The sequence below is a fragment of the Calothrix sp. PCC 6303 genome, from assembly GCF_000317435.1.
GTDB lineage: Bacteria > Cyanobacteriota > Cyanobacteriia > Cyanobacteriales > Nostocaceae > PCC-6303.
Genome location: NC_019751.1, coordinates 6,574,547 through 6,632,217, shown reverse-complemented (window position 1 = coordinate 6,632,217; position 57,671 = coordinate 6,574,547). Strand labels below are relative to the sequence as shown.

Genomic DNA, 57,671 nt, shown 5'->3' with positions numbered 1-57,671 from the left:
ACCATGGGCAAAATTAATTAATTCAATAATGCCGTATACCATGGTGTAACCCAAAGCAATGACAGCAATAATCGCTCCATTTACCAAACCAATTAATAGTTGCTGAACTAAAAGCGAGGGATTTGCTTTAATTTCGCCAATGATTCGCGGCAAATCGAAACCAGCGATGGGGGCAATCAATAATACTAAATAGGTAATTGCTAAATATAGCAGAATTTTTTGCCAGCTTTTGAGATGCTTATTTGAGGGATTTTCTAATGTTTTTGTCATGGGATATTTGATTCTTTTTGAGACATCTATCAGGACTTTCCTCGACTTGTTAAATAAGTCGAGGATCTAAATATTAAATGCTTATTATTTAGCTTCTAATTTTTGAGCAAATTCCCATTTACCATTTTTCACAACATTACCTGACAAATCTTTCAAAGTGGTATCACCATTTGCATCAAAACTCCAAGTTCCCAAAATACCTTGAAAATCCCTAGTTCCCAAGACAGCATCTTTGACAGCAACACGATCATTTTTACAAGCTTTATCAATCCCACTAATTACAACCTTAGCAGCTTCATAACCGTATGCTGCATAGGGTTCTGGTTCCGAATTAAACTTTTTCTTATAACTTTCATACCAGGTTTTTCCCGCACCTGTTAATTCTTTAGGAGGAATACCGCCAAAGGTTGCATAAACACCTTCCGCATCTTTTCCGGCTGCATCAATTAATGCCTGTTCAAAAATGCCATCTGGACCCATAAATTTAACTTTATCAGCAGTCATCCCCACATTTCGCATATCTTTAATTAACTGTCCACCGTTATTTTGGGTAATTCCACCAAAATAAATTAAATCTGGATTCAAAGCCTTAATTTTATTCATTAATGCTTTGTAATCTGTGGCTTTAGAATCAATTCCTTCATGTCCTAAAACTTCCATTCCCAATTTTTTCGCACTAGCTTCAAAAACATCAGCTAATCCTTTACCATAAATTTCTTGGTCATCTAAAACAAAAACTTTTTTTGCACCTAAGGATTTTGCCCAGTTAGCACCAGCTAAACCTTGTAAATCATCCGCCGGAACTACACGAGCATAGTTACGTTTTCCTGTGGGATAATATTTCTCTGGTTCTCCTGGTTCTCCACCAGGTTTAGTTAAACCAACAGCAGTATTTGCTGGACTAACCATGACTAAGTTAGCTTGGTTGAGGATAGGAATAGCAATTTTTGCAGCACCAGAATTAAAGGTACCAATATAAGCAACAACATTAGGATCAGAAACTGCTTTATTGGCGTTTTCTGCTTCCCTTGCTGCATCCCATTTTCCAGAAGCAGCTGTGGCATCATCCAGGGATTCATAATCAATTTTGAGTTTACCCCCACAAGCTGAGGAATTTGATTCTTCCAATGCTTGTTTAATTCCGTTAATAATTGTTTGGGTTTGACCAACTGAACTACCAGTTAGTGGGAAGCTAGAGATAATTTTGACGGTGTTACCGGAACCTGCGGCAGTTGTTGCGGTTGAAGTTCCGGGGGAAGTGGTGCTGGTGGAGTTTGGGTTAGTGTCTCCGCATCCAACCATCATCAAGGCAATGACACAGGTAGCCAGAATATTTGGAGATTTCATTTTTCTTCTTGATTGGGTTTCTAAGGCGATTTTTTTCATCTTGTTTGTTTAGTTGAGATAAAAATGTGCTGTGATTTTTCGGTTATCCGAAATAATACAGCAGAATTTAGAATTCAGTAGTTATGGCAACTTAGATTAATCGCAATATATATTTACGTTTTAGAGGTGCAACATGTCTCACCTTCTACATCTTTCCAACCCATATGCAGGTTTTGGCGAAATGTCACGAGTATAAAATCTGGATGTCAGACTTTCAGGCAATTGTATGGGAAAATATTTTTTGGTCAGATGATTTTATGCAAAAATTGACAAGTTGAAATAATCTGCAAACCAGAATTAAGTCAAGCAGCTAAAGTCAATATAGAAAGATCCGAGAAAGTAGAGGAAAATTTCCTCTCAAATATATGTCCCGTTTCCATATAATGCCTGTTGACTACAAATTCCGGAATTGGAATTCCGGAAAACTGCTGAATCCACTGAATGATACCAGGACTTATGCACTCAGATATCTAAAATCGTTGTAATCTCTGTTCCTCTTTCTCCATCACCTAACATTGGAAGAAAATTGCTTTCCTAAGCTTCATCTGTATTTCCTCAATTCTGCCTTGCTGGGGAAAGAAGATGAGAATTTGGGAACAATAGGGATGAGTTGTGAGAAGTCGTTAAGATTATGGATGCTTTGCGAACTAGGTTTTATCAGTTAATTGAACAGTTGACAGAGGAAGAACTCTCACAAGCGTGGGACGTTGTATATGAATTGCATTGTGATGTCCAAGTGTTAGAAGCTATTAAAGAAGTTAAGCGATCGCATCAGCCGTGGGATACATTAACTTATGAGGAAGCAATGAGATTGGTTTCCTCAAAATAAGATAAAGGGGGTAATAGGTTAAAAGTCAAGGGAATGTAACAATGAGTATTGAAGTTCGCTATATGCGCTCTTTTTTAGCTGATTTGAGGAACATTGAAGATTCAGCTTTCCAATATGTACATAATTTCGTGTTTGTGGAATTTGTCGAAAAGCCACAACTGCACTGCTTACCAAAATTGCGACAAATTGATCGAGAAGGTATTTTTTATCGCTTTACCATAGATAATTATCTAATTGGTATCGAGTTAAAGGGGGAGATTGTTAAGTTTATCCGCATCATTCCGATGCCAGATGTTTGAAACGAGCAGATATATCAAGACTTAAAACTGTATAAGGGTGAAATGGGATCGCTCTAGCATTACCTTAAACTGGTTCTTGAAAAATACTTTAACTTGAGATTTCCCTATGGACGCTACAGCGCTTTGGCTGCGATACCAAAACTGGTTATATTTCCACGCAGGTTTAGGATTCTATCTTGATATTAGCCGGATGCGTTTCGACGACGCATTTGTGGCAGGATTGCAACCGAAATTTGAAAAAGCTTTTAGTGATATGGCGGCTTTGGAAAAAGGTGCGATCGCAAATCCAGATGAAGACCGGATGGTTGGACATTATTGGTTGCGAAACCCAGATTTAGCCCCGACTCCGGAACTGACACAAGAAATTGTTGATTCTGTCGAGCAAATTGAGGAATTTGCTGATAAAATCCATACGGGGGCGATCCATCCTCCGAAAGCTGCCCGATTTACTGATATTATTTCTATCGGCATTGGTGGATCTGCCTTAGGTCCCCAATTTGTGGCACAGGCACTAACTACAGATTTTCCGCCTTTAAATATTCATTTTATCGATAATAGCGACCCCGCAGGCATCGACCGGGTACTTACCCACCTCCGCAATCGCCTTTCTAGCACCTTGGTGTTAGTAATTTCCAAATCTGGTGGTACACCCGAACCACGTAACGCCATGTTGGAAGTCAAAAAAGCTTATAGTGGTCAAAACCTGGACTTTGCTAATTATGCGATCGCTATCACCATGGCAGGCAGCAAATTAGATGAACAATCCAAGTCTGAAGGCTGGCTAGCACGCTTTCCCATGTACGATTGGGTGGGAGGACGCACTTCCGAACTGTCCACCGTTGGTTTAGTCCCCGCAGCCCTCCAAGGTATCGACATCAAGCAGATGTTGGAAGGTGCCAAGGAAATGGATGATGCTACCCGTATTCCAGATATTAAAAATAATCCCGCAGCCCTCCTGGCTTTAGCGTGGTATTACTCAGGTAATGGTAAGGGTGAAAAGGACATGGTAGTCCTTCCTTACAAAGATAGTTTGCTATTATTTAGCCGCTATCTTCAACAACTGGTGATGGAATCTTTAGGTAAAGAAAAAGACCTAGATGGTAATATCGTTTACCAAGGGATCGCCGTTTATGGTAACAAAGGTTCCACCGATCAACATGCCTACGTACAACAACTTCGAGAAGGTGTACCCAATTTCTTTGCTACCCTCATCGAAGTTTTAGAAGATCGCAGCTGCCCCTCCCCCGAAGTCGAACCCGGTATCACCACAGGAGATTACCTTTCCGGCTTCCTCCAAGGAACCCGCCAAGCCCTGTATGAAAATCAGCGCGACTCCATCACCGTTACCATCCCCCAAGTAAACCCCCGTACTGTCGGCGCATTAATCGCCCTCTATGAACGTGCAGTGGGCTTATACGCCAGTCTGGTTAATGTTAATGCCTACCACCAACCCGGTGTAGAAGCAGGCAAAAAAGCCGCTGCTACCATCTTGGAATTACAAACACAAATAGTTGATGTCCTGCGAAAAGAAAAAGCAGCCCTAACATTGGCACAAATCGCTGAAAAATTAGGTAGTCCCGACAAAATTGAGTCAATCTACATAATTATTCGCCATTTACACGCAAATCAACGGGAAATTACCATTGAAGGTAATCCCAGCGAACCCAGCAGTCTCACGGTATCTGCTAGCTAACAGATGTAGTCCAGATATCATACTTTGTCTCGTTATTGTCTCTTTCGCAACAATTTTTTATAGCTGAACATTTAAGATAGAATATAAAGGTAGTCTTTAATTCTTGGAATGTTCAGTTTTTTTAGTCCCTGAATTTAGCCATAGACTTAAATCAACTTTTCCCGAATCAACCCTTGCCAAATTGAATCCATAGTTAACCCAACAATATTCAATATAGAAAGAAGTTTCACTAGAACCTCTCTAAGCAGTTTTAGGTTGAGAAAGTGTAATTTACTTAGCTGTAACACTCCATATTTGTCGCAATTGGTAGATATTTTTTCAGGAAATATCTATTTCATAATCTTCCTTCCAACAGATAAAAATAGTTGGATACTTTAGGCTATCAAAACCTAATGAAAACTAAAAAAATAAACATTACTAAAATAAATATTAGGAAGTAAAATGAGTCAGCCAAGAAACCTAGAAATTCATTATTTAGAATCAATTCAAGGTGGGATGACACGCTTTTTCACACCCCAAGCTAGTCATGAAACCATGCTAGTACAAATCCCCGCAAATACAATAGATGATTTATTTGTACATAAATCACAAACAGATCAAATCTTAGTTGTTAAAGGCGAATTTGTTCTTGTCACCTTAATTAACAAAAAGTACCAATACATTCCAGTTAGCGAAAATAGACCTGCTGTAGTTAAAATTCCCACAGGAGTTTTACACGGGGCGATTAACTTTAATCCCTTTCCGTGTGTAGTAGTGAATGCAGTTCTACGTCACCGTCCCGCAACTGAGAAAGATTATACTCCCTTTCCTCGTCCCTATCCCTACGATTTAGAGCTAGCAAGGGAATCATTAAAGCAGATGAATATCAATAATCAAATTGAGTTTTCAATCTAGTATTTAAGCAGCTTAATTTTGATTAGTCACAGGTATGCGAATCCCCGACTTCTTCAAGAATTCGGGGATATTTCCTGATAGTTATGTAATGGATAAGTCACGTAAAAAGTAAAATCTATCTCGTTTCCAATCTTCTCCTTTAATTCGTCCCAAGTAACCTGTGAGTGGGGATGATAATTCAATTAATATTTCATGTAATTCTTTAGGTTGAGTTCTAAAAGACTTTCCAGCAATAAATCCGTGCAGTGAATCGACACCTGTACGCTCAGTACCTGTATTTTCTGAATATTCTTTGACGAATTGGATAATGTGCGATCGCAACTCAATCTCTTTCTCTATTTTTTGTATATATTCTTCAAGTTTGACATCAATTTGACCTGGCTCTAAATATTTTTCTAACTCAAATAAATTGATGGAACCTAAATATTTTGCGTGTAATTCGACTAATTTTTGTAATGTCATCGCATTAATAATACTAACTTTCCATTCTTGAGCAGATTTGAGAGTATCTGAGGAGGGATTACCGGGACCAATTACTAATTTTGCTGAATCAATAAATTTATCTTTTCCTAAATGCATTCCCCCCAGCTTAATCAATTCTTCAACTGTCCTACTCGGAATAAGTTTACCTGCTTTGCACTCACAAACTAATGGATATGGTTGGGAACAAAATAAATCTAAACCACCTGCACCACCTTTGTGAGAATAATCAATAGTAAATCCTAAAAACTCTAGGCTTTGACGAACTATATTTTCAAAGTCGGTTCCAGCTTGGTAACTGCTTTTTTTCTCATCCAGTTCAATACTGCGATCGCCTAACTTTGCGATCGTCCCAATCCAGGCTAAATCGGGATTAGATTGTTTGGAAATAGGTTGACTATTCCAGCCCAGAAATAGTTTGATAGTATGGTTAAGTTTCTGATAATTTGGATGAATTTCTAAACTTTTTTCGCATTGAAACTGTAAAGATTCTATATTTGTATAGGGATAAACTTTATCATTGAGTAATAAATTTTTACGTTGCTTAAAATTAGCATTAGAAACAACAGGAGTATCTTTTTCACTAGCTGTAGTTATCGAATCCTCAGATTTAGACCAGTAAAAATGACCTACCTCTACTGGTAAATTAACCATACAAGGATTAGATAAGCGAAAAACTCGCAATATCAAAATTTTGAGAACTTGATGCTGTTCAAAGATATGTTCTAAAGCACTCAAATTCCAAATAGTTGATTGTGCAATCTTAGGTAATAAATGTTTTTGTTCACAATTTATACGCCAATATTTTTCACAACTTGCCCAAGCTTGAATCTGAATGGGAAACTTTGAATATTTAACTAATGTTTTTTTCGCACTAGTTAAATACTCTGGCTTATAATACTGCTCTAGACTTAAGTTATTAGTTAGTTGTTGGCTTGGATATAGCCAGAAAGCTTTTCCTTCCTTGAGGGTCTGATGAAAAGGTACTAAAATTAATTTTCCTAAAGCTAGCATTTCTACATCAAAAGCGGCTAATTGAATACCATTATGAATATTCATTTCAGTTTGGGGCACTCAGAATTTCACAAATTAGTTTATTATCCGCGACCAATCTTAAATCTTTAACTAAATTGGTTACTTCCTCCTTATTAAAACCATAATTTTCAGCATCATTATATATGGTTTCAATTACTACTAAAGGCTTCATCTCTTCTTTCGTTAAAACCACAACTTCTCCTCCTTGTTGATTCTCAAGCTGGTCTTTAAGTTGGTTTCCTTGTTTCCAATTTTTAGGAACAGAAGTAGAACGTACTAAACAACCACGGGTGATTCCATATTTTTTGTAGTCAAGAAGTCTTTTCATCACTGCATTGAAAGTATTACCATTTGTAGCTTCAGAAACTCTTACTCCAATCTTGACATTACGATTATCAAGGCAGTCATAGCCAATAATTATTAAATGTAAATCATGATTTTTATAAGATATTTGCTGAACTTGAGTAACTACTATATTTGCAGTTCCTTCAGCAGGAATCATTTTCATATTACAAGTGATAATAGCAGCTAATTTATCATCATCTTTGATGGGAACATCAATGCGTTTCAACAGTTCTTTGTACTTATCTAAAAATTCTTTCTTATTCTTTTCTATTGGATTTATATGTGGTTTTTCTATTATTTGTCCTGGTATAATTTCTGCGGTTTCAAACTGTTCGGCACACCATTTCATTAGGTCACGGACACCAGCAGCTTGACTCGCAACATTCCTAATTTTGGCTTCTTCAAAAGGAAATAGATTGGCATAATCATTAGAATTTAGATGATTTTCCTTATAAAACCAATTTAATCTGAGCTTGACAAGCTCTACCATCTGTTCTGCATTAGGTGGTTGAGCAGTAACTAAACTTTGACCTACTCGATCAGGAATACCACTTCCCATTTGCTCAATTTCTATCCATGTATCACTAATGACACAACAAATTAGAATAACATTACTGCACTGAAAGTAAATTTGGTCGATACACTTAGCTGTAGTTTCAGCCGGACTATCACCAGAATCACTATCTGTCCTAGCACTATCTAATTGGTCGAAACAAATTAGCACGGGTAATGAGGCTATATCAGCTAGTTTACATATCTGCTGAATCATCCAAATAGATTTATCTTCTTGCTGTTCGAGGGAAAACTCAGGTAAATGTACTTTTTTAAATTCCGAATGTTCTTCACCTTTAATCCAAGCAAAGGCTATTTGAGCATCTTTTAGATTTTTTAACAGCAAAAATAGTATTGCTCTCAAAAAACTATAATCAATGTTAGAAGAGTTTTCTAATATTGCTTCAACCAATTCATCAAAAAAAACTTCGAGAGTCTCTTTTGTTTGAATGTTAATAATATACTTCTTCAGTTCGTTGGGAGAATCACATTTTTCTATGTAATGGCGATATTTTTCTTCATAATCAGTTCCTTTTAAAGTTTTAATTGCAGCGGCAGCAAGTTTCTGCCATTGGGAAACTCCCTTAATATCCTGATGATTAAAGCTATCTGCTAAATAAAAACGTACATGAGAATTGATACGTTTAGGATTAGAACAAGGACCGATATAAGAAAATATAGAATCACCTTGCTGTGAAATTTTTTTCCATATTCTATGGATAATATGACTTTTTCCAGTACCTCTATCACCCTTAATCGTAATTCCTTTTTTTCTCGAATACTTTTGTTTAATTTCGGAGATTGCCTCAGATATTTGCCGATCAATATGTTCATTGAGACTGGGTAGATTAGTTATAACCTCACCCCAAACCTCATTTGCAGTTATGACTGATTCTAGTGTGAAAGGATTTGGGCATTGTTTACGAGCTTTTTCAAACAAAGCATAGGGTTCGATTATAGACATTTTTGTTTTCTACCTTGATTTCATAATGGTTTGCTAGCGAAAAATAACAGTCCTCGAATTTCACTCTCAATGGAGTCTCGCTTTTGTTTCTCAGTTGCTCCACGAGCCTCCCCACTTTGGAGGTATAGCAACTTTTGTGCTTGCATCTCCATCATCCACTCATTAAATTTATTTGGACTCACTCTTTCATGTAGCTCATCACGCAAATGCCATATTGGAACTAATCCACTGTAAGCATTCCCTTTGTTTAATTTTTCAAACAAGTCAAGAAGTAATAACTTAAACTCGTCATAAGATGCGATCGCACTCTTAAATCCGTTAGCTAATTCACTTGTATTAATACTCAGACTATTTTGTCTCATCCATCTCAATAGAGCATTTGCTACCCAAGTACCAATAATAGTCCCCTCAAAGCTGAAATCTGAACTCTTTAAACCTTCAGCTAATACCTGTAAACCTTTATTAGTTAGGGAAACATGAACTACCCTTTTATTGCCAACAACCGCGATCGCACCTTCTTCTTCTAATTGTTGGTAAATTTTATCGTACACAGCAGCGTTTGTTTTTTTACGTCCTGCGCGATCGCTTAATTTTCCTTTGGTAACTTTATTTTCTGTTCCAGACAAATCCCACAAACCCAAAAGCAAGCGAGTCTGCACCTGAGTTACTTGCAAACGATTATTACCCGAACTCATACGTATTCCTTTTTTACCGATTATCAATTCTTAATTGTTTTATTATGACATCGGATACTTAAGTACGTCAGCGAAAAGACTTGCAAAATCTAAAATATACATTATATACGTCAGTAAAAAACTATACATTTAAACAAGATTGTCAATGTAAATGTTATTTTCAATACTTTTTTGCTCCTCATTAGGACGTATTCACGCCCCTAAGTCTTTCATCAGCACTTCATAATTGCCCAAGGCATTGTCAAGCTAGACAAAGTTAAAAATTTATTTATACGCTACGCTAACTCAAGTTAGATTCAAACCCAAGTAGTGACGTAAACTATGTTGAACCTGCTGTAATAATTCTGGTTCTAAATCACCCACTCGCTGGATTAACCGTACCTTATCAAAAGTCATCGGTTCGACGCATACTAACATACTATCCACGGATAACCCGTTTAATGGTGATGTAGGTACCACCACTAAAGCAGGTGAAATCCGAGAATCATTGAGTCGGATGGAAGTGAAGGGGAGTACCGTAATTTTCCGACGTGCAACATTAAATAAAGTATCAGATATTACTAAAGCTGGACGTGTTTTCCGAATTTCTGTAGCGACTGAAGGGTCAAAATTTACAGTCCAGATGCTTCCAAGTCTGTAATTGCTGCTGTCTGCCATCCACTATCCCACCCTAAATCTAAGTCGTCAACTAAAGCACAAGCCGTAGCTAACGCATCATCTTCTTGTTGTTGTCGCCAATGTTGTAATAGTGATTGGATGAGGGAATTATGGTTTTCTATCTTTTGGTCGATGTAATTTAGTAATTCATCTGGCACGGAAATTGAAATGTTAGCCATGTTGTACCCGAATTCATCTCATTAGTAGTATAGACTTTTAGTGGCATTTATGGCGTATGCGATCGCATTCTTTGCATTCTCCTATTTTGTTCGTGATGATGTATCTCAATTTACTATATAGACAAATATCTATACAATTAATAATTAATAAATGTGGGCACATAACTTTGCACCCACGCTCACTTTAATTAAAGATTTCTAAAAAGTTTCTAATTGATCTTGACGCAACCAAATGTTTGGTGTAGGAACTTTTCCGAACTTCACAAAAGCATAATCACCTTTGATATCAAGCACTTCTCCCTGAGTTTCAAATAAATAACCAGGTAAACGGGAATCGCTAGCTTGTGCTTCCACACTATTTTCTAGTTTTTCGCGGACGACACGTACCATTTCACCTTTTTTGACTGCCATGATTTTTCCTGTTGACCTTATATTATGTTCTCTTTCCGGATTTTAGCCTGTGGCAAGTCCCCATTGCTGTGTAATTTTTGCTCATCAAGCCATTAATGAGGGATATTAATCAATGGATTCCAACTCTGAAAAATTATGATGCATATATTTCAATTTTCAGCAAGTTTTTTTTAATCAAAAAAGAATACAGTAGTTAAAATTCAATTGATACTTTCTTCCTATCCAGTCAAAAGGCAATCTAGCGTACATTATTTTTGACATTCCAGACAAAAGTGACTGGAACGTCCACCTAAGCGAATTCGCTGAATCGGACTACCACAAATGCGACATGGTTGACCTGTACGATTATAAACAAGAGCTACCCCGCCATAGTTGCCATTTACACCTTGAACATTGAGGAAATTACTAAAAGTTGTACCACCAGCTTCGATGCTATTGGTAAGCACTTGAACGATAGCAGGGTGGAGTTTTTGGATATGCGATCGCGTTAATTCTGTACACTGTGTTTCTGGGCGAATTCGGCTCATAAATAAGGCTTCATCAGCATAAATGTTTCCCAATCCAGCCACAACCGATTGATCCAATAATGCTGTTTTAATTGGACGACGGCGATTTTTCAGCTTTTCGGCAAGATAATCAACTGTAAATTCTGCCGCAAAAGGATCTACAGCTAGCTTTGCCAAACCTGTGATCACGGTTTCCACAGGTTTATTTGGGGGAACCCACCACATCTGACCAAATGTCCGCTGATCTACAAACCTCAATTCTTGATGATTTTCAAAGAAAATTCGTACCCTTGTATGTTTATGTAGCGGTTCATCCTGATGCATCCATAATAACTGCCCTGTCATCCGTAAATGTACACCCAAAAAAGATTCACTATCAGAGTCAAGTTGAGCAAGGAGATATTTACCGCGACGTTGCCAAGCTGTGAGGTAATGATCTTGAATACCCTCTAAAAACTCTTCTAAAGAGTGGGGATAAGCAACAGTACGAGGCAACAGGACATCTCCACCCACAATTTTTTGCTTCAATGTCAGTTGATTCAAACCTCGTCGCACTGTCTCGACTTCTGGCAATTCAGGCATTTTACTTCAAATAGAAAATATTATAATCCCGCAACAATACAGCGGGCAGGGGGTGGGGTTCTTTATATGCATGTTTAAATTGGATAAAGCCTTTTTATTCCCGACTCCCTAAACAAAATGAATGGGGAAATAAAGGAATGAAAGCTCAAGGGAGTCACACCACCTTATTTCCCCATATATAAATCACTTATCCTAACTCTGGGTTGGGTCAGTTTTTTCCAAATCGAAACACTAATCTTATGCTTTAGCGGTTTCTTTTTTAGCTTTAGCTTTAGGTGCTTCAGTTTCGATTAGCTCTTCTGGAGCAAAGTTGTTGGTGTTAACACCAGCGTAATTAACCTTCTCAAAACGAACAATCACTGAGTATTTGATACCGCTTTGATCTACTGATGCCACTGTACCGACATCTTGATACCAGTATGACTCTGGACGAAGAATGCGAACTTTAGAACCACGTTGAACCATGATTTTTCCCCTTTGCTTATCAATGTTCGATGAATAGGGCTGTTTGTCTTCACTTTACCGCTTGACGGCTGTCTATAGAGGTTTTGTTAAGTTATTTAAAAATCGGTGGTGGGTAAATAGCTTTTCGTGACCGCAAGAGGCAGGGGGAAAAGGATCAGGGAGCGGGGGGAGCAAGCCCTTTCCACCTGCGTGGAGCGGAAAAATTTGGGGCGCTTTGCCTCCCAAATAGTTTCCAAGAAGCTGAGTGGAACATGGGTACAAGCCCCGTCCTTTTAGGACGCTTATACGGAGCGGAGTCTAAGTTCTGTCCTGGTCTTCCCCTCTGCCCCCTGCCCCTTTTCCTTTTTTGACCTCTAGTAAATTCTATAAACTTGGTGTTTGCAAATTTAGTTGTTACCCGATCAAGTAATTATTTGACTGCCATCACCCTTGCAGGGTGTCACCCCCTCCTTGACAAAATTATAGAGATCGATTAGTTTCTATTCGCAAATGTCACATTTCCAAGTATCATATCTTGGTCAAGACAAATACACTGCCCTCGTTACCTCTACCTATGCGGAGATCGTCATCTATATACGTGATGTCAAGCCAGCCTTGTTGATTATTGCTTTTGATAGCAAAATCAAATGCCATAAATTTTTTACCGCTTTCGATTTGTTGAATAAACTCTGTTGGTGTTTTGTAGCCAACTACTCTTGTCAAGGCAATGATGGAACGTTCAAACTTAACCTGAACGCGACGAATGGAAAGCGGTTCAAATTTTGCACTCACGCTAACCAATCCTTCAAGATATGGTAAGCCATAGATTTCGGCAATGTTGTAAACACTGTTGTTATTTACACGGATACACTGATAGATTTGACCCAATTGAAGAAAAGGAAAACGATCGAGGTTTAATAAACCTCGGCTTGTAGTGTATAGTAGTCGCCAGTCACCATTAAGGCGATCCCTTGCCTCTAAAGGGCGTGGTGTTGGATTGAGATCTTCTAAGCTAGCAATAGCAGCAAGGATAGACTGTTTCTGTGTTTCAGTGGCGATTAAGCCTCGGTTCGTGGACGCGATCGCATTTATGAGCGCCGATTTTTCAAACATCGCCTGATACCTCAAATAATCGTAGTATTAAGAAGAAAATAATGCCGTACATCTAAAGCCATACAATGATTCAAGCTTTTCTGCCAAATTTTCCTCCCGACATTAAATAATAGTTTTTTGTCTGGTTCTTCGAGAAAAGAGTTGAATGAATAACTAAAATCTCTTGTATCAAGTGATAGACTCTAATTGTTAAGTTAGTTTATTTTCGCGAGTGTCTTTGTCGATATGTTCAATTCTTCTTTTTTACGGGAAATGCCCCGTACTCAACGGGCATCTGTAATTCCATTAAAACAAGAGTTATCTCTAATCGATTGGTTACGCCAAACTGGTCGGCTCATTAAACGCGACACTCAAGAACAGACTTTTGCTGACACAGGTGAAGAAGAAATTTCAGAGTTTTTGGGTGGTGATGACGGTATTGGCTACGACGACGATGATGATAGCGATCTCGAAGCTGAAGAACCGTAAGTAGCTACTTTTTCCATGGGACTACTCAAAAAAAAGTCCCTATTAGTAAGCTTTGCAAGTGTGGAGTGAAGGAACATTTCTGTGGACGCAAAATTATCTCCTAACCAAGGGTTGAATCTGTCTGGTATTGGTCTAGTTTCTTTATTAGGTGTGGGACTGGGTGCAGCAGCAGTAGTTTTAGATGGAATGGCAAATAGGTTGCCCTGGCAAGGGACATCATTAACTATGCCACTTCTAGTTTGTGCACTGATTTCTGCCGCAGTCGGCTATTGGGTAATTCCCTGGCTACAAGCATTAAAAGCAGGGCAAATCATCCGTGAAGATGGACCCCAAGCACACCTCAAAAAAGCAGGAACCCCAACAATGGGCGGCATATTTTTTATTCCCGTTGCCGCGATTGTTGCCTGTATTTGGTCTAATTTCGCTCAAGATGTACTTGCTGTATCAGCTTTAATGCTAAGTTACGGCTTTGTCGGTTGGCTTGATGATTGGCAAATTCTCCGCCGCAAGTCAAACAAAGGTATTTCACCTCGGATGAAATTGATGTTGCAGATTGGTTTTGCACTTCTATTTTGTTTGTGGCTAATCAATAGTCAACCATCTTCTATTACAAGTATAGCTTTACCATTGGGTTTTTCTCTACCTCTGGGATTGCTATTTTGGCCTCTAGCTGGTTTCGTTTTGGTCGCTGAAAGTAACGCTACAAACTTAACTGATGGTATTGATGGCTTGGCTGGAGGAACTGTTGCGATCGCAATGTTAGCGCTTGGTGCTTTGGTTGCTCCCTCTTCTTTAGGATTAATGGTTTTCTGCGCTGCTGTAAGTGGTAGCTGCCTGGGTTTTTTAGCGCACAATCGCAACCCTGCCCGTGTTTTCATGGGAGATACTGGTTCCTTGGCTTTGGGTGGCGCTTTAGGTGCTGTCGCATTACTGACCAACAGTTTAGCGGCTCTGTTTATTCTCAGCGGTATTTTCTTTGTAGAAACCTTGTCAGTTATGGCGCAGGTAAGCTACTACAAGGCGACTAAGGGTCCTGATGGCAAAGGTAAGCGTTTATTTAAAATGGCACCCCTACATCACCATTTAGAACTGTCTGGATGGTCAGAACTACAAGTAGTTGCAGTCTTTTATATAATCAGCGCGATTTTAGCAGTTAGTGGGTACGCAATCAGTAAGTTCTGATTTGAAACTTTAATTAACAACAATTAATAATTCTTTTTTCGACAAAGCACTCTAACCCCTCCTTCATCGGAGGGGTTTTATTTTGAGGAACCTAAGACTTCTTGCTGTTTGAGCAAAATGGGAGCATCGCAGTTTTTTACTGTCTTTTCAGGCTAAAATCTGTGGCTACCATCCCTGTAGACTGCCGCTCCAAGAGAAGCCGCGACGCGTCTACCGCAGGCTGATAAATATGTTTTTACGAAAAAGGGAAATGTTCCCAAGTTTTAGAGCCTGTTTAGTTCTGTTGTTCTAACAAAGTTGACATGCTCCCTCACCCCTACAATGTGTCGTCTTGTTTTTTCCAATTGGTATTAGCAAGCAGATTGTATGTACAAGTTTTTCGTCAATCTAGTCATGCCTCAACTGGGTAATATTGTTCAAATACAATCATAGATAGGATTTCGGCGGATCTGATTCAGCTTAGATTTTTCCACCTATCATCCCCAAACTCTGTTTTCTCCCCAAAAAAAATATGTTAGTATTATTCGACACACGGTTGTTGTAACACAGATAAACGTTTTAAATTATAAATAGCTGGGTTACTCAAAAGCTTGAAAGCAACCCAGCTATATAGAAACTAACTTCATCCCATCAAGTTAGTTGATTGATAACTTTGACACCATCATAGAGCAAATAAGATGAGTGGCAAGCATAGAGCAAATTAGGAGTTAAGAGTGAAGAGTTGAGAGTAACCAAATCACAACTCTTCAACACTCAATCGAATTCAGTTGTCATGGGTTTTCGCTAAAAATCGAGGAAGCTGAACTCAACTACCCTTCTGTATGGTGTTTAGTAGACTTTTGCCTTCTCTCGTTTTAGCGCCAGGACAATATTGACGCGTCTAAGTCAGGGAACTTGTACAAGGGCTTTACATCTAATCAACAGAATCCTGGGTATCTCTTAACTCCTAAATGTAGAGGACATTAAGCCATTTGATTTTCAATTGCCCAACGTGCCAATTCGGTACGGTTGTGGAGGTTGGTTTTCCCCAACATATTGGAAACGTGGCTTTCTACAGTTCGCTGACTAACATTAAGTTCTTCAGCTATTTCGCGGTTAGCTAAACCCCTAGCTACAAATTGAACAACTTTAAGTTCTGTGGGGGTTAGCTGAACATCAAAGGGTACTTGGATACGAGAACCATTTTCTCCTCCTTTAGCTTGGTGTTCCTTCCAGCGGATTGTTTGTTTGAGGGAAGACTCAACTTGAGCAACTAACTCTTCTGGTTCAAAGGGCTTAACCATGTAGACATCAGCCCCTTTATTGAGTCCTTTGACTCGATCTGCACTTTGTCCTTTTGCGGACAGGAAAAGCACAGGAATCCAGCTAGTACGTTCAGTTTGCCGAACTTGCTCAACAAATGTATATCCGTCCATTTCCGGCATCATCACATCACAGATGATCATATCTGGAATGTCCTGCTCTAGAATTTCTAAAGCTTCGCGTCCATTTTCAGCTGTGGTGACTTCGTATCCTCGGAATTCCAAGTAGTCCTTCACCAGCAATATGAGGTTGGGATCATCATCAATTAATAGGAGTCGTTTATGTTCTTTCATGCTGGGTTCTTTCATAGCAGTGGCACTTATCGCACTTCGGTCCATCAGAGTCTTGAATAGTTATCCTCTATGGTGGATGATTGGGATGTTGCTTCTTCCCACCTAACTCGCCTTTGCATCCTTTTAGAGTCCAAAAGTAGGCGTTACTTTTTTCGGCTATTTGGATTCAAGGCAAAAGCCCAGTAAGGATACGTAGAGCAGTAGTATTTATAATGCGCTATTATATATCGCTTTGAATAATGCGGGTGAAAAAACGCTGATTAAATAATAATTGTTCAATTTCACAAGTACCTATTTACTCAAGGTGTTCCCAGGTAAAACCGACCCGCCTTTATTTTCACGTCCTGCTTTACTATATCCTTTTTCATACTTTTAACCTTTGTCAATTATCATCTAGAAGCTGAGGATTTGTTTGGCAAAGGGCGAGTTGAATAACATTTTCAAAGTACCAGTTGATTGTTAATCAGATGCTCTTGAATTATTCTCTCAATCACTTCTGAAGTTGTTTGGCGGTACTGTACACCATCTGGGTAGATTACCATTATCGACCCATCACCACAAACGCGCAAGCAATTGGATTTACCTCTACAAATGTGACTCACACAACCTGAGTATCGAAGGTAGGCTGATATCTGTTTTAGTTGTGTTTTCAAGTATTTCCAAGATTATTGACTCTCTGATTACGAAGAACTTTTTGAAACATGCTGTTTGAGGAAGATAAAAATATCACGTTGAATTTTTACCCATTCTAAAGTTTCTATACAATTATTCAGGACTTTTTTTGCTGTTAATTTAAGAAAATGGGGTATTTTCAGATGTATCTTCAGCATTGCAATGGTACCCAGATAATAGTTCCCAGCTACTTTTCTATAACAATTTGCGAATATTGCAAATAAGCCATAAGTTACAAAAATATTTATTAACCAAGGATAAATACTCATTTTTTTGTAGTTATATAAGCATTTATACTTATTAACAATTAGGCTGCAAAATGCCTAGAGCCCTTAAGAATAGGGCTATAAAAACAATAAATACTAAAGTAATCTACGTATATTTTGATTTATTTGACTCAGGAAAGTAAAAGGTGAAGGTTTTCCCTTAGTTCGGGAACCCGTACACCTCTATTGATTGCCATTGGGGACTTTATTTCGTTAAATTAGCACTCAGGAGTTGAGAGTGCTAAGAAGGCACAAGTTATATATGGCAGCAGTATCTTTAAGCGTATCTACAGTTAAGCCCTTAGGCGATCGCGTTTTCGTTAAAGTCAGCGCATCAGAAGAAAAAACCGCTGGTGGTTTATATTTACCCGACACCGCAAAGGAAAAACCCCAAGTGGGAGAAGTTGTTTCCGTTGGCGACGGCAAAATCAAAGATGATGGTGGTCGTCAATCGATGGATGTGAAAGTTGGAGACAAAGTTCTCTACTCGAAATATGCGGGAACCGATATCAAATTGGGTACCGACGAATACGTATTACTTTCTGAGAAAGACATTCTTGCAGTAGTCTCATAGTTTTAGTTAACTGACAACTGACATATTTTAAGCAATCACTGAACATCAGCACTGGGTAAGATTATTATGGCAAAGCGGATTATTTACAACGAAAACGCCCGTCGCGCACTGGAACGGGGTATGGATATTTTGGCTGAAGCGGTAGCTGTCACCCTCGGTCCTAAAGGTCGCAACGTAGTATTAGAAAAGAAATTTGGTGCGCCTCAAATCATTAATGATGGTGTCACAATTGCTAAAGAAATTGAATTAGAAGACCACGTAGAAAACACTGGCGTTGCTTTGATTCGTCAAGCAGCTTCCAAAACTAACGATGCTGCGGGTGATGGTACGACTACAGCAACAGTTTTGGCACACGCGATGGTGAAAGAAGGTTTACGCAACGTTGCCGCTGGTGCCAATGCGATTTTGTTGAAGCGCGGAATTGACAAAGCAGCTAATTATTTAGTTGGGCAAATCAAATCCAAAGCTCGTCCCGTTGAAGACTCGAAAGCGATCGCACAAGTAGGAGCAATCTCTGCTGGTAACGACGAAGAAGTGGGTGACATGATTGCCCAGGCGATGGATAAGGTGGGTAAAGAAGGTGTGATTTCCTTGGAAGAAGGAAAATCCATGACCACCGAATTAGAAATCACCGAAGGTATGCGTTTTGACAAGGGTTATATCTCCCCCTACTTCGCTACCGATGCAGAACGGATGGAAACAGTATTTGATGAGCCTTTCTTGTTATTGACTGACAAGAAAATAGCTTTAGTTCAAGACTTGGTACCTGTTCTTGAGCAAGTTGCTCGCTCTGGTCGTCCCTTGGTAATTCTTGCGGAAGATATTGAGAAAGAAGCTTTGGCAACTTTGGTTGTCAACCGCTTACGTGGAGTTCTCAACGTTGCTGCTGTTAAAGCCCCTGGTTTTGGCGATCGCCGCAAAGCAATGTTAGAAGATATTGCTGTTTTAACTGGTGGTCAATTAATCACCGAAGATGCAGGCTTGAAACTTGATGCCACCAAGCTAGATATGCTGGGTAAGGCTCGCCGCATCACCATCACCAAAGATAGCACCACTATTGTTGCTGAAGGCAACGATCAAGCTGTGAAAGCTCGCTGCGAACAAATTCGCCGTCAAATGGAAGAAACCGAATCTTCCTATGACAAAGAGAAGCTTCAAGAACGCCTTGCTAAATTATCTGGTGGTGTAGCAGTTGTAAAAGTTGGTGCTGCTACCGAAACTGAAATGAAAGATAAGAAATTGCGCTTAGAAGACGCAATCAACGCTACTAAGGCAGCGGTTGAAGAAGGTATTGTTCCTGGTGGTGGTACCACTTTGGCACACCTTTCCCCTGCTTTGGAAGATTGGGCACAAAGCAACCTCAAAGATGAAGAGCTAATTGGAGCCTTGATTGTTGCTCGTGCTTTGGCTGCTCCATTAAAGAGAATTGCTGAAAATGCTGGACAAAACGGTGCAGTAATTGCTGAACGTGTGAAGGAAAGAGAATTCAACGTTGGCTTTAATGCTGCTACCAACGAGTTCGTTGACATGTTTGAAGCTGGTATCGTAGATCCAGCAAAAGTAACCCGTTCAGCTTTGCAAAACGCGGCTTCCATCGCGGGTATGGTGTTGACAACTGAGTGCATCATTGTTGACAAACCTGAACCTAAAGATGCTGCTCCTGCTGGTGGTGGCGGCGGTATGGGTGGAGATTTCGATTACTAAGATTATTTTTTAATCTTCAAAAAGCCTTCTCAAAGCAGAGAGGGCTTTTTTTTGTCAACTTTATAATTCAAATTTGGGAATAATTTCTGTTTCCTGTTTTGCTGTTGTAAGTTTCTTGATTTTCCCGGTCAATATTGTTGGGTTGCGATTATATTGCGGTGCTAAAGATACTAAGATGACATAGAAAATGGTATTTTTTCTAACGAGACTAAACCATTGTCCTCAAAATCTATCTCTAGATGATATCCTTGCATCATTGCAGTTCCCAGTAAAGGCTGATTAGCAGAGGCTAAAATCGGGATTATTTTTTCTATATTGTCCCAAACAATCGTTGCTAAATGTATGGAGAATAAAACTTGGCTGCCGTCAGCTAATGTTCCAGGTGTATTAGCACGCGAAGGAAGATTCATTGCATTAACTGCTTGTGGTGGTAAGGTAAGATAGCCATTGAATCCGGTATCGATGACAAAATCCAATGAAAAATCTGGTTGCTCAGGTAAACGAAAAATTACTGGAACTGTTGCCTTACCACCTATCAATCGTCCGTAAATCATTCAACTGTACGCTCCATAGTCCCACCAAAGCTAAATGCGGCATTATAACCTATTCGCATCATAAATAATCTAGCGTTTGGATTCTTTTGCTTTAGCGCTAGCATTGGTTCCACACCAATTTCATCAATTCCATACTCGCCAGTCTCAGCATCAATGACAATCATTTTGCCAATATTCTCGCCATGCTCTACTTGTTGGCGAATTCCATTTTCATAAAATTGATTAGCTCTTTGGGCAACTTCTTCTACAGTCCAGAAAATAGCCTGCATAATCACACCTGCCTTTTGCTTTTGAATTATTATAGCTAAATAGGAGTCGGAATGACGTAACTACATAGTCCTTGCGTAAGTCCTGTTTTTGATTAAAATTAAACTGAAAGTTAGATTTTCCAACCCAATATAATAAATAAAATTATGCCTTTAATTAAAATTCAGACTTCACTTACCGCCCCAGCCAAATCTGATGTCGAGGTGATCCTGAAAAGTCTTTCGGCGAAGTTAGCCAAGCATACAGGAAAACCAGAGTCTTATGTGATGACGGCGTTTGAATCTGAGGTGCCGATGACTTTTGCTGGTACTACTGAACCGACTTGCTATGTGGAGATTAAAAGTGTTGGTAGCATGAAATCGGAACAAACCCAAGCAATGAGTCAGGATTTTTGTCAGGAAATTAATCAGGTTTTGGGTGTTCCGAAAAATCGCATTTATATCGAGTTTGCTGATGCGAAAGGTTATATGTGGGGTTGGAATGGTGCTACTTTTGGTTAATTTTTGCAGATGAGAAAGACAAGCAAGGATGGTATAACATATAGATTCAGTTAGATTCTGTGGCATACATTAAGTTCCATGTCTGTAAATTCCCCTTCGACTATGAGTGATTCATCAGCAGCAGTTCCCCACGTCTCGGAAATTGCCATTCCCCCCTTATTGGGTGCGTCAGTGGCTGAGTTGGGTGTGTGGGTTCAGCAGCAGGGACAACCTGCTTATCGAGGGAAACAAATACACGACTGGATTTATAATCAGGGTGCGCGATCGCTTAGTGAAATTTCTGTACTTCCCAAGCAGTGGCGATCGCAAATAGCTGAAGTTCCAGTAGGTCGTTCTACCGAACATTTCCGGTCTCAAGCGCGTGATGGTACGGTGAAATATCTCCTCAAGTTGGCAGATGGTGAAATTGTGGAAACCGTGGGAATTCCCAATTTCAAATGGGGAAAAAATGTCCCTACTGGTGATGCTAGTAATTTGGATAGGCTAACTGTCTGTGTTTCGACTCAGGTTGGTTGTCCAATGGCTTGTGATTTTTGTGCCACTGGTAAAGGTGGATTTAAGCGAAATCTAACTAGGGCAGAAATTGTTGACCAAGTTTTGACAGTGCAGGAAGATTTTAAGGAACGAGTCAGCAATATTGTATTTATGGGGATGGGGGAACCGCTACTCAATGTTAATCATGTTTTGGGAGCGATTCATTGCCTAAATAAAGATGTGGGTATTGGTCAGCGTAACCTAACTGTGTCTACTGTGGGGATACGCGATCGCATTCGTCAATTTGCCCAACATCATCTCCAAGTAACTCTAGCTGTTAGTCTTCACGCACCTAATCAACGACTACGACAACAACTTATACCCAGCGCTAATTCCTACCCCATCGGCGATTTAATGGCTGAATGCCGTGAGTATGTAGAAATTACTGGCAGAAGAATCACTTTTGAATACGTTCTTTTAGCTGGTGTGAATGATTTACCCGAACATGCAGCAGAATTAGCTAGGTTGCTGCGGGGTTTCCAAAATCATGTCAACCTCATACCCTACAATCCCATCAACGAAGTTGACTATCAGCGCCCCGAAAGCGATCGCATAAATGCTTTTGTCCAGATTCTGCAACAACAACACATCACAGTTAGTGTTCGTTATTCCCGTGGTTTAGAAGCTGACGCAGCTTGTGGACAACTTCGAGTCAACAAATCGTGACATCTCCTGCACTTACTGCGAAGTAGAAGTATAGGCTTCCAATACAATCCGGCTATTGCTTAGGAGACTCTTGGCTTTAAGAACGGAATGCCCTAGCGCTCTATTTTTTATATTTGTCGCTGCATTATTATCTCGGTCAATACTACATCCACTTTCAAGTCAAGACTCCTCACTTAACAAACTTAGTTATTTACGAGGATTAATTCCTGGTGCATAAGCTTCTATAACTTTACCTGTACGGGTACAACTAACCATCAGATAGTCACAGGAAGGACATTGTGTGCGAGTTATTTGACTTTGGGAAATGTAATGTCTTTCGCCCTCACTGCCGCAGTTTGGGCAGCGAATTTTTTGCACAACTGGTATTTCAATATCTCTTAGTGTTACTTTTTCCAGTTTGGGAGAGCTACAAATGGCATCCATGTCTTTAATGTCCTGACTAAACTCAATTACAAATTTTAAACAATAACTTCAATACACAGCTTGAAAGAATTATTACCGACTTTTCTATTATCCTCTTATGAACTATGTTTAGCATATAACTTCAGGTATATTAACCGTTGTTTTACATAGCCAATATTTTGAAGTTATCTGATCCCTTATATGAATACATTGAGAACGGTATCTTTATAGTTAGGTTAGGGTGTATTTTATTAAATTGGACTTTCAGTGTAATTATAGATTTATAGCTTTTCTGTAACAAGCAATACTTTTTATTTGAAGTAATGATTCTCAGCCATAATCACTTCTGCTGTAGATATTGATAATTATAGTAAAATCGAGAAAAGTTAAGATTTTCTATACTTTTGAGTCTCTTTTCGTAAACAGGAAAGTATTTAAGGAGGCAAGAGGAAGAAGGCAGGAGGCAGGAGGAATCCCCACCCTTAAAAAGCCGGTGATTTAACAAGGTTACTAGGCATTTATTTTTCTTCATAAATAAATTCAGTAGCTCTAAACTCTATGGCAGACCACAGAGGACTTACATTTGTATCAAAGATAGTAATATCCCTTCAGCTAGGCTATTGGAATCAAATTAGGATAAACAACTTTGATTATTTGTTTAGTAAGTGACAACAAAACTTAACTAAAAATAATGACTCTTAACTAAGGCAGTATTCTGTAGGTTTTATATTATGTATTTGGTGCGGTAAAGTACGGCTGTTTTTTTTAATAATTTATTTTTTGCTAATACCTTATCCTAATGCAACAGGATTATGCAGGACTTCAAGGAACGATTTCAATGAGACTTCCAATTTTCAGAAATTGATAAATTTCATTAACATCGTCATTCTTCAGGGAAACACACCCCAAAGTCCAGTTTGAACGCTGCTCAATTAAATTATCCTGCCCAGCTGGTACACCATGAATACCTATCTCACCACCAATCGGAAGGAACCAATTTATCTTACCTGCCAACTTAGCCTGAAAATTTTCACGCCACGATTGCGAAGTTGGGTAATCTAACCATATAAATTTTGACCAGTCTGGATGATTGTAGAGATTACGAACATGAAAAACTCCTTCAGGCGTTTTCTTATCTCCTTCGTAAAACTTATCACCTCTGGCATTAGCACCAAAAACTACTGGATAAGATTTAATAGGTTGAAGATTATAAAATACTGTTAACCTATGTTTCGATTTTTCAACAAGTATTGAAACCTTATCCAGCACTACATTACTTCCCAAAATTTCCTGCAATGGTTGCTTATATTTTAGAAGTTGATCACCCTGTATCAGCGGATGAATAGACTTCTCAGGTTTGCAAGGGGATAAACAAACTATAGATGGCAATTCTGACAAAGGCATCAACAGCCCAAATCTATTGAGTAAAAAATAAAATGTGCTTCCAAAGATAGAGAGAAAAATCAAGATGAACAAACGTTTTCTGGTTTTAATTGTGTTCTTAACAAGAATTTTGTATCCCATATTTTCTTATTATTTGCAGCGAAGGATAATTAATTCATAAAACTGGCTATAGCGTTTTCCAAGCAAATTAAGTACACCCTCCACGCTAGCCTAGGATGTACACACAAGTCTATAATCCCACGCTCACCAACGGTTGAAACTGTCGTCTAATACCTAAAGTCATCTACAAGATGACTGAATATTTTTGATTTTTAGTCCATTTCAATGGGCTTTTGCTGTGAGACTGGGATTTTCAACAACAGGCGGAGTGAAGGATTTACCGACTTGTGTGTATACCGTAGATTTAAGTGCAAACGGAAGCTACATCAACACAATTCAGGGAGTATTGAATTTAATCTAAGGGTACTGAAAACACCCAATCTTGATACTTCAAATCTCGGTTTTCTGTAACCGCTGTGAATTTCTCACGCAGTTTATTTGTAATTGGGCGATTTGTAGGTAACTCAAAATTTTCAATTCTGTTTACAGGGGTGACTTTTGCGGCTGTCCCACATAGAAAGACCTCATCAGATATAATTAGTTCTGATTTATCAATTGGTCTTTCTGTCACCTTAATTCCCAAATTCCTTGCAATGGTAATCACACTATCACGGGTGATTCCTTCTAAAATATCTTGATCGAATCCAGGTGTGAACATTTCCCCATTCCGCACGATAAAAATGTTCATCCCAGAAGCTTCGCTAACCTTACCTTGGGAATTCATCATTATCGCTTCATCAAAACCAGATTCCACAGCTTCTGTCTTTGCTAATGATGATGTAATGTAACCACCACTAATTTTGCCTCGCAATGGGAAGCTAACATCCGATTGTCGATACCAAGAACTAAATCGACAACTTACACCCTCTGGAGATGAATATTCTCCTAATTCAATTCCGTAGACGAAGAAGTCTTTTTCAATATTATGTAACCTGGGGGCAATTCCTAAATCTGCTGTATAAACGAAGGGACGAATATAAAAGGAATTTGTGGGCTGGTTTTTACGAATAAAATCAATAATAGTCGCTTGGATTTTTTCTGCCGAACAATCATAGTGAAGGAATTTGGCACTGGTGCTTAATCTTTGACAGTGACGGTCTAGTCTAAATAATAGTATCTGCCTTGGATCTTGGGGATTAGGTATCCCACGCAACCCACCCAAAGCACCAGTTCCGTAATGTAGAGCGTGAGTTGCTATTGATATTTTCGCTTCGGCAAAAGGTATAAATTTATTTTCAAAGTAAGCAATTGGCAAGAAATTATACATGAGAAACGCTACAGCCTAATGTTTAATATCGATTTTATAGATTTTTACAGGATTGGTGCCAATTATTCTACTTTAATTATTAAATTTTGCATACCTAGAAGCCAATCATAGTTACTATTATGTGTTCGTTTTAGTTATTCTACTACACACAATAGCCATAATGATCTGCTGAGTTTGTTACTAATCAAGTAACCACATTTGCATAGAATCATCCGGTTCTTCTGGTGGAGCAAAATTAGGTAATTTATCTACTGAATGATGTGATTTTCTATATGCAAGTGATTTACTAATTTCTTGTTGATTGTGTTTTTGGATTTGTGATGGTGTTGGTTTTTCCTGTTTGGCTTTTTCGGCTTCGACTTTTTCAGACTCTAATTTGAGCCTTTCGTTTTCTAAAGCGGCTTTTTCCTGTGTGAAAAGGTCAATTTCCTCAATCAGTTTGGAATTGGCATCAGCTAGATGTACTGCTGCTTTTTTCGCCTCGCTTAGTTCCTTTTTGAATTTATCAGCGGCTTGTTTCTGTTGTAAAAGCTTGGATTCTAAATCAGTAATTTGTTCGCGTAAATCAGTTTCTACTTTCTCTGATTTTTCTAATGAGCTTTGAAGTTTTTTGATTTGTGCTTCTAACTCTTTATTTACAGTTTTTTCGACTGCTGCGACTTCGGCTTTTGGAGATTTTACCTCTTTTTCAACTTCTGCTTTGACTTCTGCTTTGACTTCTGCATTGACTTCTACTTCGCTTGCTGTTACTGGAGTTGCAGTAACTTCAATGACATTTTCGTCACTTGGTATGGTCACTTTTTGGGCTTCTTCTGGGATTAAATCAGTTAGACGACGTTTAGCCATTATTCTCTCCAATCTTGTTGTATTTCTTCTACTACGCGGCGATAGTCAGACTCTGCTTCATGTTGGTTTTTCCCTCGCCACTGGGTAATTGCTACGCCCTCAAGGGCTGCTCTTTCATGAGCTTTATAAATTCGGATAAAGGTATCGCATACAGGAATTCCCAAGTGTCTGATCATATTTTTTGCTTCTAGCACTTCATTTAGACTCCTTGTATCAACCTTTGTTAGCAGCACTCGATATAGTATTCCCACTGGGATAACTGCAGTTTTAACTGTTTCAAATAATACAGTTAAATCCATCGGTGCTGGAGGTGTAGGGAGGACTAGATAATTTGCGATCGCTACAACAGATTTTAAGGCTTCGGAATGCAACGCTGGAGGAGTGTCAACTATAACTAAATCGTAACCTTTTATTTGGCGTAAGCCACCCAAAAGTTGGGGATTTGTTTCTTGAGACAAGTCAAACCCCATACCGTTTTGGTTGCGTCCAAACCACCAACTAGCAGAACCTTGAATATCGGCATCTACCAAAAGTACTTTTTTTGTTTCTGCAAAAGTAGCCGCTAGATTAATTGCGGTGGTTGTTTTACCGACTCCCCCTTTACCATTTAGAACTGCAATGATTTTAGGCACTATCAACACAAGACTCTAACTGTAATGAATATACCGCTTTATGGCACCTTGATGTACGAGAAGCATAATTCCCATTGGGTACAGGTTTGATTGCAAGCAGCAAAATCCGGTTCCTAAATTTATTAGAAACCGGATTCAAATGTATTTGCTATTGTTGTGTGAGTACTTTACTAACTACTCACACCTGAGATTAAGCTAGTTTCGATGCTTTTTTACGTTGACTTACACCAAACATCCCGGCTAAAGCTAAAAGACCTAAACTCACGGTTGTGCTAGATTCAGGAACTGCTTGCAGACCTGCTAATCTTGCGCCATCTCCAGTTTCAAACCCTGAGTCATAGCCAGTGTAGCCTATCTGCATGGTTAAAGACTTAACATTTTTGAGTGTGACTTTTTCTGAACCATTGTTTCCTGTATTTTGGAAGAACTGGGATATTGATTTCCCGTTAATTGCTGTAATACCGCTCTTCATGGCAGATTCAACATCAAATACATTAAAGACTAGCTTGTCAATAGCTTGATTGAAATCAAATCGGAAAAGACCAACTTCTAACTGACCATTTTCCCGAGTCCTGTTAGATGCATCATAAGCAACAGGACGCAACCAAAGCTCATCCTTATTCGTGTTGGTTCCAAGATCTTGAGTTTTAAATTCAATCCCACGCGTATTATTATTCCCAACAAGCCAACTATTAGCAGTTACACTTTTGTCAACAAATAAACGGCTGGCTCTATATGTTGTTAATTTATTAGCATCTTTATCAGCTTGGGTTGCATAGGACTTGTAAGCTAAACTAGTGACGCTATAACCAAATTCTTGTTGAGTATCGATACAATCACTAGAACTAACAACACATGCCATGTTTGTCAGTTTAATTTCACCCTCGCGGTTAGGTATAAGAGATCCTGCGTTAGCTGCTGGCATAGCTGAAACAAAACCAATTCCAACTGTAGCTGTAACGATTGCTTTTGCTGCTAATGTAGATTTTTTCATGATCCTTCTCACAGATATATTTTGGTAATTAAAGTTTGGATTTAAACTCGGATTTCCGTCTCGTTCAACCTAAGTTAGTCGATTAATTTAATAATTGTATAGAGGTAAAAAAATAATTGATTTAATCTTGATTTTGAGACTAAAAAACGATTTTTCTGCGAGTAAACCGCAATTTTTCAGTATATCTATCTATGAAAAAAGCAGGATATTATCTAAGTAATTGAACTTAATTAGACATAAAGTTCTGAATTTTTGGTTGGTGCAACACCTATTAAATCGATACTGAATATATCTAAATTTTCTCTAAAGGTAGATAAATCAAGTAGTTTCGGCTTCCGGACATTTTTAGAAATATTGCAAAGAATTTACCGAAAGTGATGCTACCGTATACACAAGTTCTAAATTCTTTACCCAATAAGTTTGTGCTAGGTAAAATGAAATCAGGCTTTGCTATACTTCAAGCGATTAGCCTTTAGCTATTAGCTATTAAATCTAACCCAAAGGCGCTATAGCGATTTAGGAAGTCCAGTTTCTAGCCGCTTTTTGTATAAATTGAGTTATAGAGCGCCTAATGCAGCTTTTAGCATCTGACAAAACTATTTTCTGACATCAAATCAGCAACGCCGAAAATCAAGTTGTGAACTTTGGATGAAGTTGAGCTAGGGAAGTTGTTTAATATTGATGTGTCAGCCTTAAACCTAAATAGCAAACGATTTAGGTCGCGCAAGCTTCGCATACTGACTATAAACCAGGGTATAACGATGATTGTGAATGGATTAAATCAGATAAAATTAGGGATAGTGGGAAAAACTCGTCGCAACAGATACCCAAATTGTTCTATCCTGGTATTAGCAAAATATTAAGAAAGTTTACATTTTGCTGCCAGGATACCCATGCAATGCATTGTTAATCGCCGCGCTCAATTTTCTGCAAGTCACTACTACTACTTACCGGAATTGAGCGAAGCCGAAAATCTTCAGAAATTTGGTGCATGTTCCAAGTTTCCCGGACACGGACACAACTATGTTTTATTTATTTCCCTATTGGGGGAGGTGGATGAATATGGGATGGTGTTGAACTTGTCTGATGTCAAACATGTAATTAAGAAGGAAGTTACTAGTCAGTTAGATTATTCTTTTCTGAATAATACTTGGTCGGAGTTTAAAGAGACTTTGCCAACGACTGAAAATATCGCACGGGTAATTTGGCAAAAGTTGAGTCCGCATTTACCTGTAGTGCGCGTGCAATTATTTGAACATCCAGAACTTTGGGCTGATTATATGGGAAATGGTATGGAAAGCTACTTGACTGTTAGTACTCATTTTAGTGCTGCACACCGTTTGGCACATCCGCGTTTGAGTGATGAGGAAAATGCCAATATCTATGGCAAATGTGCGCGTCCACATGGTCACGGACACAACTATCATTTAGAGGTGACTGTTAAAGGTCAAATCGATCAGCGGACTGGGATGTTAGTGGATTTAGGGGCTTTGAACGAAGCAATTGAGGAGTTTGTGATTAAACCTTTCGATCATAGCTTCCTGAATAAGGATATTGCTTTCTTTGCTGAGGTTGTCCCCACAGCAGAAAACATCGCTTTGTACATTAGTAATGTTATGCGATCGCCTGTTCAAAATATTGGCGCAACACTGTACAAAATTAAGTTGATTGAAAGTCCAAATAATTCTTGTGAAATTTACTGCACTGATTCAGAAGTGAATAACGTGGGGAATACAGCTAATCAACCTATTTTGGCTACAGTTTAAGGTTAAATTTGACCTCTCTCTAAATCTCTCTCCTGCAAGGAGAGAGACTTTGAAACCGTTTAGATGGACTTTTACCGTCTTAATTTAGGTAACAAATAGCGATATATTCCCGCTGCAATGAGAGCAAAAACTAGATTTAAACTGGTACGACTCAGGATAAATACTAGGATTTGCTGGTCAAAAATATTTCTCTCAATCAACGGACTAACTATTTGCCACAATAAAAACATGCCAAAGATGGCATTCCCACCTAAAATTAGGGCAAATAGAATTAAACCCCTTTGCCAGTAACGATGTTGTGGTGTATGTCCAGAAACCAAAATTATGGGGGGTTTCCCCTGGATTAATCTGAAGAACTGTTCCAGTCGCCAAAACATCCATAATAAAAATGGGAATAAGCCGTAACTAAGAAAACTTAGGGATGGTGAGTAAATTGGGGCTGTTGCCAGTAAGTTTACAAAAGCATGGCAAATGACGGAGTTTAACCATGCAGGGAGAATTAGTTGACGATATGGCATTAAGGGATTTAGTAATGCTAAACCCCTACTGTTGGTGGGATTGACATCAGTGAATGTTGTCCACAAAGCAATTGAATATATCCAAGGTGCAGAAAATAAAGTGTGAAACGGTGTACCGATAACTCGTTCAAATATTGATGCGGTACCGTTACTGAGGTAAAGATAGTTTTCTTGAGTTGTGAATCCTAGACAAAGTGCGATCGCATAGAAGAATATATGACTGGAATACGGTGGATTTAGCTTCCTCAATAAATATATAACTAGCATCATTGCTGCTAGCTTACAACCTTCTTCGATGGGTGCAACTTCGATAAATTGCCGTAAAGTTGCCCCAAACAGGTTGCGTGTGAATCTTTGCCAATTAAATAAGGAATTTGCGAGGATTCCCCATCCAATTTGTAAATTGAGAGCAACTATACCCGACGCAACTCCGGCGCTAAAATAAAAGAGCGATCGCTTGAATGATGGAATTGGATAAATTCGCCAGTAGTAAAAAGCTAGCAGCAATAATACAGGTGCGATCACCCATAAATAATTAGTAAAATCAGTCACTTACTTGGGCAATAATTGTCCGATGTCTAGGGCTATTAGCTTGAACTAAAGGTGTTTGAAAGCCTTCTCTTATAATCGCTTCTTCTATATCTAAACTAAAATACTCATCTAAGTATGGCTCAGTACTTTTGAGAAGAGTCAATACATATGGTGGCAACTGAGTAAAAGCTTGAGATTTGGGATTCATATCCATAATTGCCAAATGTCCACCAGGACGCAGAATTCGCCGTGCTTCAGCTAATATTTCTCTGGTTGCTGACTGGGGCAATTCGTGACACACCAAGAAAATGGAAACTAAATCAAAAGAAGCATCCGGTAAACCTGTAGATTCTGCCGCAGCATGAACCCAATTAATTTTTGTTGAACTTATTTTTGCTTGACGTTGTTGGGTGCGGTAGTTGGCAACTGCAAGGAAATATGGTGATAAATCTAAACCTGTGATACTTGCTTCTGGATATAAATCCTGTAGAGCAAAAGTACTCATTCCCACACTGCAACCCATATCCAAGATACTTTGTGGTGAATTGGGAAGATGTTTTTTGAGAATGTCGTGATAACTTTGACGAAGTTGGGTATCACCATTTGAACCTGCACCTTGCCAGATTTTTGCATGGACAGCATAGGCTGCTGGTTCCACTTCAAAGGCAGCCAGCCAACTCATGTTACCGCTTTCATAGGCATGAAATGAGGTGAGGTAATATTCAGGATAATCAAGTTGAGTATTTTTAACTTTGGTTAAATCACCTTGCCAATCCCGTGCTTTGAGACTTTCCACTGTTTGAGTCCAGGGTACACCAATTTTTTCAGCACGTTTAATCATCATTTGCCGTGCTTGGTGTTTAGCAAAGTTCGCTAGTGGTTTGATACTAAGCACACCATTTACTAAGCGTGAAGTGAAATCCGGATTAGTTGTTTTTGCGGCAGCAGTCATAAATCGGTTTAGTTTGAAGGGCTTTTCTTTTACTTCATCTTATCAATGATGAACCAAGCATCAATAGTTTGACAAACCAATTTTGATATGCATATAGATTTTGTATCAAGCTTAATTTGAACCTTCGTTGTTTAAGTGTTTAAGTTGATGCTAACTATAAGTTTTTATCGAAAAACCCTGGTAATATATCCTTACTTACTAATAAGTTGTTTAAATTCGGTTAGCAAAATCATTATTGTTAACCGGATAAAAACATGCGAGTAACATTTTGACATCAGATTAATAGGGCTATGGCAAGAACAAGAAGAAGTGGTTTTTTAAGAGATTTTCAAGATTTTGCTCTCAAAGGTAATGTAGTGGATTTGGCGGTGGGTGTTGTCATTGGTGCTGCATTTGGTAAAATCGTCACATCCTTGGTAGAAAATATTGTGATGCCTTTTGTAGACCCCCTATTAAAGGTTTTCGGTAGTGATTGGCGAAATATTGCTTTTAATGCAACAAAATTTGATCCAGCAACGAAAGCACCTTTAGATGGTGTGAGATTAGGTTTATTTTTAGGCTCAATTGTTGACTTTGCCATAATTGCGCTAGTTTTGTTTATTGCAATTCAAGCAATTCAAAAAATGAAGCGTAAAGAAGAAGTGGAAGCAGCAGAAGCACCACCAGAACCTACTGTGCTTGCACAGGAACGTTTGACAGGTGCGATTGAACATTTGACAAGGACTATTGAATCTCGGCAAGCTTAAAAAACAAGTAATGAGTAGTGAGTAATGAGTAACAAGTATGTTTTGTAACGGGGATTTAGCGCAAGCTTAACGGGGGCTGTCCCTCCGTTAAAGTTTGTAAGACAGACTCGCAAACAAAACGCGCTGCCGTGGTTGATTGCTGGGGAATTAAACCCCCAAACCTTTTTAAAGTTTGAAAACTTAGGATTATAAGGTAGAGACGTAGCATTGCTACGTCTCTAAAACAGTTTTATTGTTGATGATTGTTGATGAATTAGATTATGCTTTGCTAATAAAGCATTGAATCTGTTTTGCCTTGATAATCTAAGCAGTGAATTGCGGCTTCGGTATTAGCAGTAGATGGATGAATTGTACATTTGAGGCGATAGTTGTCTGTAAAATATTGGCAGCTTGAACAAGGGATTTGATGCATTTGTTTAGCGGTGTTGACTGTATCCCGCGCTGCATTCCACAAACTCCAAGCAACAAGGATAATTATACTCCAAGCAGATACAAAACAAATCGGCACTAATAAAGAATAAATCATAGAAGACACCATTTAAATCTTGAGACACCCGACTTTTTTAAAAAATCGGGTATCTGGACAAATATGTCTAGCACACAAGACTCTAGATTCCCGCGTTTCCTTAACTATCCAGCATGTCCCAATGCTAAACCAGCTACAAGCATCCCTAAAACTAGGAATGGTTGGGCGCTTGCTTGATATTTAACATCATTTTTGAGTGGATCGCGCAAAAAGTACATATCTTGAAATGTCATTTGCGGAATCACTAAAAGTAGAACAATTGCACCATAAAGCTGTTGGTGTATATAGATGAGGTAACATGCGATCGCTATTTGAAACACATCTATCATTGTCACGCATATCCAAGCAGCTTTATCAACCCCAAACATCACTGGTAAAGACTTTAAACCAAATTGGCGATCGCCTTCTACACTCTTAAAGTCGTTGACAATGGCAATACCTAATCCTGCCAAACTGTAAACCACGCTAAAAACAACGATTTTCCAATTTAATTCACCAAACAAAGCATGACCTGTACACCAAGGAAAAGCAATATAACTAGCACCTAAAGCATAACCACCAAACCAACCATTTTGTTTCAGCTTTAATGGTGGTGCTGAATAAATATAGGCAATAAATGAACCTAAAACGGCAATACAGGTGATGGTGGGGAAGCTATTTCCAGCCCAAGTATCCAAAAGTACAGCTAGGATATTCCCACTAATTAATAACACCCAAATTTGGGTAATTACTTGGGGTAAAGGAATTGCCCCCGAAGGAATTGGACGGTAGGGTTCGTTAACGGCATCAATCTCGCGGTCGTAATATTCGTTGAGTGTCTGTGTATACCCTGCTAACAGGGGTCCCGACAACAACATACAAGCTGCCGACATGAGGACATTTTCTAAAGTCCAGGTAAATTCACCCGATGAAGCAGCACCACAAACAACCCCCCAAATGAGGGGAATCCAGGTGATTGGTTTCATCAACTGCAAGCGAATTTTCCAAATCGAGGTTTCACCGGCTGATGCACCTTTCATTCCCAGCAATTGCCGAGTTTTACCACTGCGTTCATCTTCAGGGTTTGGAGTTGTTGGGGTTAAATCTGACATTATTCCTAATTGATTTGTACTGATAAATAATCGTTCAGGTGCTAAAAAATTATTTTCACAGACCTCACCGTACTACGGCGATACTTCCTGTGAGTGCATGAGTTTTATTTTGAGTATAAGACAGAATGGAGACGAGGAAAGCCATTAGAGGAAGTTATGGTTTGTTGATTCTCGTCCCTAAAAGTCTAAAATGAAATAATCAAATAATTGTGCTGAAATTTTGCCCCTGTGACTGGTTTACCGCTTAATGCTGGAGGTAAAGCAATATTTCGTCGTTGATCTCCAGCTTCGATGGTGACTTCTGGTCCATATTGAGTTAGTTTGACTTGCTTTTTGTCAAATCCCGGTAAAAATAAACGTACTTGACGACCATTAATATCAATTTCTATGGGTTTGGGTGCTTCAATTGCTTGGGTGGCAAAATCTGGTAATGCATCCATCATTCCCTGCCAATTATCTGCGGTGACGTGAGTGATGTTTAATGGGCTAAATTCTTCACTAACATTAGTGCCACCTGCACCAACTTGGATTACACCACCTACTGTTAGATCTACTTGTTGGGCTGCACCCCATAAATAACGTGCTGTGAGGACTTCCACAGGATCATTACTGGTGACTAAAAAGGCTGCAAACCTTTTCGGGTCAGATAATACAGACTTGCCCTTATCGAGGAAATTATTCGCCAGGTTAGTAGGTTGGGAAAAGTTATCAGATGTCCAGTTAATGTTAAAAAAAGTACTAACTAAAGGCTGAATCAAAGGTGATTCGGAAATACTTCTGCCTAAGTCAGAATTGGCAAATAATTGACGGAAGCGTCGTACATACCAACTCAAAGATTCCGGTAAACCCACCATCCGTAAGGTTGAGGAATCCCCTGCACCATCGTAAATAATTACGTCATATTTGCCACTTTCATCATATTGACGGATAGTATTAAGGGCGAGGGCACTTTCTAAACCGGGAATAAAGGCAAGTTCTTGACCGAATACTTCTTTGAGGATTGGTGTTCTGAGATATTGTGCTTCTAGTTTTTTGACTTCTTCCCAACCTTTTTCTAACAAGACTCCAGTTTGAAACTGGACAGCTTGGAGGTTTGATGATATCTCTTGTGGTTCAGTACTTAGAGAAGTACCAAGTAAAGTTGCCATAGCAGGTTCTGCACCCCCTGCTAAAAGTGTGCGCTTTCCCTGACTTGCAAACTTCTTTGCCGTAGCGATCGCTATTTTAGTCCGCGACGTACTACCTCTACCTAAAAAAGTTAATATTAGCGCCATTACTTAATTCCTAATTTCATCGCCATTTTTGTAACTCCAACTTAACACTAGGCGAAAGTGCAATGACTCAGCATCAGGGAAGAAAGTCGGGATTTAGGGGTGAACATTCGGAAGTGATGAAACTACCCAATTTTCCAACCCTAAATTCTGTATTACCTAATTTGCCAGTTTGAGTTCGTCCTCAAAAAACCAGGTAGAGAAATTATCATCAAATAGCACTACAACTCCAATCCCCATTCCATCTGTGACTTTGTAGCCCTGGATAATACCAGTTTGCCCTAGTCTTTTAGCCATTCCACCCGATAAGCGATCGCGTAACCGATATACCTTTACTCTTTGTCCAATTTCCATGCCAGCTACAAACTAATGCAATAAACCAAGACTTAGTTTAGCCGAATCTGGTACTTCGTAGATACCTTCAAGCCGAGTTTTGCAATTTTATTTAAACGCTACCACAGTTAATCGAAATGATAATCAACCACCCGTGAATGCCACCACCCATCTAAAAATTCAGAATAAGAGGCAGAGCCTCAAAGTCAGAGTTCCCAGGCAGAGCCTAGGAACCAGCCGATGACACAAAAATTGTATGAAACAGAAGTGTCGAAATTACATCCAATTCAAAAGCCTAGTATAAACCCATAGTGCCAAGACCTGGACTCTTGTTACTTGTTTCTGACCGATAACTGATTTATTCTGCCTGAATTGGGTTATCTTTGGGATTTACTAGCCGCAGTAGTTTTTGCTTGATTTGAGCATCGTAAACTTCCCATTTCATCTTGGCATAGGAAGAGTTTTCATTTCCCCCAGATAAAAAGCCCATGGGGATTTCAAATCCTCCAGCACTAGTTCTGCCTCCACCAAAAAAGCGTCCGCTACTATCTTGTCCGAAGGCTTCTTTGATAAACTCATCGGGATCTAAGGTGAGTTTAGTGGTTCGCAAAGATCCAATGACGACTTCCAACTCATCCTCATCTTCGTCGTGGACAATACCGTAGACGACGGCAGTATGTACGTTTTCTTCGGTGACAAGAAAATCGGCAGCTTGGGGGATTGCATCACGATCATCGTAGCGCAGATAGCCAACCCCAGCGATGGAGAAGTTATTTTGGACGATCCGGTTTTTAAGCGATCGCTCAATCACGTCCATGACTCGTTTAGAACGATTCGCTTGTAGTATGGCGTTTAACAATTGAACATCATAGTACCGACTCAGGTATGCCGCTGCGATAAAATCTTCTTCCTGTGCTTGCATCAGACGATTTGTGTCCGAACGTAAGCCATGCATCAGGGCAGTAACACACTTGACATGTTGACTGATACTGCTATCTAAAGTCAACAGTCCTGATTGAATGTACTGGGTAAAAATTGTTGCCGTTGCTCGTACCGAAGGGCGAATATCAGTAAATTCAGCCTTGAGTTCAACTTGTAAACTATGATGATCAATGACTGCAACTAGGGGGATGCGTGCTTGCTGAATTACATCCACTAACTGCGAAGTAGTTCCTTGGTTATCTAATAATATAAAGCCTTGATATGAGGATAGATCTTTGTTTTTAACGGTTTGTAGTGTCCAACGCTGTGCTGGTAAACCTGTAAGTTTGACTAAAGCAATGTTTTCCTGATGGCTAAGGGTTCCAGCGTAAATGATTTCACATTTGATATCGTATTGCTGAGATATTAATAAGTAAGCCCAAGCACAGGAAAGGGCATCGGGATCGGGGAAATCTTGCAAAACAATTAAATGGCGCTCGTGCCGATGCGCTAGAAGGGTATTACGTAACTCTTCTAATTTCTGATTAATTGGTGTGTTGCGCTGATTTAAATAGGCACTGGCTTCACCTACTAACCCATTAACAGGTTGTTTGGTGATATCCATATCGCCTTCTTCGGGGATCGGATCGGTTGTCAAAGGCAAACTCTCAAGCTGGGAAATGTAAGAATTGAATTCCATAGGAGAAGGCTAGCTAATAAGTGTGAAGCTTTGGACTACTAATTGAAGACTACAGTCGGTAGCCAATTGGTTTAGCTGCACACTACGATCTTCGCAAAAATATGGAGATATGACACGTTAATTATGCCAGTCTTATACTTTACATGACATGTTGCAACCGGCACATTTCAACTCTAGGAACGTGGCTTCCTAATTTGACGTACCTAATGATTGATTTTGAATCAGTGATCCATTACGCCGAAAGACGCAAAAACCACATTTTTATGTCACAAAAGCCGATCTAGCCAGAAAATCCTATTTTACCCAATCCTTTTTCCCAGTCGCAAATAGGCACCCTGAAATAATTGGCGCAAATAGTTGATTGCGACGAAGTTCTCTGTTAAACTCAATAAGTTCGTCGCACAGGTTTAGGTCAGAGGCGTAAAGCGACTCTTGGTTATAGCTAAACTCTTAACTTAAGTTAGGTGTTCATATTGCTAAAGACCAATAACGTATTTTTGCCACTCTGTATGCACTCCACTTTTCAAGTGTTTGCTCACTTCAAAGTAGAGGCTGCTATATGGTCTGCGAGGTGCATGGCGCAAAGGCATGTGCGCTTCCTGTGGTGTTCTACTTCCTTTATGGACGTTACACCTCACGCAAGCTGTCACAATATTTTCCCAGCTGTCACCGCCACGACGCGATCGCGGAATTACATGATCCAGAGTTAACTCGTCCCCCGTGTAGCCACAGTACTGACAACTGTGACCATCACGGTGCAGTATATTTCGGCGAGTAAGTGGAATTTCCTTGTAGGGCACTCGGACATAGTGTCTTAGCCGAATGACTGTGGGCAACGGAAAATCCGCATAGAGATACTTGCCATTGTGTTCTACCCGCTCTGCTTTGCCCTTAATTAACAAAACCGCAGCTCTACGCCAGCTGGTAATGTTGAGCGGTTCGTAAGAGGCGTTTAGGACTAAAACCTTACCCATTGATAAAAGCTCAAGGCATTAGTTTTACATATATTAACACAAATATCATTTGCTTTGATAAGTGTTAACAATTGATACATCGAGATTTTTGTGAAAATATATAAGTGTTTTTACTTGATTACTTCAAAGCTTTTAGTTTTTACAATATCAATAAATATACTTAGAAAAGTTGGACTTAGTTTAGATCGTATTTAGCTAAATAGCTTTTATTCTTATATTATTAAGCTGAATCATGGGTCTAATGAACGAATTTAGATAGATGTCAAATAAAATACATTAGGCTCAAGCTGAGAAAAAATACATTATTACTTTTGTCACACTTCGTCACATTTTGAATTTCATATCCTCTTGTGGTGACTCACTAATGGAAGTTAAACTTCCAAATTATTCGGAGTATGCTTGGGAAAATTTGAATATCTCTTTAGATAATCTCAAGCAAACTTAAGTGTGGTGTGATAGGAGTAGAGTCATATGTTAAGTCATGAAAATGGTAGGGATGTCAGATCACATCTACCGTTATGTGATAGTTATGAATGGTTTTCACAACGGGCTTGGGTAGAAATTGATGTTGCTGCGGTGGCACATAATATTCAGCAGTTACGGAAATTAGTATCACCCGGTGCAGAATTAATGGCAGTTGTAAAAGCCGATGCTTACGGACATGGAGCGGTAACTATTGCCAAAACAGCACTAGATTCAGGTGCAAGCTGGTTAGGAGTAGCGACAATTCCTGAAGGAATTGAGTTGAGAGAAGCAGGAATTAAAGCACCAATCCTGATTTTAGGAGCAACTCACAGCGCCGAACAAATTTATGCGATCGCACATTGGAAACTGCAACCGACATTGTGTAGCCCTAAGCAGGCTTTAGTATTTTCCGATACTTTAGAATCCAGTAATATACTTGAACCTTTACCAGTACATATTAAACTAGACACGGGTATGTCCCGCTTAGGAACAAACTGGCAAGAAGCAGCAGAGTTTGTGCAACTGGTAGAAAGATTACCCCATTTAAAAATAGCTAGTATATATTCTCACTTTGCCACCGCAGATAGTCCAGACCCGACGGTAATGAATCTACAACACCAACGGTTTGAAGATGCGATCGCTCGAATAAAAGATCGAGGAATTGATATACCCTGTCTGCACCTAGCTAATTCTGCGGCTACGATTACCAACTCAGCCTTTCATTATGATTTAGTTCGGGTGGGATTAGCAGCCTATGGACTTTATCCAGCCCCGCACCTTCGTTCTAAAATCAATCTTAAACCTGTACTGCAAGTTAAAGCACGTATAACCCAAATCAAAAGCATCACGCCCGGTACAGGAGTAAGTTACGGACATCATTATATAGCTGACCGGGAAATGCGGATCGCAGTGGTGGGTATTGGCTATGCTGACGGCATACCCCGCAATCTTTCCAATCAGATGCAAGTATTGATTCGTGGTCAACGAATTAACCAAATTGGTACCATCACAATGGATCAGCTGATGCTAGATGTTACTAGTATTCGTGATCTACAAGAAGGTGAGGTGGTGACTATATTGGGACAAGAACAGGATCAAAAAATCACAGCCGATGACTGGGCAAATCAATTAAATACAATTTCCTGGGAAATTCTCTGCTCTTTTAAACATCGTTTACCCCGACTCAATTTAAAAGTATCTCGTCGATAGGGCGATATATCCCTTCTCTACAGGGTTTTTGTTGATGGAATTGTTTTAACTTGCATCAGTTATTTTTTAATTGACACAAAAATTTATTTGTGTTATTGTTGTTAACTGATGCGGATGTGGCGGAATGGCAGACGCGCTAGATTTAGGCTCTAGTGCTGAGAGGCGTGAAGGTTCAAGTCCTTTCATCCGCACTACTAAAAACTTAGAGTTTTTGGACGGCAGTACCACTTTAATTAAGTAGTACTGTCGTTTTTTTGCGTCAAAATTTGACCCCTGAAAAAACGGAAATTAAATTGAACTTAAACTATTTAGAGAAGCTTTGATAAATCTTTGTATAACTCATAACTTTATCTTTAAAGAAAATTCAATTAAAATTACGTGTAGATATTCCTCTAGTTATGCTTTTTTACACAAAATACTGCTTAATCGAAATACCGAATCATATCTCAAATACCATCATTGAATATACATAATAGACAAAATATACGTATTAATACCGTTATAGTTTCCCATTATTGCTAGGCTTCAATCCATGTGCTAGTACTAGTATGGTTTCAGGTAAAATTGTTTTTAGTAAAAAGTTTCATCCTTCAAATCTTTAGATCCAACTTAGTTAAAGACTATCGTTATACTATAAGGTTTGTAGAGTTTTTATAATTAGTTTAGTTACAAGTGTGAATATCAGTATAATCAAGTATATTAACTGCAATTACTGAACTAACATAACTTTGATTATCTTCATCAAACCTTTGTTATTATTGCATTCTATTACCTATACAGAAGCATATTTTTTGTGATTTAGTATACTAGTATCTGAAAATTATTTTTTTGATGCGATTAGGGCAAAGCCCGATAATGATTTCATTTATACCTATTAAAGTGGGTTTAGGTAAAGATAATATGAGCACAACATCTCTAGGTGGCTACAAGTTTTTTCCAAAGCTTCACCCATTGTCACTTCTAGCACAATTAACAAGTCGGCGGGCTACAGGTTGCCTACGAGTGATGACCGGAGCGATTTCATGGTCACTTTACCTAGATGAAGGTAAACTAACTTACGCATCCTATTCCGACCAGCTATTTAATTGGTTAGATGGTCATCTGGAAAACTTGAGTCGGCAAAATCCGGCGCTCAATAGTGCAACGCGAATGCAAATGCGGCTACTGTTTGAAGGTAAGCAGGACAATAGCGCGATCGCACAAGTAGATTATCAGGCAATTTGCTGGTTAGTAAACCGGGGTTATCTAACATCAGAACAAGCTGCTTTTCTAATCGAGGAAATGGCAAAAGAGGTATTAGAATCTTTTTTGGCTTTAAAAGAGGGTAGTTATGAACTGAATCGTGAGACTTGTTTGGATGAATATCCAAAATTTTGCCATTTAGATTTGCGCTCTTTGGTGGAACATTGCCAAAGTCAACTGCGAAACCGGCAAAATAATCAATTTTCCCCTACTGAGGACACCCCCGGTGCATCCATAACCGAAGCTTACCAAAGCAAACCTCCCACCAGAGGTGAAGTGGAAGAGTTATCAGAAGTTGAAGAAACTGCACCTTCGCAACCAGCAACAGAAGATTTGAGACAAACACCAATAAATCAAGGAGACAAGAAATCCAGCAAGACTTATACAGTTGCCTGCATCGACGATAGTCCCACAGTTTTGAACTCAATCAAACTATTTTTGGATGACGAAAACTTTTCAGTTGTGATGATTAACGATCCAGTTAAAGCTTTGATGCAAATTCTCAGAAGCAAACCCGATTTGGTTTTGATGGATGTAGAAATGCCAAACTTGGACGGTTACGAACTATGCTCACTATTGAGGAGACATTCTGCATTCAAAGATATTCCCATTGTCATGGTAACGGGTAGAACAGGCTTCATCGATCGGGCTAAAGCCAAGATGGTCAGATCATCAGGTTATCTCACCAAACCTTTCACACAAGAAGAATTATTAAAAATTGTTTACAAACACATCCATTAAAATATTCAAACTTACTCAACATAGAGGTTGAAAAAGAGTGTTGTCAGTTTTTTGATGTGTGTTGAGATTTTCTCAAAACCCGTAATTTAGTAAGGAGATTTGATCGTGAGCTTGATCCTACTCGGCACTATTTTAATTGTTGAAGATTCTCCTAGTGAGTTGGAGCTAATGAGTCACTATTTACACGAAAGTGGATATAACGTCATTAAAGCCGTCGATGGGAGAGAAGCCTTAATTAAAGCCGAAGAACAGAAACTAGATGCCGTTGTTACAGATGTGGTGATGCCGGGGATGAGTGGTTTTGAGCTATGTAGAGCGCTCAAACGAAATCCTCAAACTCAAAAAGTGCCAATTGTAGTTTGCAGTTCCAAAAACCAAGAAATTGATCGATTGTGGGCAATACGTCAGGGGGCTGATGCTTATGTCACCAAACCCTATACTCGTGATCAACTTTTAGGTGTAATTAAATCAGTGGCAGTTTAAAGCAATCTAAAAAGTAATTTCAACCTTATGGACAGTTCCAAAATCACAATTACGCCAAAAGCAGAATCAAATAACTTAGTAGATGGTTATCTGAAATTTCATCTAAACCGTCAAACAACTGCCGTTGTGGCAATGCGTCATACCCAAGAAGCAGTTGTGGTACCAGTTGAGTCGGTAACTTCAATGCCGGGAATGGCACCTTGTATTTTGGGGTTGATGAATTGGCGAAGTCGAATACTTTGGACAATTGACTTACCAAGGATGCTGAACTTGGAGTCAGTAGAAATGCGATCGCGTCAATACAATGTGATTGTAATTCGTGTGGATGCATTAATTTTCGGTTTAATTGTCGATGAAATCATCGGCACAACTAAATTTTTGGTTGATGAGATCCATTCACCCATTGGACAGGTGGCATCTAGTTTAGTGCCTTACTTGCGAGGATGCGTTGCTAAAGAGACAGAAACAATTTTGGTATTAGACGCACAGGCAATTGTCCATTCTTCGGAACTACGAACTTAATTTAAAGCTAGAGTTTCGTGATTTTCCGAATTGAGTAATTATTCCCAATGTTCCCATCGATCTTATTTCCATAGGTGAGTTATGTCTCATAAAACAGACGCGGCTAAAAGTCGGGATATTCAAAGCAGATCAGCATCTACACCAGAGGTGATTGCTGGAATTAACAAAATAGATAACAAAAATAGCATTATCTTATCTTCGGATCAATCCATTACTCCACAACCCTATAATCCTCCCATGAATCCGATTTTATCGAGATTTCAAGAATTGAGCCTACGCACAAAAGCTACAGTCATTGCGATCGCCATCGGGACTTTTCCGGTACTGGCATTAGGAACAGTATCAAATTTATTAATTAGCGAGTCCATTAAAAACAAGATTTTTCAGGTGCAGCAGATTGAGGCTTCCGGGTTAGGGGATCAAATCAATCAGTTCATGAAAGAACGCTATAAAGACATTAAAATTCTTGCCAGTTCTGCAATTTTAACTGATAAAAGTTTTCGAGAAACTTCCACTCCACAGCAAAAAGTCCAGATTCTCGATCAACTAATTGATGGTAGTAATCAGATTTACGATAGTGTCACCATTCTTGGTCTAGATGGTCAAGTGGTTGCTCAATCGAAAGGAGAAGAAGCGATTGGCAGTTTTAGCGATCGCAAATACTTTCAAACTGCAAAACAAATCGATCGCCCATTAATCACCCAACCAGAAGCCTCAAAATCATCCAAAAAATTAAGTATATACGCGTTAGCCCCCGTTAAAGATGTAGCTACAAATGAAACGATTTATATTGTCAGGGCACGCATCCCAATTAAATCTTTAGAAAATGTTGTCAAAGCCTATTCGGCAAACTACGGAGAATTTTACATCAGTGATAGCACAGGAAAATTTTTCCTCGCAAGTAATCAAGAAAATGTTGGGCACGAAGCTAAAACTGATTTTCCCGGCTTGAGCCAGCAGCAAGCATCAAAGTCGGAAGGTACATTTATTACCACAACTAAACCTGACAACCAAGAAAAATTAGTCAGCTTTACTTCCAGAAAAATTGAGGGCTTGACTGATCTAGATTTAAAGTGGCAGGTAATCTTTGCCGTTGACAAAGCAACAGCATTAGCCCCAAAAACACAACTATTTTGGCTCACAGCCTTAGGTACCATAGTTGCAGCCCTAGCTGCTGCTGGCATTGCCTATATTCTTGCTAAACGGGCAACTCAACCAATTTTGAATGCCACAAACATAGTTGCTGGACTTGGGAAAGGAGACTTCAGCAACCGTTTGGAAGTCAATCGCCAAGACGAATTGGGTACTCTGGGCACAAATATCAATAATATGGCAGAAGAGCTACAAACACTGCTGCGAAAACAAGAACTAGATGTTGAACGAGCTAAATATTTAGCAGAAATTACCCTGCGAATTCGTCGTACCCTCAAAAGCGACGAGATATTTAACACTGGAGTTAGAGAAATTCGCCAAGCTTTGCAAACTGACCGAGTTGTAATATACAAATTTAATCAGGAAACTTGGGAAGGAACTGTAGTTGCGGAATCTCTAACTGCAAGCTTTCCTAAAATGACAGGAGTTGAAATCTATGACCCATGTTTTCGAGAAAAACATTTAGAGACCTACAAAAATGGTCGGATTCGCGTCATCAACAATATCTATGATGACCCTAACTTAGCAAATGCTAATTGCTACATCAAAATGCTGGAGAAATTTGAGGTCAAAGCTAATTTGATTGCCCCGATTGTCAGGCAAGAAAACTTGGTTGGATTACTGATTGCCCATCATTGTGATAGTCCCCGCATATGGCAAAAAAATGAAATTGAGTTATTCCAACAGCTAGCAATTCAAATCGGTTATGCCTTAGAACAGGCACAATTGATGGAGGAATTAGATCAAGGTCGGCAAGTTGCCGAGTTATCCACCAAAGATGAACGATATCAAAAAGAAGCCCTGCAAACCCAGCTTTTAGAACTGCTGACTGAAGTAGAAGGTGCAGCTAGCGGTGATTTGACTGTTCGTGCTGACGTTACAGCCGGGGAAATTGGTACAGTCGCAGACTTTTTCAATTCCATAGTTGAAAGTCTACGGGATATTGTCACCCAAGTTAAGGAAACAGCCACCAAAGTTAACTCTGCAATTAGTAGTAATTCTGGAGAAATCAACCATTTGGCAGAGGAAGCACTCAATCAAGCCGCTGAAATCAACCATACTCTGGATGCAGTTGATAATATGACCATTTCCATGAAAAATGTAGCTGAGAATGCCCAGCAAGCAGCGGAAGTGGCTAATGCTGCTCGCACCACAGCTAATAAGAGTGGACATGCCATGGATTTGACGGTACAAAACATTTTAAATTTGCGGGAAACTGTTGGTGAAACAGCCAAGAAAGTTAAACGATTGGGTGAATCTACACAACAAATTTCCCATGTGGTGGCGCTAATTAATCAAATTTCCATGCAAACCAATCTTCTTGCCATTAATGCTGGAATTGAAGCAGCACGCGCTGGAGAGGAAGGGCAAGGTTTTGCGATTGTCGCTGAAGAAGTTGGTGAATTAGCTGCACGTTCAGCTTCAGCAACCAAAGAAATTGAGCAAATAGTCGAAAATATCCAGCGAGAAACAACAGAAGTTGTTCAGGCAATGGAAATGGGAACTACCCAAGTAGTAGAAGGTACAAGAATTGTGGAAGATGCCAAATTAAGTTTGGGACAGATATTAGAAATATCTGGACAAATTGATGCATTGGTACAGTTAATATCAAATACAACTGCTTCACAAGTAGAAACTTCCCAAGCCGTGAGTCAATTGATGAGGCAGATTGCAATCACATCACAACGTACTAGTGATTCGTCTCGTCAGGTATCAAGATCATTGCAGCAAACCGTGGAGATTTCTCAACAATTGCAGACAACTGTTGGTACATTTAAGGTTAATTAGTGACTGTTTAAATTAGATTAGCGTGAGTAATTACTATTGTGACAAGATAGATTTTTTGAAAGAATAGATTCTTTGGTATTTAATGAAAGTAGAGCAAAATAATTGATTTTACTTTGCATAAGTGCATGTTTCTAGTTTGAATTATTTTCAGGGTGCCTATATTTTTGTGACTGATATGCTTCAGATGTTCATTTATTGCTGATCTGTAGAGTCTCATCTAATAGCTATATTTATGAAATTTTGCTGCTTTTTAGCTCAAAACGCCATAAGCTGATTTTACTTATACCTGATTATTCAATGCTCAAAGAAAATAAATGTTTCATTTGGTTGATTTTTTGCTGATTCCTAATTCATAATTTCACAAGATAGGATAAATCAACAATTAAGTCTGATTCTTTTCCACGGTATTTTGTGATATTGACTATTGATCATAGATTCTGAATAATTGAAAGATTGAATTTTGTCTGAATTACCCAAGAAAATTTATTGCACAATTTACTTGAACTAAATCAGTTGAGGAAGATGGGAAATAATTGCTTAGTATAAGGCTAGATAAAAATGTTTGTTTTGCCCTAATCTAACTATATAGATAGTAACTAACTTGTCATAATTTGTGAACATCGATGAATTTAAACAAAATATTTTTGATTATCCTAATTGAAAATAATGATTCTCAATTTTAGATAACTAAAATATTGACATAACTATTCAGGTGGAAAATTTAGATAAGTAGATGGTTAGAAATAAACAGAACTTCTTGAAAACTATTTTTGGAGGCTCCACCTCTTATTCTGACTGGAGGCGGAGCCTCAAAGTCAGGGTTCCCAGGCAGAGCCTAGGAACCAGTAGATGACAAAAAACTGTATGAAGAAAAAACGTGAAAATCATATCAAAGTTTACAGTCTAGGCAGAGCCACCCCAAATGTTTGCGCTTACCACTACTCAGTACTCGCTACTCACTCACCACAACGACAATTTTCAACACTAACCTACTTACTATTTTCTTGTGTTCAACGACTGGACAATTGATATGCTAAAGTCATCCAGCACAAATTAATAAACTAGTACGTAAGTAAAGTCCACAAGTTGTACTGATACTCTACTGACCACTGGACATAGGCAATATGCCCACAATATGATGCAAGTTAGACCCAAGTAAATTATTGATAACTGTTCTTCGTTGTTTGAGATGAGAAAATTATTTAGAAAAGCTAGATTGCATGTCAAAATTAATACATTAAGTATTGACTAATGAAAAACTTTTTAATTTAGCTTAATACCACTCACTGGTTGATCAATTCTTAGCTTATAAAATAATTAATGACTAGGGACGACTATCATGTCACATGACAAAGAACATGAAATTCAGATGCAATTTCTGGAGGAAGCAACAGACTATTTGAACACATTGGAAGGGTTTTTACTGGAAATTGGTTCAACTGGCAGAATTGAATTAGATAACATTAATGCCGCTTTGCGTGCTGCACATTCGATTAAGGGTGGTGCGGGAATGATGGGTTTTCGGGCTTTGAGCGATTTGTCACATCGGATAGAAGACTCGTTCAAAGTTTTGAAAACAAAACGTAACTCCTTAGAATTAGAGACAGAGTTGCAAACTTTATTGCTATCTGGTGTTGATTGGTTGCGGCAAATTGTTGAATTACATGCCGAGACCACTGTGATTGATGAGCAATGGTTGATAAAATTTTGTTATCCGGTATTTGATCAGTTACGCGATCGCTTGGGTGATCCCACCCCTGAAGATGCTAGTAGTATTCTCTCTGATGAAGATGGACAAGATATCATCCCCCTGTTATTTGAGACTGAAGTTGCAGGTTGTCTGGAAAGATTAGAAGCATTTCTTAGTGATCACCAACAGGTAAACCTCAAAGAAGAAGTCACCATTATGGCGGCTGAGTTGGGTGGATTGGGGGAAATGTTAGGACTAGAAGCATTTTCTAAGCTGTGTGAGTCGGTGACACATCACCTAGAAATTGCTGATCCCGATCATGTAATCATTATTGCCAGAGGCGCTTTGGAGACATGGCAACGTAGCCAAGCAATGGTGCTAACTAATCAAATTCAAAATTTACCCAGTGAAATTGAATTTAATATCGCATCAGATGCTATCTACAAGCCGATACAACAACCAGAAATTGCTGCTCAAACATGGGTAGATGATGAAGTTCTGACCACCGATTTTGAGGCTTTGGAGGCAGCTTTTGCGGCTGAAATCACCATTCCTGGATTTGATAATCTGACGGCACCTGAATTTGCAGCAGTTGAATTACCAGAAACTAATGCAATCGAAGAACGTGATTACCAAGTAAGCGATCGCAAACCCGATATAGTCAGTCATAGTAAAGAAAAAGAACGAGAAGCCCCAGAAAATACAGTTCGCGTTCCTAGCAAACAACTAGAACAAATTAATGATTTGTTTGGTGAACTGATTGTGCAGCGCAACGGACTAAACCTACAATTGGAACGATTCCGGAAACTGATCCGTAATCTCAACCAGCGTGTACAAGTATTGGAGCGAGAAAACCAACGCTTACGCACAGCCTACGACAGAATTTCTACTCAAGGATCAGCTAGTTTTAGTACATCCCCTACATCTTCAGAAAGTTTTTTCCACAACTTATCAATCGAAGCAAACAAAGAAAATAGAGACTCTCCCGCCCTAAATAATGGCTTTGATTCCCTAGAAATGGATCAGTACAACGAACTGAACCTACTTTCACAGGAAGTTATGGAAACCATCGTTCAGGTTCAAGAAGTTACAACAGATTTACAACTCAGCCTGGATGACACTGATAATATTGCCCGCAAAGTTAACAAAACCTCCAAGCAATTGCAGCGGAAATTGACACAGGTACGGATGCGTCCACTATCAGATGTGGTGGATAGGTTTCCCAGAGCTTTGCGTGATTTATGTATCGAATATGGCAAAAACGTCCAACTCAAAATTTCTGGTGGAAATACCTTAGTTGAGCGGAGTATTTTGGAAGCTTTAAATGATCCCTTGATGCATTTGATGCGGAATGCTTTTGATCATGGAATCGAACCTCCAGCCAATCGCCGCGAACAGGGAAAATCAGAACAAGGAGTAATTGAAATTTCCGCCACCCACCAAGGTAATCGCACCATTATTAAACTTAAGGATGATGGACGTGGTATTGCCCTGGAAAAAATTCGTAGTCGTGCCTTAGAAATGGGACTGGATGAGATATTACTTACCCAAGCCAGTCAGGAAGAGCTATTATCACTGATTTTTGAGCCAGGTTTTAGTACTAGTGATGAAGTTACCGCGCTTTCTGGACGCGGTGTTGGCATGGATGTAGTGCGTAATAACCTCAAACAGGTTAGAGGCGACGTAACAGTTGATACTGAACTAGGACAAGGAACAACTTTTACCCTGTCTGTGCCATTTACATTATCAGTGGCACGGGTATTATTAGCAGAAAGCGCCCGGATGTTGTTAGCATTTCCCACAGATGTGGTGGAAGAAATTTTCTTACTGGATGAGGAAACAATTGTTTCTACCCCCAGTGGGGACGCGATTCATTGGCAAGGCAGTCACTTACCGTTAATTCGTTTAGCTCAATATCTTGAGTTTAATTGTCCGCGTTACGATAATCCCAATTTGGAAACACCCGCAGCGATTAATGCCATGTCGGTATTAGTTTTTAAAGGTAATAATCAAACTGTTGCCTTGGTTGTAGATAGAACTTGGGGTGAACAGGAGGTGGCAATTAGGTTAGTAGAAAGTGATATACCTTTACCTGGAGGCTTCAACAACTGCACAATTCTCGGTGATGGTCGAGTAATTCCTTTGGTAAATATCAATGAATTGCTATATGCTATTAGCTCTGCCACGGCTTCGCAAAACGGTAATCGTGAGCAAACCCCCCGTAAGCAATTACCATCTGCACGTCTGAAGACTCCCTTCCTCAATTCCGCAGATCGTCAACCTCCCACCAAAGAAAGTAGACAAAAAGGTACAATTCTCATTGTTGATGATTCTATTAATGTTCGTCGCTTCCTTGCCTTAACTTTGGAAAAAGCGGGATATGTTGTGGAACAAGCAAAAGATGGGCAGGATGCTTTAGAGAAACTCCAAGTTGGTTTGAAGGTACAAGCAGTTATTTGTGATATTGAAATGCCGCGTGTTGATGGTTACGGTTTCTTAGGTCGTGTCAAAGCTAACAATGAACTTAAAGAAATTCCAGTAGCAATGCTGACATCTCGCAGCAGTGAAAAACACCGTCAATTAGCAGTTCAATTGGGAGCTAGGGCATATTTTTCTAAACCCTACAACGAACAAGAATTATTACGAACCCTTGAAGATATTATTTTTCCTGTAGCTGGAGTAATTAAAAAATAAGTAATAGGTAATGAGTATGTTTTGTAACGGGGATGTAGACTCCGACACAAAACGGGCTGCCGTCCTTGATTGCTGAGGAATTAAACGCCCAAGTTTTGTTAAATAAGTAGTTGTGGCAAAATGTTTTTATGGTGTTGCATAAATCCGGGATGAATTAGCTATTTGAACTATTTGTAATTAGCTCAAAAAACCTAATTCATCCCATCATATTGCTAATGGTAACTTACATTAACCTTCAACCTTAACACCGCGCCAAAATGCTACATATCCTTCAATTTGCTTTGCTTTTTCCTTCGTACTAGGGTAATACCAAGCAGCATCTCTATTTAGCTGTCCATCAACTTCAAGACTGTAATAACTAGCCACACCTTTCCATGGACAAGTTGTGTGGGTATCACTTTCTTGAAAATACTGGCGATTGATGCTACTTGCAGGGAAGTAATGATTACCTTCAAGGATTACAGTATCATTGCTTTCGGCAATAACTGAACCATTCCAAATTGCTTTTGCCATGAATGATTTTGCGAATGTACAACCAAATTATATGATGCTGTGGCTCATTATACCGATTCAAAAAATGTTCGCAACAGGTTCAGAATATCAGATGGGATATATCTTGTATACTAGCAGAGCTATAGGGGTCTATAGAGAATTTATCTGTGGCATTGTTTTTTGAAATTGCTATTAGGTGTTGGTGAAGATCCGGTTTGAAAAATAAAAATAAAAATACAAAATCAACTACAGGGTTGGGATAATTGTTTGAGGGGAATTTTAATCGCAAAGATTGATCCTTGTTTAGGGGATGAAATACACTCTAGGCTACCACCATGTTTTTCAGTAATGATTTGGTAGCTAATGGATAAACCCATACCTGTACCTTTGCCGATAGGTTTAGTTGTAAAAAATGGCTCAAATAGACGTTTTTCTACTTCTACTGGGATTCCAGAGCCGTTATCACTGATTTGGATTAATACCTGTCGAGAGTCAATTACCTTGGTTGTAATACTAATTAAACTTGGTAGTTTTTCGATTTCTTCGATGCTTCTTTTGCTATCTCGCTCATCTAGTGCATCGAGGGCATTTACAAGTATATTCATAAATACTTGATTCATTTGACCCGCATAACATTCTACAGGTGGTAGATCTGCATATTCCTTGATGATTTGAATTGCGGGACGGTTCGGTTGTGCTTTGAGTCGATGCTCAAGAATAATTAAAGTGCTATCAATACCTTCATGGATATTAACACTTTTGTATTCTGATTCGTCCATGCGGGAAAAATTACGCAGTGAAAGCACTATTTTTTTGATCCGATCTGCACCAATTTTCATTGATGAAAGTAATTTTGGCAAGTCAGTTTTGATAAATTCTAGATCGGTGTTTTCGATTTCGTCTTGAATTTCGGTTGCTGGTTCAGGGTAATGTTGCTGATATAATTCCATTAGCTTGAGTAGATCAGCAATATATTCTCTAGCTGGTTCTAGGTTGCTGTAGATGAAGCTGACAGGATTGTTGATTTCATGGGCAACTCCTGCAACTAGTTGACCTAGGGATGACATTTTTTCAGCTTGGATAATTTGTGTTTGGGTATACTTTAGTTCTTGGAGAGTTACTGCTAGTTCTGCTGCTTGCTGTTGTAATTGGAATTCAGCGGTTTTACGTTGGGTTACGTCAAAAGAGTGACCAATAATTTCTAAAGGTTTACCATTTTCATCTCTGGCAATTTTTGCCTCATTATGAATCCAGCGATAGGTACCATCTTTATGCTGAAATCTGTATTCATTTACGTGTTTCCCATGGGCAATTAATTGAGGTATGACTGCCATGAAATTATCAATATCTTCAGGGTGAATACGATTCATCCAAAAAGTGGGATTTTGCATAAATTCTTCAGCTTCATAACCAAATATGGCAGATGAGTTGGAACTGATGAAGTTTAAAGGATAACCATCTGACACTTTGCAGCTATAGATAACTCCAGGACTTTCGGCAATTAGATATTGTAAACGTGCTTGGGCAATTTTTTGAGCTTCTTCAGCTGCTCTACGTTGACTAATATCACGAATTAATGTGAGGATGTGTAGGCGATCATCGTACATGCACAATGTTCCCTTTACATCAACGTCAAAGACTGTACCATCTTTACGAATATCTTGACCTTGAGAAGAAAATTCTCCGTTCATGGTGACTTGTTCGATAAATTGATAGAGTAATTGATGGTTATCTGGGTGAACCCATTCTCGAATATCTAATTCCAAGAATTCATCATAGGAATAGCCATGCATTTGATGTGCTGATGGATTAACTTCCACCACTTTTGAGGTTTCCAATTCAGAAATTATTAGTCCATCACTTACTGCTTGAAAAATACTGTGATATTGCTTTTCTTGTTTAAATAAAGCTTCTTCAGTGGCTTTGCGATCGCTTATTTCTCTCCAGGTTACATGAATAATAGATTTATGATCCATTGGTATATGGGTTAACAAAACTTCTACCCAGAAATTTTCCCCATCGAAGCGACGATACATCCATTCATATCTATGGCATCCATTCTGCCATGCGATCGCGTCCATCTCTTGGGTTTTCTCTGCCGATAATCTTCCATCTGGTTGTCTGACGGGGGATAATTGTGAGGAATTCAAGCCAATTATTTGATTTTTATCGGAACAATTGAGCATTTTTAATGCTGCGGCATTACAATCAAATATGCCTGTATCATCAAATAATAAAATCGCATCACCAGAAAGATCAAATAATTTTCTTAGCTGTTCTTGAGTTTCGTGGAGCTTATTTTCTCGTTGTTTCTGTTGAGTAATATTTGTGAAGGTAACTACAAGTCGATTACAGCTAGAGTTATTCTCAGTTATGGGTATAATTGTGAATGATGCCCAATGATCTAAACAATCTGTAAACAGTTGTCCTTCAAATGTCATTTGATGATCTAAGTCTAGAACTTCATAAAAGTGCTGAATTACACTTATGTCAAAAATCTTCTGGATATTATTACTCAGTAGCTGCTGAAGGGAAAATTTACTGATTTTCAAGAATGCAGAATTGGCGTATGTCAACTGTAGCTGCACACCATCCACAATATCTAAGACAAAAACCCCGTAATCAACTACATCCCAAATACTTGCTAAAATCTCAATTGGTGGGTTTAGATATTTATCTTCCTCCTCTGACATCTGTCCTAAATTTGGGTGTTTTATTTCCTGCATAAAATTATTACATTACTAGCTTGTATAAAAAATCTTATTAGTTACTTATTCCCCAGGATACTTTGTTTATCAGTAAAGACGGGTAAAACTTTAAACATTATTCAAGCATCATCAAGCATCAATAGTAACTTTTCCCACAGGTTGAGCAATACAAGTTAGGCATAGTTTTTGTTTGCGATCGCTTGAGTCTAAAGCTTTAGGTTCTTTGATATACTTTACTTCTCCGGATAATATAGTGCTTTTACAGATTCCACATACTCCAGAACCACAGGAACGTTTAATACTCACACCATGTTTATTTGCCAAGCTTTGAATCACTTCTTCTCCGTCATAGGCAATTTCTTTACCCGATTTGGCAAAAACAACTACAGATGAAGTAATAATAGGTTCTGCTACAGGTACCGTGTTATATTGGTTTTCAGCTATTTTACTACCACCAAAGCTCTCCTCATAATAATTCTGCATCGGTAAGCCTAAATTCTGAAGCTGAGTTTTTACCGTTGCCATAAATCCATCAGCACCGCAGATATAAGCTGTACGTGATCCTAAATCCGGAACCATTAATTGTAAAATGGCTTGATTTAAACGTCCACTATATCCTAACCAAGTTTGCCCAGGTTTTTTCCGCGTGACTGTAACTGACAAATGAAAATTGTGATACTTCATTGCCATCATTTCTAACTCTTGACGAAAAATAATTTCATCAGGACTACTAGCACTATGAATAAAAATAATATCAACATCCAAACCAGCTTCTAATAACCAACGTGACATAGACATCATTGGTGTAATTCCACTACCTGCGGAAATGAAAAGTAATTTTGATGTCGGTTTTAATCCACAGGTAAAGTCACCATAGCAGCCTGATAATTCTAGTTTTGCACCAACTTTGATATTGTTATGTAACCAATTGGAAACTAATCCTTCAGTGACACGCTTCACTGTAATTTCAATTGTGTGGGGACGTGACGGGGATGAAGAGATAGAATAGGGACGTTGAATTTTTTGCCCTTCTATTTCTAAATTGAGGATAATAAATTGTCCTGGTTGATAATTAAATAAAACTGGCATTTTCCCCACTAAAACAAATGTTTTTGTGGTGGGTGTTTCATTAATTATCCGTACACATTCTACTGTTAAATCTCCTTGATTCCACCAACAAATATCATTTTTTTTACTCTGGCAATTATCATAGTCTTCGACAGAGATAAAATAGTCACAAATTTTGATTGCATCACCTTCCTGCAAAATATAACTCTGCATTTTAGATAAAGCCAAATTATTAATATGGGAACCATTTGTACTATTTAAATCAATATATTCGATTTTTCCCTCACGAACCGTGATCATTCCATGAATACTACTAACTTCTTGATCATTAATAAAAATATGACAAGTATCAGTTCTCCCAACTAAATATGCTTCTCCTGTCCATTTATACTCTTGAGAAGATTTTGTTTTATTGTTAATAACCTTGATTTTCATGATCCTTATTTAACTCAAACTTACTGTTGAGATATATCGTCCTGGTTAAATTTATCAGGATTAACTCTAGGAACTGTATGTCCTGGATCAATATTTTTAGGTTTGATGCTCAAAACGGTGCGATTTGGATCTAAATTTCCAGATTCAATTCTGAGAATCGTGCGAATACGGGTATTTCCATTCTGATTTCCCTTGCTAATCTTCATTCGAGTGATGCGAGGAACTGTGTATTGATTATTAACTGTTTGATTTGATATTACTATACCTTTCGCACCTACTAAACTGCTGGGTAGTTGCTTTGATGGGGAATTATAGGCAAAATTTTCTTCTTCGTATTTTTGTAATGTCCGATGCCAATTTCGAGAAAGCCATAATGTACTAACTAATACAAATAATCCTTGAAATACTAGTTGAAAAACAAAAGGCAGACGTAATATTTCCCCGCGTCCAGCGTAGATAAAAAAGAAGTTGAAGGCAATAAAAGTACTAAGGGAAAAGAATTGGTGTTGAGGTTGTTTCTTTCCTAGCAATTTATTATTGCGTCTAGCATACTTTATGTAAATCTTCTCTAACTTTTTACCAAAGTAATAGGTGAACCAAACAAATACACCTAAAGTTAATGGTGCAGCAATCAATTTAGGTATGGGAATTGCCCGATTTGCTATGTAAAATCCAGGTTGCCATATTTTCGAGATTTGATTTGGTTCATGATGCCAAAATCCGCTGTAATAGTAATCGAAATTACCAGCATAAAGAACTTGATAAGCAAAGAAACCAATTACTAACCCGACATAGCCATATTGAATTAGTTTTCGTCCTGGTTGAATTAATTCCTGCCAATATGCATCTTCACTATCAATATCTTTGCACGGAGATTTACAAGCTGTACAAGTTGCTTCTTCCTGGTGATATGAGATTGTTTGCCGACACATTGATTGGGTAATCCCGTTAGGTGATTCAAGGGATTTGGTTTCTAATAGTCCTCCTACTCCAACTATGACAGTTTGGACTGGTGCAAATGGACAAATATAGTGACACCAGCTACGTCCACCATATATATATACGGTGATCATTGCCGATAAAATTGTTAATAAGAGAAATGAGCCGAGAATAATTCGCTCGGAATTGAGAAATAAAATTCGTAATACTAAGCCAATAAATAATAGTGAGAATTGTAAATATAAATGATTGCGAATTAACCATTGATTATCTTCAATATTTAAAGAAGATTTTAAGTTAAAAGCACGAGGAAGTTGGGAAAAAAAGTAAAGTGGACAAATCCGCCGCCAAAATTCATGTCCGAATAGCATTAAAATCATCACAGCGCTGGGAACAATGTAATTCCACCAAACTCTGCTTCCCATTTGATAAGGTTCCTGCTTTAAGCAGTGTGCTTGAACCTGAATGCAAGAACCGGTAGCAGCTGTGAATGCTTTTGATATCGGATCATAAAATAGCGAAGCAATTAAAATTAACCACAAAACAGCTAACACCCACCTGACAGAGTGCATTCTTTTTTCCGACACTTGATTAATCATTTTCTTGAACCCTCCTACTGAATATTTTATCTGCCATCGATTGATAAAATAACAATGTTAGTCAAACCCGCAATCATCTGCTCACATTAGAAAGATGTTCCATCGGAACGTCTCTATGAGGGTTTTTGATGTACTTCCATTTATCTGATATCTACTGTTCAATGTGTTTTAAATCAAAAATATTTGCGCTAGATTATTTATTTGTGCTTTGATCGTTTTGATCGGCTCACAGAGACCCTGACAGGCTGCCCTATGCTTCAGTATTCTAACTTAGAAACCACGTTAAAGTATTACTTCGGTTATGATAATTTTCGTCTTGGGCAAAGGGAAATTATCGAGGAAGCGCTACAAAATAAGGATTTGATGGTGGTGATGCCTACAGGTGGTGGAAAATCGTTGTGTTTTCAACTACCTGCTTTGATGAAAAAAGGTGTGACAATTGTGGTATCCCCGTTAATTGCTTTGATGCAGGATCAAGTAGAGACACTACGGAAAAATGGGATTGCCGCAACATTTCTTAATAGTAGCTTGAATAGTTATCAAGTGCGATCGCGTGAGCAAGCAATCCTGGAAGGAAAGGTAAAATTAGTCTATGTAGCCCCTGAACGTTTAGTAAGTGAAAGATTTCTACCTTTCTTAGATCTAGTAAACCATCAAGTGGGCATCGCTGGATTTGCCATTGATGAAGCACACTGCGTATCAGAATGGGGACATGATTTTCGTCCAGAATATCGCCAGTTAATCACACTTCGTCAACGTTATTCTGGAATTCCCCTTTTTGCCCTAACTGCCACCGCCACCGATCGAGTCAGGGCTGATATCATTGAACAGCTGGGACTTCAAGAACCTAGTATCCACATTGCCAGCTTTAACCGTCAAAATCTCTACTACGAAGTTCGTCCCAAAACCAAAACGGTATACGCTGAAGTTCTAGAACTAATTCGAGAATCTGAAGCATCCACCATCATTTACTGTTTAACTCGCAAACAGGTTGACGAACTTACCTTTAAACTCCAACATGATAAAATTTCTGCTTTAGCTTACCACGCTGGATTAAGCGATGAAGAACGTACAAATAACCAAACCCGGTTTATTCGTGATGATGTGCGCGTTATGGTTGCCACTGTTGCTTTTGGGATGGGTATCGATAAACCC

Annotated in this window: 51 protein-coding genes, 1 tRNA gene and 1 pseudogene (2 of these 53 running past the window's edge); 20 read left to right on the top strand and 33 right to left on the bottom strand. The window is 38.8% G+C overall.

All coding sequences use genetic code 11. From position 1 onward, the window contains the following. Together CAL6303_RS26975 and CAL6303_RS26970 are read right to left on the bottom strand one after the other, a co-directional pair. Positions 1-270, bottom strand: the beginning of a protein-coding gene (locus CAL6303_RS26975) for a branched-chain amino acid ABC transporter permease (RefSeq protein WP_015201014.1). Its footprint begins 843 nt before the window's first position; 270 of the gene's 1,113 nt are visible here — the first part of the coding sequence; it begins with the start codon at positions 268-270; its stop codon lies off the left edge, out of view. Positions 271-354: 84 nt separating this feature from the next. After that, positions 355-1,656 (bottom strand): branched-chain amino acid ABC transporter substrate-binding protein, encoded by a 1,302-nt coding sequence (locus CAL6303_RS26970; protein ID WP_015201013.1) that lies wholly within the window; start codon positions 1,654-1,656, stop codon positions 355-357. A gap of 631 nt (positions 1,657-2,287) precedes the next feature. On the opposite strand from CAL6303_RS26970, the gene CAL6303_RS26965 reads away from it, so the two are divergent. From CAL6303_RS26965 to CAL6303_RS26950, 4 genes are all read left to right on the top strand, one after another. Next, entirely contained in the window at positions 2,288-2,485 is a 198-nt protein-coding gene (locus tag CAL6303_RS26965; RefSeq protein ID WP_015201012.1) for a hypothetical protein, read from the top strand. A gap of 41 nt (positions 2,486-2,526) precedes the next feature. Next, the gene (locus CAL6303_RS26960) at positions 2,527-2,784 is read left to right on the top strand and encodes a hypothetical protein (protein WP_015201011.1); all 258 of its coding nucleotides are present in this window, start codon (positions 2,527-2,529) and stop codon (positions 2,782-2,784) included. A 106-nt stretch (positions 2,785-2,890) separates the two neighbouring features. Next, the gene (locus CAL6303_RS26955) at positions 2,891-4,477 is read left to right on the top strand and encodes a glucose-6-phosphate isomerase (protein ID WP_015201010.1); all 1,587 of its coding nucleotides are present in this window, start codon (positions 2,891-2,893) and stop codon (positions 4,475-4,477) included. A 441-nt stretch (positions 4,478-4,918) separates the two neighbouring features. After that, positions 4,919-5,371, top strand: coding sequence for a hypothetical protein (locus CAL6303_RS26950; RefSeq protein ID WP_015201009.1), 453 nt, complete (start codon positions 4,919-4,921; stop codon positions 5,369-5,371). Positions 5,372-5,452: 81 nt separating this feature from the next. On the opposite strand, the gene CAL6303_RS26945 is transcribed toward CAL6303_RS26950, so the two are convergent. The 9 genes from CAL6303_RS26945 to CAL6303_RS26905 all read right to left on the bottom strand — a co-directional run bounded on the left by CAL6303_RS26945 (position 5,453) and on the right by CAL6303_RS26905 (position 13,334). Beyond that, positions 5,453-6,910, bottom strand: a complete 1,458-nt coding sequence (locus CAL6303_RS26945) for a DUF1802 family protein (protein ID WP_015201008.1) — start codon at positions 6,908-6,910, stop codon at positions 5,453-5,455. 1 nt (position 6,911) lies between these two features. Further along, positions 6,912-8,747 (bottom strand): hypothetical protein, encoded by a 1,836-nt coding sequence (locus CAL6303_RS26940; RefSeq protein ID WP_015201007.1) that lies wholly within the window; start codon positions 8,745-8,747, stop codon positions 6,912-6,914. A 20-nt stretch (positions 8,748-8,767) separates the two neighbouring features. Next, positions 8,768-9,442 (bottom strand): hypothetical protein, encoded by a 675-nt coding sequence (locus tag CAL6303_RS26935; RefSeq protein WP_015201006.1) that lies wholly within the window; start codon positions 9,440-9,442, stop codon positions 8,768-8,770. A gap of 285 nt (positions 9,443-9,727) precedes the next feature. Continuing rightward, a complete protein-coding gene (locus CAL6303_RS26930; RefSeq protein ID WP_015201005.1) occupies positions 9,728-10,099 on the bottom strand; it encodes a type II toxin-antitoxin system PemK/MazF family toxin in 372 nt (123 codons plus the stop codon). Next, positions 10,054-10,278 carry a type II toxin-antitoxin system ParD family antitoxin gene (locus CAL6303_RS26925; RefSeq protein WP_015201004.1) on the bottom strand — a complete coding sequence of 75 codons (225 nt, stop codon included), beginning with the start codon at positions 10,276-10,278 and terminating at the stop codon, positions 10,054-10,056. Before CAL6303_RS26925 ends, CAL6303_RS26930 begins: the two co-directional genes overlap by 46 nt. Before the next feature lie 198 nt (positions 10,279-10,476). Further along, complete coding sequence (locus CAL6303_RS26920; protein WP_015201003.1) at positions 10,477-10,689, bottom strand: NAD(P)H-quinone oxidoreductase subunit O; 213 nt, start codon at positions 10,687-10,689, stop codon at positions 10,477-10,479. Positions 10,690-10,937: 248 nt separating this feature from the next. Continuing rightward, complete coding sequence (locus CAL6303_RS26915) at positions 10,938-11,777, bottom strand: DNA-formamidopyrimidine glycosylase (RefSeq protein ID WP_015201002.1); 840 nt, start codon at positions 11,775-11,777, stop codon at positions 10,938-10,940. A gap of 237 nt (positions 11,778-12,014) precedes the next feature. Beyond that, entirely contained in the window at positions 12,015-12,242 is a 228-nt protein-coding gene (locus CAL6303_RS26910; RefSeq protein ID WP_015201001.1) for a photosystem I reaction center subunit IV, read from the bottom strand. 507 nt (positions 12,243-12,749) lie between these two features. After that, positions 12,750-13,334 (bottom strand): PAP/fibrillin family protein, encoded by a 585-nt coding sequence (locus CAL6303_RS26905; RefSeq protein WP_015201000.1) that lies wholly within the window; start codon positions 13,332-13,334, stop codon positions 12,750-12,752. 225 nt (positions 13,335-13,559) lie between these two features. Here CAL6303_RS26905 and CAL6303_RS26900 point away from each other — a divergent pair, with 225 nt between their 5' ends. Together CAL6303_RS26900 and mraY are read left to right on the top strand one after the other, a co-directional pair. After that, positions 13,560-13,802, top strand: coding sequence for a DUF3134 domain-containing protein (locus tag CAL6303_RS26900; protein ID WP_015200999.1), 243 nt, complete (start codon positions 13,560-13,562; stop codon positions 13,800-13,802). Positions 13,803-13,883: 81 nt separating this feature from the next. Next, a complete protein-coding gene (gene mraY, locus CAL6303_RS26895; RefSeq protein ID WP_015200998.1) occupies positions 13,884-14,984 on the top strand; it encodes a phospho-N-acetylmuramoyl-pentapeptide-transferase in 1,101 nt (366 codons plus the stop codon). A 962-nt stretch (positions 14,985-15,946) separates the two neighbouring features. Here the strand turns inward: mraY and CAL6303_RS26890 are convergent. Further along, the gene (locus CAL6303_RS26890; protein ID WP_015200997.1) at positions 15,947-16,624 is read right to left on the bottom strand and encodes a response regulator transcription factor; all 678 of its coding nucleotides are present in this window, start codon (positions 16,622-16,624) and stop codon (positions 15,947-15,949) included. A 1,155-nt stretch (positions 16,625-17,779) separates the two neighbouring features. Between CAL6303_RS26890 and groES the strand changes: the two genes are divergently transcribed. Next, a complete protein-coding gene (gene groES / locus CAL6303_RS26880; protein ID WP_041740016.1) occupies positions 17,780-18,091 on the top strand; it encodes a co-chaperone GroES in 312 nt (103 codons plus the stop codon). 66 nt (positions 18,092-18,157) lie between these two features. Further along, on the top strand, positions 18,158-19,795 hold the full coding sequence (gene groL, locus CAL6303_RS26875; protein WP_015200995.1) for a chaperonin GroEL: 1,638 nt from the start codon (positions 18,158-18,160) through the stop codon (positions 19,793-19,795). Between the two features lie 170 nt (positions 19,796-19,965). Here the strand turns inward: groL and CAL6303_RS26870 are convergent, their stop codons facing one another. Beyond that, the gene (locus tag CAL6303_RS26870) at positions 19,966-20,349 is read right to left on the bottom strand and encodes a clan AA aspartic protease (protein ID WP_015200994.1); all 384 of its coding nucleotides are present in this window, start codon (positions 20,347-20,349) and stop codon (positions 19,966-19,968) included. Next, positions 20,346-20,618 carry a hypothetical protein gene (locus CAL6303_RS26865; RefSeq protein ID WP_015200993.1) on the bottom strand — a complete coding sequence of 91 codons (273 nt, stop codon included), beginning with the start codon at positions 20,616-20,618 and terminating at the stop codon, positions 20,346-20,348. The genes CAL6303_RS26870 and CAL6303_RS26865 overlap by 4 nt, the downstream gene beginning before the upstream one ends. Positions 20,619-20,762: 144 nt before the next feature. On the opposite strand from CAL6303_RS26865, the gene CAL6303_RS26860 reads away from it, so the two are divergent. Together CAL6303_RS26860 and rlmN are read left to right on the top strand one after the other, a co-directional pair. After that, positions 20,763-21,116, top strand: coding sequence for a phenylpyruvate tautomerase MIF-related protein (locus CAL6303_RS26860; protein WP_015200992.1), 354 nt, complete (start codon positions 20,763-20,765; stop codon positions 21,114-21,116). A gap of 78 nt (positions 21,117-21,194) precedes the next feature. After that, positions 21,195-22,316 carry a 23S rRNA (adenine(2503)-C(2))-methyltransferase RlmN gene (gene rlmN / locus CAL6303_RS26855; protein ID WP_041740014.1) on the top strand — a complete coding sequence of 374 codons (1,122 nt, stop codon included), beginning with the start codon at positions 21,195-21,197 and terminating at the stop codon, positions 22,314-22,316. Positions 22,317-22,328: 12 nt separating this feature from the next. Here the strand turns inward: rlmN and CAL6303_RS31310 are convergent. The 7 genes and pseudogenes from CAL6303_RS31310 to CAL6303_RS26825 form a co-directional block, all read right to left on the bottom strand. Further along, a pseudogene (locus CAL6303_RS31310) lies at positions 22,329-22,466 on the bottom strand (RNA-guided endonuclease TnpB family protein); the annotation flags it as partial. Positions 22,467-22,502: 36 nt separating this feature from the next. Further along, the gene (locus tag CAL6303_RS26850) at positions 22,503-22,682 is read right to left on the bottom strand and encodes a hypothetical protein (protein WP_041740962.1); all 180 of its coding nucleotides are present in this window, start codon (positions 22,680-22,682) and stop codon (positions 22,503-22,505) included. A gap of 858 nt (positions 22,683-23,540) precedes the next feature. Next, on the bottom strand, positions 23,541-24,242 hold the full coding sequence (locus CAL6303_RS26845) for a L,D-transpeptidase family protein (protein WP_015200989.1): 702 nt from the start codon (positions 24,240-24,242) through the stop codon (positions 23,541-23,543). 331 nt (positions 24,243-24,573) lie between these two features. Beyond that, positions 24,574-25,488 carry a branched-chain amino acid transaminase gene (locus CAL6303_RS26840; protein WP_015200988.1) on the bottom strand — a complete coding sequence of 305 codons (915 nt, stop codon included), beginning with the start codon at positions 25,486-25,488 and terminating at the stop codon, positions 24,574-24,576. A 180-nt stretch (positions 25,489-25,668) separates the two neighbouring features. Further along, positions 25,669-26,334: a hypothetical protein gene (locus CAL6303_RS26835; protein WP_015200987.1), complete on the bottom strand. Its 666-nt coding sequence runs from the start codon at positions 26,332-26,334 to the stop codon at positions 25,669-25,671. Next, complete coding sequence (locus tag CAL6303_RS26830; protein ID WP_015200986.1) at positions 26,334-26,966, bottom strand: ParA family protein; 633 nt, start codon at positions 26,964-26,966, stop codon at positions 26,334-26,336. The genes CAL6303_RS26835 and CAL6303_RS26830 overlap by 1 nt, the downstream gene beginning before the upstream one ends. 190 nt (positions 26,967-27,156) lie before the next feature. Continuing rightward, entirely contained in the window at positions 27,157-27,960 is an 804-nt protein-coding gene (locus CAL6303_RS26825) for an LEVG family PEP-CTERM protein (RefSeq protein WP_015200985.1), read from the bottom strand. 893 nt (positions 27,961-28,853) lie between these two features. Here CAL6303_RS26825 and CAL6303_RS26820 point away from each other — a divergent pair. Next, positions 28,854-29,726, top strand: a complete 873-nt coding sequence (locus tag CAL6303_RS26820) for a 6-carboxytetrahydropterin synthase (protein WP_015200984.1) — start codon at positions 28,854-28,856, stop codon at positions 29,724-29,726. A gap of 71 nt (positions 29,727-29,797) precedes the next feature. Here CAL6303_RS26820 and CAL6303_RS26815 read toward each other — a convergent pair whose 3' ends face one another. Both CAL6303_RS26815 and CAL6303_RS26810 read right to left on the bottom strand, forming a co-directional pair. Then, the gene (locus CAL6303_RS26815; protein ID WP_015200983.1) at positions 29,798-30,796 is read right to left on the bottom strand and encodes a PrsW family glutamic-type intramembrane protease; all 999 of its coding nucleotides are present in this window, start codon (positions 30,794-30,796) and stop codon (positions 29,798-29,800) included. Further along, the gene (locus tag CAL6303_RS26810; protein ID WP_015200982.1) at positions 30,789-31,727 is read right to left on the bottom strand and encodes a class I SAM-dependent methyltransferase; all 939 of its coding nucleotides are present in this window, start codon (positions 31,725-31,727) and stop codon (positions 30,789-30,791) included. The genes CAL6303_RS26815 and CAL6303_RS26810 overlap by 8 nt, the downstream gene beginning before the upstream one ends. Positions 31,728-32,017: 290 nt before the next feature. Between CAL6303_RS26810 and mscL the strand changes: the two genes are divergently transcribed. Next, positions 32,018-32,473, top strand: a complete 456-nt coding sequence (gene mscL / locus CAL6303_RS26805) for a large conductance mechanosensitive channel protein MscL (RefSeq protein ID WP_015200981.1) — start codon at positions 32,018-32,020, stop codon at positions 32,471-32,473. Positions 32,474-32,741: 268 nt separating this feature from the next. On the opposite strand, the gene CAL6303_RS26800 is transcribed toward mscL, so the two are convergent. The 6 genes from CAL6303_RS26800 to CAL6303_RS26775 all read right to left on the bottom strand — a co-directional run bounded on the left by CAL6303_RS26800 (position 32,742) and on the right by CAL6303_RS26775 (position 38,289). Further along, positions 32,742-32,999 (bottom strand): hypothetical protein, encoded by a 258-nt coding sequence (locus CAL6303_RS26800; RefSeq protein WP_015200979.1) that lies wholly within the window; start codon positions 32,997-32,999, stop codon positions 32,742-32,744. Positions 33,000-33,103: 104 nt separating this feature from the next. Then, positions 33,104-34,090, bottom strand: coding sequence for a chlorophyll synthase ChlG (chlG, locus tag CAL6303_RS26795; protein WP_015200978.1), 987 nt, complete (start codon positions 34,088-34,090; stop codon positions 33,104-33,106). Between the two features lie 185 nt (positions 34,091-34,275). Next, a complete protein-coding gene (locus CAL6303_RS26790; RefSeq protein WP_015200977.1) occupies positions 34,276-35,364 on the bottom strand; it encodes an ArsA family ATPase in 1,089 nt (362 codons plus the stop codon). A gap of 156 nt (positions 35,365-35,520) precedes the next feature. Further along, positions 35,521-35,715, bottom strand: a complete 195-nt coding sequence (locus CAL6303_RS26785) for a DUF2862 domain-containing protein (protein WP_015200976.1) — start codon at positions 35,713-35,715, stop codon at positions 35,521-35,523. A 337-nt stretch (positions 35,716-36,052) separates the two neighbouring features. After that, a complete protein-coding gene (locus tag CAL6303_RS26780) occupies positions 36,053-37,240 on the bottom strand; it encodes a DHH family phosphoesterase (RefSeq protein WP_415748912.1) in 1,188 nt (395 codons plus the stop codon). A 551-nt stretch (positions 37,241-37,791) separates the two neighbouring features. After that, the gene (locus tag CAL6303_RS26775) at positions 37,792-38,289 is read right to left on the bottom strand and encodes an HNH endonuclease (RefSeq protein ID WP_015200974.1); all 498 of its coding nucleotides are present in this window, start codon (positions 38,287-38,289) and stop codon (positions 37,792-37,794) included. Between the two features lie 471 nt (positions 38,290-38,760). Between CAL6303_RS26775 and alr the strand changes: the two genes are divergently transcribed. The 7 genes from alr to CAL6303_RS26740 all read left to right on the top strand — a co-directional run bounded on the left by alr (position 38,761) and on the right by CAL6303_RS26740 (position 50,275). Beyond that, complete coding sequence (gene alr, locus CAL6303_RS26770; protein ID WP_015200973.1) at positions 38,761-39,963, top strand: alanine racemase; 1,203 nt, start codon at positions 38,761-38,763, stop codon at positions 39,961-39,963. 110 nt (positions 39,964-40,073) lie between these two features. Beyond that, positions 40,074-40,154 (top strand) — tRNA-Leu (locus CAL6303_RS26765). A gap of 709 nt (positions 40,155-40,863) precedes the next feature. Further along, positions 40,864-41,946 (top strand): response regulator, encoded by a 1,083-nt coding sequence (locus CAL6303_RS26760; RefSeq protein ID WP_041740961.1) that lies wholly within the window; start codon positions 40,864-40,866, stop codon positions 41,944-41,946. A gap of 105 nt (positions 41,947-42,051) precedes the next feature. Then, entirely contained in the window at positions 42,052-42,429 is a 378-nt protein-coding gene (locus tag CAL6303_RS26755; RefSeq protein WP_015200971.1) for a response regulator, read from the top strand. Between the two features lie 27 nt (positions 42,430-42,456). After that, positions 42,457-42,951 carry a chemotaxis protein CheW gene (locus CAL6303_RS26750; protein WP_015200970.1) on the top strand — a complete coding sequence of 165 codons (495 nt, stop codon included), beginning with the start codon at positions 42,457-42,459 and terminating at the stop codon, positions 42,949-42,951. 81 nt (positions 42,952-43,032) lie between these two features. Beyond that, the gene (locus tag CAL6303_RS26745; RefSeq protein ID WP_015200969.1) at positions 43,033-45,891 is read left to right on the top strand and encodes a methyl-accepting chemotaxis protein; all 2,859 of its coding nucleotides are present in this window, start codon (positions 43,033-43,035) and stop codon (positions 45,889-45,891) included. A 1,339-nt stretch (positions 45,892-47,230) separates the two neighbouring features. Beyond that, positions 47,231-50,275 (top strand): hybrid sensor histidine kinase/response regulator, encoded by a 3,045-nt coding sequence (locus CAL6303_RS26740; RefSeq protein ID WP_015200968.1) that lies wholly within the window; start codon positions 47,231-47,233, stop codon positions 50,273-50,275. Between the two features lie 228 nt (positions 50,276-50,503). Here the strand turns inward: CAL6303_RS26740 and CAL6303_RS26735 are convergent, their stop codons facing one another. The 4 genes from CAL6303_RS26735 to CAL6303_RS26720 form a co-directional block, all read right to left on the bottom strand. Further along, a complete protein-coding gene (locus tag CAL6303_RS26735) occupies positions 50,504-50,788 on the bottom strand; it encodes a DUF427 domain-containing protein (RefSeq protein ID WP_015200967.1) in 285 nt (94 codons plus the stop codon). 221 nt (positions 50,789-51,009) lie between these two features. Next, complete coding sequence (locus CAL6303_RS26730; RefSeq protein ID WP_015200966.1) at positions 51,010-53,493, bottom strand: PAS domain S-box protein; 2,484 nt, start codon at positions 53,491-53,493, stop codon at positions 51,010-51,012. A gap of 111 nt (positions 53,494-53,604) precedes the next feature. Next, complete coding sequence (locus CAL6303_RS26725) at positions 53,605-54,978, bottom strand: FHA domain-containing protein (RefSeq protein WP_015200965.1); 1,374 nt, start codon at positions 54,976-54,978, stop codon at positions 53,605-53,607. A gap of 20 nt (positions 54,979-54,998) precedes the next feature. Beyond that, complete coding sequence (locus CAL6303_RS26720; RefSeq protein ID WP_015200964.1) at positions 54,999-56,516, bottom strand: 4Fe-4S binding protein; 1,518 nt, start codon at positions 56,514-56,516, stop codon at positions 54,999-55,001. Positions 56,517-56,768: 252 nt separating this feature from the next. On the opposite strand from CAL6303_RS26720, the gene recQ reads away from it, so the two are divergent. Then, positions 56,769-57,671, top strand: the start of a protein-coding gene (gene recQ, locus CAL6303_RS26715) for a DNA helicase RecQ (RefSeq protein ID WP_015200963.1). 1,272 nt of this gene lie beyond the right edge of the window; 903 of the gene's 2,175 nt are visible here — the first part of the coding sequence; it begins with the start codon at positions 56,769-56,771; its stop codon lies off the right edge, out of view.

What these genes read in the sequence shown, in the direction of transcription:
- CAL6303_RS26970 (WP_015201013.1), bottom strand. Translation starts at nt 1,656, where the DNA reads ATGAAAAAAATCGCCTTAGAAACCCAATCAAGAAGAAAAATGAAATCT.
- CAL6303_RS26965 (WP_015201012.1), top strand. Translation starts at nt 2,288, where the DNA reads ATGGATGCTTTGCGAACTAGGTTTTATCAGTTAATTGAACAGTTGACA.
- CAL6303_RS26960 (WP_015201011.1), top strand. Translation starts at nt 2,527, where the DNA reads ATGAGTATTGAAGTTCGCTATATGCGCTCTTTTTTAGCTGATTTGAGG.
- CAL6303_RS26955 (WP_015201010.1), top strand. Translation starts at nt 2,891, where the DNA reads ATGGACGCTACAGCGCTTTGGCTGCGATACCAAAACTGGTTATATTTC.
- CAL6303_RS26950 (WP_015201009.1), top strand. Translation starts at nt 4,919, where the DNA reads ATGAGTCAGCCAAGAAACCTAGAAATTCATTATTTAGAATCAATTCAA.
- CAL6303_RS26945 (WP_015201008.1), bottom strand. Translation starts at nt 6,910, where the DNA reads ATGAATATTCATAATGGTATTCAATTAGCCGCTTTTGATGTAGAAATG.
- CAL6303_RS26940 (WP_015201007.1), bottom strand. Translation starts at nt 8,747, where the DNA reads ATGTCTATAATCGAACCCTATGCTTTGTTTGAAAAAGCTCGTAAACAA.
- CAL6303_RS26935 (WP_015201006.1), bottom strand. Translation starts at nt 9,442, where the DNA reads ATGAGTTCGGGTAATAATCGTTTGCAAGTAACTCAGGTGCAGACTCGC.
- CAL6303_RS26930 (WP_015201005.1), bottom strand. Translation starts at nt 10,099, where the DNA reads ATGGCAGACAGCAGCAATTACAGACTTGGAAGCATCTGGACTGTAAAT.
- CAL6303_RS26925 (WP_015201004.1), bottom strand. Translation starts at nt 10,278, where the DNA reads ATGGCTAACATTTCAATTTCCGTGCCAGATGAATTACTAAATTACATC.
- CAL6303_RS26920 (WP_015201003.1), bottom strand. Translation starts at nt 10,689, where the DNA reads ATGGCAGTCAAAAAAGGTGAAATGGTACGTGTCGTCCGCGAAAAACTA.
- CAL6303_RS26915 (WP_015201002.1), bottom strand. Translation starts at nt 11,777, where the DNA reads ATGCCTGAATTGCCAGAAGTCGAGACAGTGCGACGAGGTTTGAATCAA.
- CAL6303_RS26910 (WP_015201001.1), bottom strand. Translation starts at nt 12,242, where the DNA reads ATGGTTCAACGTGGTTCTAAAGTTCGCATTCTTCGTCCAGAGTCATAC.
- CAL6303_RS26905 (WP_015201000.1), bottom strand. Translation starts at nt 13,334, where the DNA reads ATGTTTGAAAAATCGGCGCTCATAAATGCGATCGCGTCCACGAACCGA.
- CAL6303_RS26900 (WP_015200999.1), top strand. Translation starts at nt 13,560, where the DNA reads ATGTTCAATTCTTCTTTTTTACGGGAAATGCCCCGTACTCAACGGGCA.
- CAL6303_RS26890 (WP_015200997.1), bottom strand. Translation starts at nt 16,624, where the DNA reads ATGGACCGAAGTGCGATAAGTGCCACTGCTATGAAAGAACCCAGCATG.
- groES (WP_041740016.1), top strand. Translation starts at nt 17,780, where the DNA reads ATGGCAGCAGTATCTTTAAGCGTATCTACAGTTAAGCCCTTAGGCGAT.
- groL (WP_015200995.1), top strand. Translation starts at nt 18,158, where the DNA reads ATGGCAAAGCGGATTATTTACAACGAAAACGCCCGTCGCGCACTGGAA.
- CAL6303_RS26870 (WP_015200994.1), bottom strand. Translation starts at nt 20,349, where the DNA reads ATGATTTACGGACGATTGATAGGTGGTAAGGCAACAGTTCCAGTAATT.
- CAL6303_RS26865 (WP_015200993.1), bottom strand. Translation starts at nt 20,618, where the DNA reads ATGCAGGCTATTTTCTGGACTGTAGAAGAAGTTGCCCAAAGAGCTAAT.
- CAL6303_RS26860 (WP_015200992.1), top strand. Translation starts at nt 20,763, where the DNA reads ATGCCTTTAATTAAAATTCAGACTTCACTTACCGCCCCAGCCAAATCT.
- rlmN (WP_041740014.1), top strand. Translation starts at nt 21,195, where the DNA reads ATGTCTGTAAATTCCCCTTCGACTATGAGTGATTCATCAGCAGCAGTT.
- CAL6303_RS26845 (WP_015200989.1), bottom strand. Translation starts at nt 24,242, where the DNA reads ATGGGATACAAAATTCTTGTTAAGAACACAATTAAAACCAGAAAACGT.
- CAL6303_RS26840 (WP_015200988.1), bottom strand. Translation starts at nt 25,488, where the DNA reads ATGTATAATTTCTTGCCAATTGCTTACTTTGAAAATAAATTTATACCT.
- CAL6303_RS26835 (WP_015200987.1), bottom strand. Translation starts at nt 26,334, where the DNA reads ATGGCTAAACGTCGTCTAACTGATTTAATCCCAGAAGAAGCCCAAAAA.
- CAL6303_RS26825 (WP_015200985.1), bottom strand. Translation starts at nt 27,960, where the DNA reads ATGAAAAAATCTACATTAGCAGCAAAAGCAATCGTTACAGCTACAGTT.
- CAL6303_RS26820 (WP_015200984.1), top strand. Translation starts at nt 28,854, where the DNA reads ATGCAATGCATTGTTAATCGCCGCGCTCAATTTTCTGCAAGTCACTAC.
- CAL6303_RS26810 (WP_015200982.1), bottom strand. Translation starts at nt 31,727, where the DNA reads ATGACTGCTGCCGCAAAAACAACTAATCCGGATTTCACTTCACGCTTA.
- mscL (WP_015200981.1), top strand. Translation starts at nt 32,018, where the DNA reads ATGGCAAGAACAAGAAGAAGTGGTTTTTTAAGAGATTTTCAAGATTTT.
- CAL6303_RS26800 (WP_015200979.1), bottom strand. Translation starts at nt 32,999, where the DNA reads ATGATTTATTCTTTATTAGTGCCGATTTGTTTTGTATCTGCTTGGAGT.
- chlG (WP_015200978.1), bottom strand. Translation starts at nt 34,090, where the DNA reads ATGTCAGATTTAACCCCAACAACTCCAAACCCTGAAGATGAACGCAGT.
- CAL6303_RS26790 (WP_015200977.1), bottom strand. Translation starts at nt 35,364, where the DNA reads ATGGCGCTAATATTAACTTTTTTAGGTAGAGGTAGTACGTCGCGGACT.
- CAL6303_RS26785 (WP_015200976.1), bottom strand. Translation starts at nt 35,715, where the DNA reads ATGGAAATTGGACAAAGAGTAAAGGTATATCGGTTACGCGATCGCTTA.
- CAL6303_RS26780 (WP_415748912.1), bottom strand. Translation starts at nt 37,240, where the DNA reads ATGGATATCACCAAACAACCTGTTAATGGGTTAGTAGGTGAAGCCAGT.
- CAL6303_RS26775 (WP_015200974.1), bottom strand. Translation starts at nt 38,289, where the DNA reads ATGGGTAAGGTTTTAGTCCTAAACGCCTCTTACGAACCGCTCAACATT.
- alr (WP_015200973.1), top strand. Translation starts at nt 38,761, where the DNA reads ATGTTAAGTCATGAAAATGGTAGGGATGTCAGATCACATCTACCGTTA.
- CAL6303_RS26760 (WP_041740961.1), top strand. Translation starts at nt 40,864, where the DNA reads ATGAGCACAACATCTCTAGGTGGCTACAAGTTTTTTCCAAAGCTTCAC.
- CAL6303_RS26750 (WP_015200970.1), top strand. Translation starts at nt 42,457, where the DNA reads ATGGACAGTTCCAAAATCACAATTACGCCAAAAGCAGAATCAAATAAC.
- CAL6303_RS26745 (WP_015200969.1), top strand. Translation starts at nt 43,033, where the DNA reads ATGTCTCATAAAACAGACGCGGCTAAAAGTCGGGATATTCAAAGCAGA.
- CAL6303_RS26740 (WP_015200968.1), top strand. Translation starts at nt 47,231, where the DNA reads ATGTCACATGACAAAGAACATGAAATTCAGATGCAATTTCTGGAGGAA.
- CAL6303_RS26735 (WP_015200967.1), bottom strand. Translation starts at nt 50,788, where the DNA reads ATGGCAAAAGCAATTTGGAATGGTTCAGTTATTGCCGAAAGCAATGAT.
- CAL6303_RS26730 (WP_015200966.1), bottom strand. Translation starts at nt 53,493, where the DNA reads ATGCAGGAAATAAAACACCCAAATTTAGGACAGATGTCAGAGGAGGAA.
- CAL6303_RS26725 (WP_015200965.1), bottom strand. Translation starts at nt 54,978, where the DNA reads ATGAAAATCAAGGTTATTAACAATAAAACAAAATCTTCTCAAGAGTAT.
- CAL6303_RS26720 (WP_015200964.1), bottom strand. Translation starts at nt 56,516, where the DNA reads ATGATTAATCAAGTGTCGGAAAAAAGAATGCACTCTGTCAGGTGGGTG.